General features: G+C 70.5%; 37 protein-coding genes and 2 pseudogenes. 16 read left to right on the top strand and 23 right to left on the bottom strand.

All coding sequences use genetic code 11. The annotated features are described in order from the left end of the window. Positions 1-631, top strand: a pseudogene (locus tag C1J01_RS49820) (hypothetical protein); the annotation flags it as partial. Between the two features lie 36 nt (positions 632-667). Here C1J01_RS49820 and C1J01_RS14300 read toward each other — a convergent pair. Then, positions 668-2,893 carry a thiamine pyrophosphate-dependent enzyme gene (locus C1J01_RS14300; protein WP_235854437.1) on the bottom strand — a complete coding sequence of 742 codons (2,226 nt, stop codon included), beginning with the start codon at positions 2,891-2,893 and terminating at the stop codon, positions 668-670. 191 nt (positions 2,894-3,084) lie between these two features. On the opposite strand from C1J01_RS14300, the gene C1J01_RS14295 reads away from it, so the two are divergent. After that, positions 3,085-4,392: a hypothetical protein gene (locus tag C1J01_RS14295; protein WP_146615589.1), complete on the top strand. Its 1,308-nt coding sequence runs from the start codon at positions 3,085-3,087 to the stop codon at positions 4,390-4,392. A 196-nt stretch (positions 4,393-4,588) separates the two neighbouring features. Beyond that, positions 4,589-5,209 (top strand): hypothetical protein, encoded by a 621-nt coding sequence (locus tag C1J01_RS14290; RefSeq protein ID WP_146615588.1) that lies wholly within the window; start codon positions 4,589-4,591, stop codon positions 5,207-5,209. Here C1J01_RS14290 and C1J01_RS14285 read toward each other — a convergent pair. Then, on the bottom strand, positions 5,206-5,805 hold the full coding sequence (locus C1J01_RS14285) for an SACE_7040 family transcriptional regulator (RefSeq protein WP_111179443.1): 600 nt from the start codon (positions 5,803-5,805) through the stop codon (positions 5,206-5,208). The genes C1J01_RS14290 and C1J01_RS14285 overlap by 4 nt on opposite strands. Positions 5,806-5,885: 80 nt before the next feature. Here C1J01_RS14285 and C1J01_RS14280 point away from each other — a divergent pair, with 80 nt between their 5' ends. The 5 genes from C1J01_RS14280 to C1J01_RS14260 are packed head-to-tail and all read left to right on the top strand — an operon-like array spanning position 5,886 to position 11,978. Beyond that, entirely contained in the window at positions 5,886-7,439 is a 1,554-nt protein-coding gene (locus tag C1J01_RS14280) for a carboxyl transferase domain-containing protein (RefSeq protein WP_220039911.1), read from the top strand. A gap of 3 nt (positions 7,440-7,442) precedes the next feature. Beyond that, a complete protein-coding gene (locus C1J01_RS14275; RefSeq protein WP_111179441.1) occupies positions 7,443-9,452 on the top strand; it encodes an acetyl/propionyl/methylcrotonyl-CoA carboxylase subunit alpha in 2,010 nt (669 codons plus the stop codon). Then, complete coding sequence (locus tag C1J01_RS14270; RefSeq protein ID WP_111179440.1) at positions 9,449-10,360, top strand: hydroxymethylglutaryl-CoA lyase; 912 nt, start codon at positions 9,449-9,451, stop codon at positions 10,358-10,360. The genes C1J01_RS14275 and C1J01_RS14270 overlap by 4 nt, the downstream gene beginning before the upstream one ends. Before the next feature lies 1 nt (position 10,361). Continuing rightward, positions 10,362-11,498 (top strand): acyl-CoA dehydrogenase family protein, encoded by a 1,137-nt coding sequence (locus C1J01_RS14265; RefSeq protein ID WP_111179439.1) that lies wholly within the window; start codon positions 10,362-10,364, stop codon positions 11,496-11,498. Between the two features lie 45 nt (positions 11,499-11,543). Continuing rightward, complete coding sequence (locus C1J01_RS14260; RefSeq protein ID WP_111179438.1) at positions 11,544-11,978, top strand: GNAT family N-acetyltransferase; 435 nt, start codon at positions 11,544-11,546, stop codon at positions 11,976-11,978. A 37-nt stretch (positions 11,979-12,015) separates the two neighbouring features. Here the strand turns inward: C1J01_RS14260 and C1J01_RS14255 are convergent, their stop codons facing one another. From C1J01_RS14255 to C1J01_RS14215, 9 genes are all read right to left on the bottom strand, one after another. Beyond that, positions 12,016-13,218: a ketosynthase chain-length factor gene (locus C1J01_RS14255; RefSeq protein WP_111179437.1), complete on the bottom strand. Its 1,203-nt coding sequence runs from the start codon at positions 13,216-13,218 to the stop codon at positions 12,016-12,018. Further along, the gene (locus C1J01_RS14250) at positions 13,215-14,495 is read right to left on the bottom strand and encodes a beta-ketoacyl-[acyl-carrier-protein] synthase family protein (protein ID WP_111179436.1); all 1,281 of its coding nucleotides are present in this window, start codon (positions 14,493-14,495) and stop codon (positions 13,215-13,217) included. The genes C1J01_RS14255 and C1J01_RS14250 overlap by 4 nt, the downstream gene beginning before the upstream one ends. A gap of 13 nt (positions 14,496-14,508) precedes the next feature. Continuing rightward, the gene (locus C1J01_RS14245) at positions 14,509-14,964 is read right to left on the bottom strand and encodes an anthrone oxygenase family protein (RefSeq protein WP_111179435.1); all 456 of its coding nucleotides are present in this window, start codon (positions 14,962-14,964) and stop codon (positions 14,509-14,511) included. Positions 14,965-14,967: 3 nt separating this feature from the next. Beyond that, the gene (locus C1J01_RS14240; protein WP_111179434.1) at positions 14,968-15,291 is read right to left on the bottom strand and encodes a TcmI family type II polyketide cyclase; all 324 of its coding nucleotides are present in this window, start codon (positions 15,289-15,291) and stop codon (positions 14,968-14,970) included. A 2-nt stretch (positions 15,292-15,293) separates the two neighbouring features. Further along, complete coding sequence (locus C1J01_RS14235) at positions 15,294-15,770, bottom strand: SRPBCC family protein (protein ID WP_111179433.1); 477 nt, start codon at positions 15,768-15,770, stop codon at positions 15,294-15,296. A 26-nt stretch (positions 15,771-15,796) separates the two neighbouring features. Next, positions 15,797-16,228, bottom strand: coding sequence for a cupin domain-containing protein (locus C1J01_RS14230; protein ID WP_111179432.1), 432 nt, complete (start codon positions 16,226-16,228; stop codon positions 15,797-15,799). A gap of 172 nt (positions 16,229-16,400) precedes the next feature. Next, complete coding sequence (locus C1J01_RS14225; RefSeq protein ID WP_111179431.1) at positions 16,401-17,234, bottom strand: NAD(P)H-binding protein; 834 nt, start codon at positions 17,232-17,234, stop codon at positions 16,401-16,403. Positions 17,235-17,267: 33 nt separating this feature from the next. After that, positions 17,268-17,837: an ester cyclase gene (locus C1J01_RS14220; RefSeq protein ID WP_235854436.1), complete on the bottom strand. Its 570-nt coding sequence runs from the start codon at positions 17,835-17,837 to the stop codon at positions 17,268-17,270. An 11-nt stretch (positions 17,838-17,848) separates the two neighbouring features. After that, complete coding sequence (locus C1J01_RS14215; RefSeq protein WP_111179430.1) at positions 17,849-19,324, bottom strand: MFS transporter; 1,476 nt, start codon at positions 19,322-19,324, stop codon at positions 17,849-17,851. Positions 19,325-19,580: 256 nt separating this feature from the next. On the opposite strand from C1J01_RS14215, the gene C1J01_RS14210 reads away from it, so the two are divergent. Both C1J01_RS14210 and rfbB read left to right on the top strand, forming a co-directional pair. Beyond that, entirely contained in the window at positions 19,581-20,090 is a 510-nt protein-coding gene (locus C1J01_RS14210; protein WP_220039910.1) for a MarR family winged helix-turn-helix transcriptional regulator, read from the top strand. A gap of 150 nt (positions 20,091-20,240) precedes the next feature. After that, complete coding sequence (rfbB, locus tag C1J01_RS14205; RefSeq protein ID WP_111179429.1) at positions 20,241-21,209, top strand: dTDP-glucose 4,6-dehydratase; 969 nt, start codon at positions 20,241-20,243, stop codon at positions 21,207-21,209. 53 nt (positions 21,210-21,262) lie between these two features. Here rfbB and C1J01_RS14200 read toward each other — a convergent pair whose 3' ends face one another. Both C1J01_RS14200 and C1J01_RS14195 read right to left on the bottom strand, forming a co-directional pair. Continuing rightward, positions 21,263-21,892, bottom strand: a complete 630-nt coding sequence (locus tag C1J01_RS14200) for a dTDP-4-dehydrorhamnose 3,5-epimerase family protein (RefSeq protein WP_328589633.1) — start codon at positions 21,890-21,892, stop codon at positions 21,263-21,265. Continuing rightward, a complete protein-coding gene (locus C1J01_RS14195) occupies positions 21,889-23,142 on the bottom strand; it encodes a class I SAM-dependent methyltransferase (RefSeq protein WP_111179448.1) in 1,254 nt (417 codons plus the stop codon). The genes C1J01_RS14200 and C1J01_RS14195 overlap by 4 nt, the downstream gene beginning before the upstream one ends. 222 nt (positions 23,143-23,364) lie before the next feature. On the opposite strand from C1J01_RS14195, the gene C1J01_RS14190 reads away from it, so the two are divergent. Further along, on the top strand, positions 23,365-24,390 hold the full coding sequence (locus C1J01_RS14190) for an SAM-dependent methyltransferase (protein WP_111179428.1): 1,026 nt from the start codon (positions 23,365-23,367) through the stop codon (positions 24,388-24,390). Positions 24,391-24,468: 78 nt separating this feature from the next. On the opposite strand, the gene C1J01_RS14185 is transcribed toward C1J01_RS14190, so the two are convergent. The 3 genes from C1J01_RS14185 to C1J01_RS14175 are packed head-to-tail and all read right to left on the bottom strand — an operon-like array spanning position 24,469 to position 28,231. Beyond that, positions 24,469-25,860 (bottom strand): NDP-hexose 2,3-dehydratase family protein, encoded by a 1,392-nt coding sequence (locus tag C1J01_RS14185; protein WP_111179427.1) that lies wholly within the window; start codon positions 25,858-25,860, stop codon positions 24,469-24,471. 16 nt (positions 25,861-25,876) lie between these two features. Continuing rightward, on the bottom strand, positions 25,877-27,001 hold the full coding sequence (locus C1J01_RS14180; protein ID WP_111179426.1) for a DegT/DnrJ/EryC1/StrS family aminotransferase: 1,125 nt from the start codon (positions 26,999-27,001) through the stop codon (positions 25,877-25,879). 15 nt (positions 27,002-27,016) lie between these two features. Beyond that, complete coding sequence (locus C1J01_RS14175; protein WP_181448744.1) at positions 27,017-28,231, bottom strand: nucleotide disphospho-sugar-binding domain-containing protein; 1,215 nt, start codon at positions 28,229-28,231, stop codon at positions 27,017-27,019. 183 nt (positions 28,232-28,414) lie between these two features. Between C1J01_RS14175 and rfbA the strand changes: the two genes are divergently transcribed. Together rfbA and C1J01_RS14165 are read left to right on the top strand one after the other, a co-directional pair. Continuing rightward, positions 28,415-29,368: a glucose-1-phosphate thymidylyltransferase RfbA gene (gene rfbA / locus C1J01_RS14170; RefSeq protein WP_438943117.1), complete on the top strand. Its 954-nt coding sequence runs from the start codon at positions 28,415-28,417 to the stop codon at positions 29,366-29,368. Between the two features lie 425 nt (positions 29,369-29,793). Further along, positions 29,794-30,573 carry an AfsR/SARP family transcriptional regulator gene (locus C1J01_RS14165; RefSeq protein WP_111179423.1) on the top strand — a complete coding sequence of 260 codons (780 nt, stop codon included), beginning with the start codon at positions 29,794-29,796 and terminating at the stop codon, positions 30,571-30,573. A 64-nt stretch (positions 30,574-30,637) separates the two neighbouring features. On the opposite strand, the gene C1J01_RS14160 is transcribed toward C1J01_RS14165, so the two are convergent. From C1J01_RS14160 to C1J01_RS14135, 6 genes are read right to left on the bottom strand one after another with little or no spacing between them, the layout of a single operon-like run. Further along, positions 30,638-31,423, bottom strand: coding sequence for an SDR family NAD(P)-dependent oxidoreductase (locus C1J01_RS14160; protein WP_111179422.1), 786 nt, complete (start codon positions 31,421-31,423; stop codon positions 30,638-30,640). 51 nt (positions 31,424-31,474) lie between these two features. Then, positions 31,475-32,338 carry a sugar phosphate isomerase/epimerase family protein gene (locus tag C1J01_RS14155; RefSeq protein ID WP_111179421.1) on the bottom strand — a complete coding sequence of 288 codons (864 nt, stop codon included), beginning with the start codon at positions 32,336-32,338 and terminating at the stop codon, positions 31,475-31,477. After that, complete coding sequence (locus tag C1J01_RS14150; RefSeq protein ID WP_111179420.1) at positions 32,331-33,686, bottom strand: acetyl-CoA carboxylase biotin carboxylase subunit; 1,356 nt, start codon at positions 33,684-33,686, stop codon at positions 32,331-32,333. Before C1J01_RS14150 ends, C1J01_RS14155 begins: the two co-directional genes overlap by 8 nt. Before the next feature lie 2 nt (positions 33,687-33,688). Next, the gene (locus tag C1J01_RS14145; RefSeq protein ID WP_220039909.1) at positions 33,689-34,147 is read right to left on the bottom strand and encodes an acetyl-CoA carboxylase biotin carboxyl carrier protein; all 459 of its coding nucleotides are present in this window, start codon (positions 34,145-34,147) and stop codon (positions 33,689-33,691) included. After that, the gene (gene accA, locus C1J01_RS14140; protein WP_111179419.1) at positions 34,144-35,802 is read right to left on the bottom strand and encodes an acetyl-CoA carboxylase carboxyl transferase subunit alpha; all 1,659 of its coding nucleotides are present in this window, start codon (positions 35,800-35,802) and stop codon (positions 34,144-34,146) included. Before accA ends, C1J01_RS14145 begins: the two co-directional genes overlap by 4 nt. Next, positions 35,799-36,056, bottom strand: coding sequence for an acyl carrier protein (locus C1J01_RS14135; protein ID WP_111179418.1), 258 nt, complete (start codon positions 36,054-36,056; stop codon positions 35,799-35,801). Before C1J01_RS14135 ends, accA begins: the two co-directional genes overlap by 4 nt. A gap of 196 nt (positions 36,057-36,252) precedes the next feature. Here C1J01_RS14135 and C1J01_RS14130 point away from each other — a divergent pair, with 196 nt between their 5' ends. From C1J01_RS14130 to C1J01_RS53465, 3 genes are all read left to right on the top strand, one after another. Beyond that, positions 36,253-37,491: an NAD(P)/FAD-dependent oxidoreductase gene (locus tag C1J01_RS14130; protein WP_111179417.1), complete on the top strand. Its 1,239-nt coding sequence runs from the start codon at positions 36,253-36,255 to the stop codon at positions 37,489-37,491. Positions 37,492-37,510: 19 nt separating this feature from the next. Further along, positions 37,511-38,857 (top strand): cation:proton antiporter, encoded by a 1,347-nt coding sequence (locus tag C1J01_RS14125; RefSeq protein WP_235854435.1) that lies wholly within the window; start codon positions 37,511-37,513, stop codon positions 38,855-38,857. Positions 38,858-38,964: 107 nt separating this feature from the next. Then, entirely contained in the window at positions 38,965-41,904 is a 2,940-nt protein-coding gene (locus C1J01_RS53465) for a helix-turn-helix transcriptional regulator (protein WP_328589632.1), read from the top strand. Positions 41,905-41,910: 6 nt separating this feature from the next. Here the strand turns inward: C1J01_RS53465 and C1J01_RS49815 are convergent. Continuing rightward, a pseudogene (locus C1J01_RS49815) lies at positions 41,911-42,980 on the bottom strand (hypothetical protein); the annotation flags it as partial.

Below are 42,980 nucleotides of genomic sequence, written 5' to 3'. Positions count from 1 at the left end.
CACCAGTGCCGCCCACGGCAGCCCTGCCGACTGGGCGCCGACCGGTCCGGCCGCTCATGGCCCGACGGGACCGGGGGCCGCGGGTTCGCGTCCCGAGGGGCCGGCGTTCGGGGGATCCCGCGAGGAGTCCGCGCAGGCGTCCCGGACGCGGCGGAGTCTGCTGGTCGGCGGGGCGGTCGCGGTCGTGGCGCTCGGCGGGACGGCCCTGGCCGTGTACCTGTCGCTCCAGCAGCCCGCCCCGCCCCGCACGAGCACCGCGGACACCGCACGCCCTCAGCGGCCCGCCACGGAAAGCCCTGCCCCCATCGACGAGCGGGATGTGGCCGCCCTCGCCCCTCGGCGCGTCAAGGTGACGGCGGACCGCGGCGCGCTGGTCGAGCTGGCGTGGTCGCTCCCCGGGCGGGCCCGCGACTATCCGGTGGTCGTCCAGCGCTCGCCCGTGCAGGCGGGCGAGCAGCCCATCACGGCCCTCGACCAGGGCGCCACCTCGGCCCGCCTGGCCGGCCTCGACCCGGGCACCGGCTACTGCTTCCTGGTGGGCGTGCCGCTGCGCATCTCGGAGGACTCGACGGTCGCCTGGTCGAAACCGGCCTGCATCCGAGGCGCGAAGGCCCGCCCCACCCACCGGTGACAGACGCGTCAGGTGGCCCCGAGCCGCGGGAGGCGGTCAGCCGAGGAGTTTGCGGGCCGCCTGCTCGATCTCGGCCTCCGACAGCAGCACGTGGTCGGCCGCCGCGCCGAGCGGGACGAAACTGTCGGCGGAGCTCACCCGGGCGATCTTCCCGGTGAACCCGGCGTCGAGCAGCTCGGTCACGACGCCCTCCGAGACCCCGCCGGTGTGGCGCGTCTCGTCGGCGATGAGCACGTTCCCGGTCAGCTCGGCCGCCCGCAGCAGGTCGTCGATCGGCAGCGGCGCCAGCCAGCGCAGGTCGAGCACGCGGCAGCCGTAACCCTCCTGGGTCAGCCGCACCGCGGCCCGCAGGCTCATCCGCACCCCGTTGCCGAACGTCACGATCGTCAGGTCACGCCCGTCGCCGTACGAACGCGCCCGCCCGATCGGCACGTGGGTCTCCGGCCAGCGCGCCGGCGGCGCGTACGGTGCCAGCCACCCGCCGTCGCCGTCCTCGAACAGGTCGCGCGTGTTGTAGAGCGCGATCGGCTCCAGGAACACGCACACCGACCCCGACGTACGGGCCGCCGCCAGGCAGGTGCGCAGCATGGACGCGGCGTCGTCGGGACGCGACGGCGAGGCGATGACCAGCCCCGGGATGTCGCGCAGCGCGCCCACCGCGTTGTCGTTGTGGAAGTGGCCGCCGAACCCCTTCTGGTAGGCGTAGCCGGCCACCCGTACGACCATCGGGTTGGTGAAGGCGCCCTGCGAGAAGAACGACAGCGTGGCCGCCTCGCCGCGGATCTGGTCGAGCGCGTTGTGCAGGTAGGCGAGGTACTGGATCTCGGGCACCGGCAGCATCCCCGACACGCCGGCGCCGAGCGCGAGGCCGAGGATGGCCTGCTCGTCGAGGAGCGTGTCGAACACCCGCCCCGGCCCGAACCGCTTCTGCAGCCCCCTGGTGACGCCGTACACGCCGCCCTTCTTGCCGACGTCCTCACCGAAGACGGTCATCTCCGGGTAGACGGCGAGCGCGTCGGCGAGGGTGCGGTTGATGGCCAGCGAGAGGGTCAGCGGCTTGTCGTCCTCGGGCAGCGCGCCGGCGAACGCGCGCTCCCTGACCTGCGCGGCGGCCGCCGTCGGGCTGATCTTGGCGATCAGCTCCGGGCTGCGCGGCGCGAGCGGCGCCATGACCTCCTTGGCCGACCCGAGCCGCGGGCGGCGCGAGGTCTCCTTGGCCACCCGCAGGACGTGCTCGCGGGCGGACTCGTACATCTTGAGCAGCCCCTCGGGCGTCTCCAGGCCCGCCTCGACGAGCATGGCCGCCGTGCGCACCAGAGGGTCGCGCTCGAGGTCGGCGCGGATCTCGCGCTGCGTGCGGTAGGCCAGCTCGACGTCGGAGCCGGCGTGTCCCATGAGCCGCACGGTGGACAGGTGCAGGAACGCCGGCCGGCGGTGCTCGCGTACGTGCTCGGCGGCGCGCACGGCCGCGTCGTACGCGGCCGCCAGGTCGCAGCCGTCGGCGAAGAAGTATGCGACGCCGGGACGCCGCGCGGTCGCCTCCACCCACCCCTTGGGCGTGCGGACGCTGATGCCGATGCCGTTGTCCTCGCACACGAACAGCAGCGGCAGCGACTGCCCCTGGTAGGTGGCGTAGCTGGCGGTGTTGAGGCCGGACAGGGCGCTGGCGTGGTTGATCGAGGCGTCGCCGAAGCTGCACACCGCGATCGCGTCCTGCGGCCACTTCGCGGTCACCTCGAGCGCCCGTGCCCGCTCGATGGCGAACGCCACGCCCACCGCCTTGGGCAGGTGGCTGGCGATCGTGGACGTCTGCGGGATGACGGCCAGGTCGGGATGGCCGAAGACCTTGTGCCGGCCGCCCGCGATCGGGTCGTCGGCCGAGGCGGTGAGCCCCAGCAGCACGTCGCGGATGCCCTGCTCGGGCAGCCGGCCGGCCTGTTCGGAACGAGTCAGGTAGAACGCGCCCGAGCGGTAGTGGAGCAGGGCGGGATCGGTGTGCCGCAGGGCGGCGGCCACGGCCGCGTTGCCCTCGTGACCGGCCGAGCCGATCGTGTAGAAGCCCTCCTCCTGCTCGCGCAGCCAGCGGGCCGCGATGTCGAGCAGGCGGCTGTCGAGCTGACGCCGGAACAGGGTCCTGCACCGCTCACCGGTCAGCGAGGAGCCCTCGCGGACCGGCGCGTCCGGATCTCGCGCGGGGCCTGCCTCCAGTGTCGCAACCGCCTCGGTGAAATGAGTCTCAACAGTGTCGCGCGCCACGTCCACGATTATGTCCTTGATCCAGCCCGGCGTCTGCCGGACGCGGGGGAGATGTTGCCGACCGGTCCCTTGAAGGTGACCTATAACCGTTTGTCAGAGTTCACAACCTTCTCTTGCGCGCGCACGTCTACTGGAGGACACACGTGGCACCCTCAATGCCGCGTTGAAGCACTGGGGTCTCCAAGAAAGGAACCCGCATGTTACAACGCATCCGTGTGGCCGCCCTCGCCCTCGTCCTCGGCGCCGGGACACCCGCCCTTTCCCCGGTCCCCGCGACGGCGGCCCCCGCCCCCACCATCAGCCAGGTGAGCGTCAGCCCCGCCGCGCCGATCGTCGTCTTCGACGCCGACGTGGCGGTCACGTTCACGTTCACCACGACGAACGCCACCGCCGCGGCGCTCAAGATCGACGGCGCGCCGGTCGCGGTCACGTCCGCGCCGGACGGCGCCGGCCTGAAGTGGACCGGCACCAAGTCCTTCGGGCCGGGCGCCGCCGGCAGGCACGCCATCTCGGCCACCGCCCAGGGTGACGGTGAGGTCTCCACGAGCGGCTCCTTCCAGGTGGTACGGGCCCTCACCACCGCGATCCGCGACTTCGACGCCGGTCCCGACGTCGTCGACCGGGGCGACACCGTCAGGGTGTCGGGCCGGCTCGTGGCCGACCGCGAGGGGTACGCCGGTCAGAGCGTGTCCATCACCTTCCGCGAGCGCGGGAGCGACGCCTACCGCGAGGTCGCCAAGGTGACGACCGGCCGCGGCGGCTGGTTCGGCACCCGCGTGCGGGCCGGCGCCACCGGCTGGTGGCGGGCCGAGTTCGCGGCCACCGCCACCGCCAGGGGCTCGGTCGCCGACGCCGACCGGGTGGACGTGCGCCGCGACCTGGGCAGCCGGATCTCCCGGTTCGGCGCGCGTCAGGAACGGGTGGAGCAGGGCGACCGGCTCACCTTCACCGGCGTCCTGACCATCGAGCGGCGCGGCGGCGCCCCCGGCCGGCGCGTGGCCATCGCGTTCAAGGCCGACGGCTCGCCCCGCTGGCAGTACGTCACCAGCGCCACGACCGGTCGCGACGGCCGCTTCCACGCCTCGGCGCCGGCCCGCGCCTCCGGCTGGTGGCGCGCCGAGTACCGGGGCGGACGCGGCGTCGACGGCTCGGTCAGCGGCCCCGACCGGGTGCGGGTCGACCCGGCCAGGGCGGACGCGCGGCTGATCGCGTTCGACGCCCGTCCGGAGCCGGTCAAGCGCGGGCGCACCCTGACCGTCACGGGCCTGCTGCAGGCCGGCGACCACGGCTCGTGGCGCGGTCACCGCGCCAAGGTGGCGCTGATGTTCAAGCCGCTGGACGCCAGGAAGTGGCAGTACGTGAAGTCCATCTGGTCGGACGGCGGCGGCCGGCTCGCCACGACGATCAGGGCGTGGAACTCGGGTCACTGGAAGTTCGCCTTCGGCGGCGACCGGCGCACCCACGGCGACGACAGCCGCACGGACTACGTGCGCGTCCGGCGCTGAATCACGGCCCGCGGGCCCGGACGGACCTCCGCCCGGGCCCGCGTCATGCCCGGCACGTCGTGAACGCCCCCTGAGTCGGGGCCCGTAATAGTTTTCCGTCCCGCATCAACGACAAAACGGCGACGCTCGTGATCGTGCGATAACCATTGTGAATGCGTCTTCCTCCGTGACCTCGCCCGCGTTGCACCATGAGCGCGTGGAAGTACGTATCAAGAAATGGCAGCGATCCGTGCTGATCGCCTTATTGGTGCTGACGACGGTGTTCGTCGCGGTGGCCAGCAATCAGATTCTGAACGACAACGTGTTCAGCTGGTGGTGGTGCATTCCCGCTCTGGGATGGTCGGCCATCACCACGTTCACCGCCTATTTCCTGACACGAGCCGGCTCCGGAGACCCCGATGCGGGCGTCAACGCGTCGACCGGCGGCAGATACGTCGCGCTGTGCGGTGGCGGCGTGGTCGTCGTGGGTGCGTTGACCGTGGTCAGCTACATCGCCGTCGCGGAGGCGATGCCGGAGCCGGAGCCGGTCGCCGCCCCGCATCCGACCTGCGTCAGAGGATCGATCTGCCTGTGGCCCGAGCGAGGTTTCGGCGGGGAGGTGTGGACGTGGCAGCCGGGAGCGGACGCGGACGGCCCCGTTCCCGCGCGTCTCCGCGACCGCATCGGGTCGTTCGAAGCCCAGGCGACGGGGTGTTTCGTCGACAGCGAATCAAAGGAAGAGCGCCCGATAAAGATGCAGGACTGGAGCGGCCGGTACGTCGAGAAATTCGGCCGCCAAGCGGACACCGTCAAGGCGGCATGCCGGCCGTCTAGTTAGCGATCCTTAACAGCGGCGGTGAGGGCGGCGCGGGCCATGGCGTGCAGGAGCGGGCGCATGTGCTGCGCCGGGAGCTCGCCCGCGCTGTGCGGCGTCGAGTTGAGCAGGCCGAACACCGCGTGCGTGGCCGCGCGCAGCCGCGCCGCCGGGCACGACGGGTGCAACTCGGCCAGCACCGTCACCCACTCCTCGACGTAGAGGCGCTGCAGCCGCCTGATCTGCCGCCGCTCCCGCTCCGGCACGTTGCCCAGCTCCCGGTCGTGCACGGTGATCAGCGCCGGCTGCTCCAGCGCGAACGTGATGTGCGCGGCCAGCAGCGCGTCGAGCGACTCCGCCGGCCCCGGGGAGGAGGTGACGACCGTGACCGCCGACTCGCGCAGCCGCGAGCTGACGTCGAGCAGCATCTCCGACAGCAGGGCGTCCTTACCGCTGAAGTGGCGGTAGAGGGCCGGCCCCGAGATGCCGACCGCGGCGCCGATGTCCTCGATCGGCACACCGTGGAAGCCGCGCGCCGCGAACAGCCGGGCGGCCGCCTCCAGGATCTCCGCGCGCCTGTTGCGCCGATTGCGGGTAGGTGAGGCGGAGGCGGTGGTCACGTCTCACATACTAGACGGTGCACGTTAGCGATGACTAACATCCGTGCCATGAGAGGGGACTCATGAGCGGCGACTGGCCGGTGCTGAAATCGGCGGTGGATCCGGGCGGCGAGGCGTACAAACGCAACGCCGAGCTCAACGAGCGGCTCGCCGCCGAGCTGCTCGAACGCCTCGCGACGACCGCCCTCGGCGGGCCCGAGCGGTCGCGGCAGCGCCACGTCGAGCGCGGCAAGCTGCTGCCCCGCGACCGCGTGGACGGCCTGCTCGACCCCGGTTCACGCTTCCTGGAGCTGTCGCCGCTGGCCGCGAACGGCCTCTACGACGACCAGGCGCCCGCCGCCGGCATCATCACCGGCGTCGGCCGCGTCTCCGGCCGCGAGTGCGTCGTCGTGGCCAACGACGCCACCGTCAAGGGCGGCACGTACTACCCGGTCACCGTCAAGAAGCACCTGCGCGCGCAGGAGGTGGCCCTGCACAACCACCTGCCCTGCGTCTACCTCGTCGACTCCGGTGGAGCGTTCCTGCCGAAGCAGGACGAGGTCTTCCCCGACCGCGAGCACTTCGGCCGCATCTTCTACAACCAGGCCACGATGTCGGCGCGCGGCATCCCGCAGATCGCCGCCGTGCTCGGCTCGTGCACCGCCGGCGGCGCGTACGTGCCCGCGATGAGCGACGAGGCCGTCATCGTGCGCGGCCAGGGCACGATCTTCCTGGGCGGCCCGCCACTGGTGAAGGCGGCCACCGGCGAGGAGGTCACGGCCGAGGAGCTGGGCGGCGGCGACCTGCACGCCCGCGTCAGCGGCGTCACCGACCACCTCGCCGAGGACGACGCCCACGCCCTGGCCATCGTCCGCGACATCGTCGCCACGCTCGCCCCGCGCGCGCCCCGCCCCTGGGAGACGGTCGCGCCCGAGCCGCCCCGCCACGACCCCCGCGACCTGTACGGCATCATCCCCGCCGACACCCGCCAGCCGTACGACGTGCACGAGGTGATCGCCAGGATCGTCGACGGCTCGCGCTTCCTGGAGTTCAAGGCCGAGTACGGCTCGACGCTCGTCACCGGGTTCGCCCACATCCACGGCCACCCGGTCGGCATCCTGGCCAACAACGGCATCCTGTTCAGCGAGTCGGCGCTGAAGGGCGCCCACTTCATCGAGCTGTGCGACCAGCGCCGCATCCCCCTGGTCTTCCTGCAGAACATCAGCGGCTTCATGGTCGGCAAGGCGTACGAGGCGGGCGGCATCGCCAAGCACGGCGCCAAGATGGTGACGGCCGTCTCGTGTGCCCGGGTGCCCAAGTTCACCGTGGTGATCGGCGGCTCGTTCGGGGCGGGCAACTACGCCATGGCCGGGCGGGCGTACTCGCCCCGGTTCCTGTGGATGTGGCCGAACGCGCGCATCTCGGTCATGGGCGGCGAGCAGGCCGCGAACGTGCTCACCACCGTCGGCACCGCCGACGCCGACGCGATCAGGGCCCAGTACGAGCACCAGGGCAACCCGTACTACTCCACGGCCAGGCTGTGGGACGACGGCGTGATCGACCCGCTCGACACCCGCACCGTCCTCGGCCTGGCGCTGTCCGCGGCGGCCAACGCCCCGCTCGAGCCCGCCGGTTACGGCGTCTTCCGGATGTGACGCATGTTGTTCGACCGTGTCCTCATCGCCAACAGGGGCGAGATCGCCGTACGGATCGCCCGCACCCTCCGCGCGCTCGGCGTCGAGTCCGTGGCCGTGCACACGCCGTCCGACGCCGGGGCCCGGCACGTGCGGGAGGCCGACCTCGCCGTCGAGGTTCCCGGCTACCTCGACATCGAGGCCGTCGTGGCGGCGGCCCTGGCCACGGGGGCGCGCGCCGTCCACCCCGGCTACGGGTTCCTCGCCGAGAACGGCGCGTTCGCCCGGCGCTGCGCCGAGGCCGGGCTCGTGTTCGTCGGGCCGCCGGCCGCGGCCATCGACGCGATGGGCGACAAGATCCGCGCCAAGGCCACGGTGTCGGCCGCGGGCGTGCCCGTGGTGCCCGGCGCGGCCGAGCCCGGCGACGCCCTGGAGGAGTGGCGCGACTTCCCCGCCCTGATCAAGCCGTCCGCCGGCGGTGGAGGCAAGGGCATGGTGCTCGTACGCTCGGCCGCCGAGCTGCCCGACGCCCTGGAGTCGGCCCGGCGCACGGCGCGGGCCGCGTTCGGTGACGGCACGCTGCTGATCGAGCGCTACGTCGAGCGCCCCCGCCACATCGAGATCCAGGTGCTCGCCGACACCCACGGCGACGTCGTGCACCTCGGCGAGCGCGAGTGCAGCCTGCAGCGCCGCCACCAGAAGATCGTCGAAGAGGCGCCCTCGCCGTTCCTGACCGGTGAGACGCGCGCCGCCATGGGCGCGGCGGCGGTGGAGGCCGCCCGCGCGGTCGGCTACGTGGGGGCCGGCACCGTCGAGTTCATCGTCGACGGCACCACCGGCGCCTACCACTTCATGGAGATGAACACCCGGCTGCAGGTCGAGCACCCCGTCACCGAGCTGGTGACCGGGCTCGACCTGGTGGAGCTGCAGCTGCGGGTGGCGGCGGGGGAGCGGCTGCCGTTCGCCCAGGACGACGTGCGGCTCGACGGCCACGCGGTCGAGGCCCGCGTCTACGCCGAGGACCCGGCCCGCGGCTTCCTGCCCACCGGCGGCCGGGTCCTGCTGCTGAGGGAACCCGGCGGCGCCGCTCCCGGGCCGGTCGCGGGCGGCGGGGCCGTCGTGCGGGTGGACTCCGGGCTGGCCGAGGGCGGGGTGGTCGGCAGTGAGTTCGACCCGATGTTGTCCAAGGTCATCGCCTGGGCGCCGGACCGGGCGTCGGCGCTGCGAACACTCGACCGGGCGCTCTCCCGCACGGCCGTGCTCGGCGTGGTCACCAACGTCCCGTTCCTGCGCGCGCTGATCGCCCACCCGGCCGTGGAGGCGGGCGAGCTCGACACCGGCCTGGTCGAGCGGGTCCTGCCCGAGCTCGTGCCCGCCGACGGCACACCGCCGGACGACGTGCTCGCCGCGGCGGCGCTCGTCTTCCACGCCATGCCGCAGGGCGACGACCCGTGGGAGGTCACCGACGGCTGGCGGGTCGGCGAGTGCGCGTGGACGACGTGGCGGCTGGAGTCCCGCGCCGGCGTCCACGCGGTGCCCGTGCGCGGGTTGCCCGAGGAGTCGGCCGAGGTCCGGCTCGGCGGGCAGTCACTCCCGGCGCGCGTCCGCCGCGACGGCTCCGGTCTCGCCGTCACACTCGCCGGGCGCACCGAGCACTACCTCTGCGTACGCCGGGGCGACACGCTCTGGCTCGGCCGCGACGGTGCGGCGTGGTCGTTCACCCGGCACCTGATCGGCGACCCCGGCGACCGCGCCCGAGCCGCCGGAGCGGGCGACGGTGTGGTGCGCAGCCCGATGCCGGGCACGGTCCTGGTGGTGAAGACCCAGCCCGGCGAACGGGTGAGCGAGGGTCAGCCGCTGGTCATCGTGGAGGCGATGAAGATGGAGCACACGGTCACCGCCCCCTGCGACGGCGTGATCGCCGACCTGCCCGCCCAGGCGGGCCGCCCGGTCGACATGGACGCGGTGCTCGCCGTGGTCACGCCCGAGGGCGCCGCGGCATCGAGGGCGACGCCGGACGGAGTGAGGCCATGAACAGGCCGTACAGCATGCGAGGACTTCCGCGGCAGGTCACCGTCTACGAGGTCGGGCCGCGCGACGGGCTGCAGAACGAGCAGGCGGTCGTGCCGGTCGAGGTCAAGGCCGCGTTCATCGAGCGGCTGGCCGACGCCGGGCACAAGATCATCGAGGCGACCAGCTTCGTGCACCCGAAATGGGTGCCGCAGCTCGCCGACGCCGACGAGCTGCTCGCCCGGCTGCGCCGGAGGCCGGGAGTGCGCTACCCCGTCCTGGTGCCGAACGAGCGCGGCCTCGACCGGGCCCTCGACCGCGGCGTGGACGAGATCGCGATCTTCGCCAGCGCCACCGAGACGTTCGCCGCCAAGAACCTCAACCGCGGCCTGGAGAGCCAGTTCGACATGTTCGAGCCGGTCGTGGCCAGGGCGCTGGAGCACGGGGTGCGGGTGCGCGCGTACGTGTCGATGTGCTTCGGCGACCCGTGGGAGGGGCCGACGCCCGTCCCGCAGGTCGTCCAGGTCGGGGAGCGCCTGCTCGGGCTCGGCTGCTACCAGCTGTCGCTCGGCGACACCATCGGCGTGGGCACGCCGGGCCACGTCACCGAGCTGATCAAGGCGTTCCGCTCGCCCGAGCGGCTCGCCGTGCACTTCCACGACACCTATGGCCAGGCGCTCGGCAACACCCTTGCCGCGCTCCAGGCCGGCGTCACCACCATCGACGCCTCCACGGGCGGCATCGGCGGCTGCCCGTACGCCGAATCCGCGACCGGCAACCTGGCCACCGAAGACCTGGTCTGGATGTTGCGCGGACTCGGCATCGAGACCGGGCTCGACCTGGGCAAGCTCGTGTCGACCAGCGTCTGGCTGGCGGAGCTGCTCGGCCGGCCCAGCCCATCACGCGTCGTACAGGCGCTATCGAAAGGCTGACATGCTCAAGGACGAGTACGCGGAGCTGCGCAAGACGGTCGAGGCGTTCGCCCGCGAAGTGGTCGCTCCGGTGATCGGCGACTACTACGAGCGCGAGGAGTTCCCCTACGACATCGTGCGCCAGATGGGCGCGATGGGGCTGTTCGGGCTGCCGTTCCCGGAGGAGTACGGCGGCATGGGCGGCGACTACTTCGCGCTCTGCCTGGCCCTGGAGGAGCTGGCCAGGGTCGACTCCAGCGTGGCGATCACCCTGGAGGCGGGCGTGTCGCTGGGCGCGATGCCGATCTACCGGTTCGGCACCGACGAGCAGCGCCGCACGTGGCTGCCGAAACTGGCCTCGGGGGAGATGCTGGGCGCGTTCGGACTGACCGAGCCGGGCGGCGGCTCCGACGTGCCGGGCGGCATGCGCACCACGGCCGTGCTCGACGGCGGCGAATGGGTGATCAACGGGACGAAGGCGTTCATCACCAACTCCGGCACCGAGATCACCGGCGTCGTCGGCGTGGCCGCGCTCACCGGCGAGCGGGAGATCTCCACGATTCTCGTGCCGAGCGGCACCCCCGGGTTCACGGTGTCGAAGAAGTACTCCAAGGTCGGCTGGAACGCCTCCGACACCCGCGAGCTGGCGTTCGCCGACTGCCGCGTGCCCGCTGCGAACCTCCTGGGCGAGCGCGGCCGCGGCTACGCCCAGTTCCTGCAGATCCTCGACGAGGGCCGGATCGCCATCGCCGCGCTCAGCGTGGGCCTGGCGCAGGGCTGCGTGGACGAGTGCCTGAAGTACGTCAGGGAGCGCCGGGCGTTCGGCCACCCGATCGGCCACTACCAGGCCATCCAGTTCAAGATCGCCGACATGGAGGCCCGCGTCCACACCGCCCGCCTGGCCTACTACCACGCGGCCGAGCGCATGCTGGCCGGGCTGCCGTTCAAGAAGGAGGCGGCCATCGCCAAGCTGGTCTCTTCCAACGCGGCCATGGACAACTCCCGCGACGCCACCCAGGTCTTCGGCGGGTACGGCTTCATGAACGAGTTCCCCGTCGGCCGCTTCTACCGCGACGCGAAGATCCTGGAGATCGGCGAGGGCACCAGCGAGGTGCAGCGCATGCTCATCGCACGGCAGCTCGGTCTCGGCGACCTGTGACCACCGTTTGCGCCGCCGACGACCGACGATCTAGTGTCATCAATCATGACGGGTGACGATCTCCTCATCAGGAGGGCGGAGAAGTCGGACGCCGACGCGGTGTTCGCGCTGGCCCGCGACTTCGGCCTGACGTTCCGGCCGGAGCGCGACGCCTTCGACGCCGCGTTGCCGGCATTGCTCGCCGACGACGACGCCCTCCTGCTCGCGGCGGTCGTGGGCGGGCGGGTGCACGGCTACCTGCTGGGGTTCGTCCACCTGACGCTCTTCGCCAACGGGCCGGTGGCGTGGGTCGAGGAGGCGATGGTCCAGTCGGGCTCGCGCCGCCAGGGCATGGGGCGGGCGCTGCTGGAGGAGTTCGAGCGCTGGGCCCGCTCCCGCGACGCCCGCTACGTGGCCATGGCGACGCGGCGGGCGCCGGAGTTCTACCACGCCCTCGGCTACGAGGCCGCCGCGACCTTCTACCGCAAGGTCCTGCGCTAGGGATCGGCCGGTCCGTCCCACACGGTGGGCGCCTCGATCAGGGCGCGCGCACCACCATCGCCGAGTTGAAGCCGCCGTGCCCGCGGGCGAGCACCAGCGCGGCCCGCAACGGCGCCGTACGTGCCCGTCCGGTGACGAGCTCCAGGTCGCAGACGGGGTCGGTGACGTTGGGCGTCGGTGGGATGACGCCTTCGGCCAGCGACAGGAGCGCAGTGGCGAGATCGAGCGCGGAACCGCCCGAATACAGCCGCCCGGTCGCCGCCTTGGGCACGGTGACGGGCACCGGCGCGGTGAAGACGGCCTGGATGGCCTCGGCCTCCTGTCGGTCCGGTTCCGGCAGCCCGGCCCCGTCGGCGAAGATCACGTCTATGTCGGCGGGGGCCATCTCCGCGTCGGCCAACGCGATCTCCATGGCGCGCCGCAGTCCCGGCGGGCGTCCGGAGCCGGGCCGTGGGTCGAACGTGGCGCCGTATCCGGCGATCTCGCCGTAGACCCGGCGACCGTTCCGGCGCGCCGACTCGGCCTCCTCCAGGACGAGCAGCGCGGCGCCCTCTCCCGGCACGTATCCGCTCGCCTCCGCGTCGAAGGGTAGATAGGAACGATCCGGGTCCGTACGCGTGCTGACCTGTCCTCTGGCCAGCTGGGCGACCCACCCCCATGGGCACAGCGACGCGTCCGCCCCGCCCGTGACCAGCAGGCCGACACCGCGCCGGATCTGGCGGCGGGCCTGCGCCACCGCGTCCAGACCGCCGGCCTGCTCGGTCACGAGCACACCGCTGGGTCCGCGCATTCCGTGCCGGATGGAGATCTGGCCGGTGTTGACCGCGTAGAACCAGGCGAACGACTGGTAGGCGCTGACGTGCTCGGGCCCCTTGCCCCACAGCTTCTCCAGCTCGCGCTGGCCGAACTCGAATCCTCCAGACGAACTCGCCGTGATCACGCCCATCCCGAATTCCGGCAGCGTCTTCGGCTGCACCCCGGCGTCGGCCAGCGACCAGTCCGCCGCCACCAGGGCGAGCTGGGTCAGCCGGTCGGTCTGGGGGATGAGCCGGCTGGGCAGATGGTCGAGGGGATCGAAGCCGGGCACCTCGCCGGCGAGCCGTGCCGGGTAGCCGGAGGCGTCGAAGCGGGTGATGGGGCCGATGCCGTTCTCTCCCTTCACGGTCGCCGCCCAGTAGGCGGCCGTGCCCAGTCCCGTCGGGGCGGCGATGCCCACCCCCGTCACCACGGCCCGGCTCATTGGTTCACCCGCTCGGGGCCGGAGAGCACCATCGCGCTCTGGAACCCGCCGAAGCCGCTGCCGACGCTGAGCGCCACGTCGGTGCGCCACTCACGCGCGTGCAGGGGGACGTAGTCGAGGTCGCATTCGGGATCGGGCTCGTGCAGGTTGGCCGTGGGAGGGACGGTGTCATGCTGGATCGCCAGCGCGGAGGCGGCGATCTCGATCGAGCCGATGGCGCCCAGGGAGTGCCCGACCATCGACTTGATCGAGCTCACCGGTGTCGTGTACGCGTGGTGGCCGAGGCTGCGTTTGTAAGCCGCGGTCTCGTGCCGGTCGTTCTGCTTGGTGCCGGAGCCGTGGGCGTTGATGTAGTCGACGTCCGCCGGATCCACCCTCGCCTCCGCCAGCGCGAGTTTGATGGCCTCGGCCATCTCGCGCCCGTCGGGTCGCAGGCCGGTCATGTGGTAGGCGTTGCACCTCGTGGCGAAGCCGGCGATCTCCGCGTAGACGTGGGCGCCCCGGCGCAGCGCGTGCTCGCGCTCCTCCAGGATGAACATCGCCGCGCCCTCGCCCAGCACGAATCCGTCGCGTCCCCGGTCGAACGGCCGCGAGGCCCGCTCAGGCGCGTGGTTGCCGGGCGTGGTGGCCTTGATCGCGTCGAAACAGGCAACGGTGATCGGCGAGATGGGTGCGTCCGCCGCACCGGCGATCATGACGTCCGCGGATCCCTCCCTGATCAGGGCGCACGCGTGCCCCACCGCGTCGAGCCCCGACGTGCAGCCGGTGGAGATGACGGCCGCCGGGCCCTCGGCTCCCACCCGCCAGGCCACCTCCGCGGCGATGGAGCTCGGCACCAGGTAGTCGAAGAGATGGGGGACGCCATAGGTGTGGTCGACCAGCCAGCGTCGGCCGGCGTCGCTGACCACGGAGTACTCCTCCTCCAGGCTCATCGTGCAGCCGACCGCGGTGCCCACGCTCGTCCCGACCCGCGCCGGGTCCAGGCCGTCCGGCTCCAGGCCACTGTCTTCGAGGCACTCGTCCACGCAGACGACGGCGAACTGTGCCGCCCTGTCCATGCGGCGGATCTCCTGCTTGGACAGCCCCGCCGCCACCGGATCGAAGTCGCACTCGGCGGCCACCCGCGAGCGGTATGGCGCGGCGTCGAAGAACGTGATGGCCCGCGTGGCCGTGCGGCCAGAGCTGATGAGCTCCCAAAAGGCCTTCTTGCCGATCCCACCGGGAACCGTCACCCCCATCCCCGTGATGACGACCCGGCGTTCCTGACCCAACGTCATGGTGACTCCCCGTTCAGATAGAGACGCCCAGCGCCACGCCGTACAAGATCGCGCCCGCCTGCCCGAAGCCCACGCGGACGAAATGCCAGTTGCGCCAGCGCAGCCGTAGCTCCTGCCAGTCGGCACGCGGCCGGTCCACCTCGATGACCCGTACCGACGCGTTGATCGGCCCGAGCATCCCAAGGGATACCGCGAAGACTCCGGCCAGCAGAAGGGCGCCGGCCCCGTACAGCGCTCGCACCGCCGTGCCCTCCAGCGTGGCCGCCAGTGCGGCGCCGCTGAGCACGGCCACTCCGGTGCAGAGCGGCATCAGCTTGTCCATACGGGCCAGGATGAACGTGTTCGTCTCGGGATAACGCTCCACGGGCAGGCTCAGGAGGAGCGGCAGGATGACGACGAGGCCGACAAGGAGGGCGCCCGCGGCCATCGCGCTGGAGAGCACCGAGATCGACATGAGGGCTTCGAGCATCGGTCAGATCCAGCTCCGGTGGTAGAACTCCATGGCCCTGGAGTCCCTGATGCCCTGCCAGTCGTCCACGAGGGGCGTCATGTGCTCGGCGAGCCTGCCGTTGAGGTGCTGGAACGACGGGTCGGTGTGGAGCTGCGGGAGGTTGTCGAAGATCTCCTGCTCGGCCTGGATGAGATGCAGTGTCATGCCCTGGTAGTGGAACAACGTCCGGCTGGTCACGCCGAACTTGAGCGGCAGATCCGATTGGTCGTGCTCGGCGAACAGTCGCGCGACCGTTTCGGCGCTGGCGGGCTTCATCCGGCTGACCATCAAGACCCTGCTGGTCATCGTTATTTCCTTCCGGCCGAGGGGGCGTCGTGGCGGACACGTTGCTCGATGCGATCGCGGACCACGGCGAGCTGGACACGCGAGTTGCGGTTGATCCGCTCCTCCATGGCGGCCTCGTCCACGGGAGCCTGCGGCTTCATCTCGAACTCCTGGCGCCAGCGCAGCTCCACGCCGCCCGGCACCTCGCGGTAGGTCCATTCGAGGTTCATGTAGGCGAACGGCCCCGTCTCCACCCTGTGGGAGCGGACCGTACGGGTCTCGGGGTCGGGAGTCCGGTCGGACACCCAGCTCCATACCGTGCCGTCGGGGTCGGGGTGCATCGTCAACCTGATCCGCAGGGTGTCACCGCTGCGCTCGATCACCTCCGCCCGCGAGTACTCGGTGAACAGCTCGGGCCACGACTCGATGTCGTTGGTCATGTCCCAGACGACGTCCATGGGAGCGTCGATCACGATGGCGTTGTCCGTTCTGGCAACCATCTCTCCGGCCTCGATTCGTTGGGTTCTCAGCTCGGGCCGCCGACCCGCGGCACCGGCTCGTCCGGGTACGGGAGTGGCTCGGTGTCGACGTGACCGAGCTCGGGGCGGGGCGCGAGCGGGCCGAGGTGGAAGACGATGAACGCCTCCTCGTCGCCCGCGCACTCCAGCCGATGCCGTGTGCCGCGGCGGACCATGACGGACTCCTCGGCCTCCAGCCTCAGCTTCGCGCCGTCGAGGCGGGCGTCCACGGCCCCGCGCACGACGAACATGAACTCGTCGGAATAAGGGTGGTAGTGCTCGGCGACGTATTCGCCGGGGCGTAGCGTGAGGGTGCCCATGAACCCCGCCGTCGCCCCTACCGAGGCGGGGGTGAGCAGCGCCCTGGTGAGGCCGCCTTGGCGGCGGGTCGGCGCGACCTCGGCACAGGACACCTTTGGATGCGCGGCCTCGTTCGTCACCGTCGCCTCCTCGCGTAGTCGAACGACCTCTGCGACGCCGACTCTCGCAACCAGGGCTCGAACGACTCTGAAGCGACGCTGGAACGCCACCTCCACCGGGCCCCTCCGCGCGCATGAGAAAGCCCCACCGGGCCCCGCGGGAAGGGGCGCGGTGGGGCGCGAAGGGCCGGACTCAGCGGAAGTCGTCGGCGTGGTCGACCGCCCACTGAGCGAACGTACGCGCGGGCTTCCCGGTGAGCTCCTCGACGGTCGTGGTGACGGGAGCAGCGGTACCCACCATCGACTCCAGCATGTCCAGCAGCTTCGTAACGATCTGCTCGGGGATGTACTGGGAGGTGAGGACCTCCTTGGCCTTCTCCCGGGAGATCTCGTCGTAGAAGATCGTGGCACCGATCGCCTCACCGATCTGGCGGACCTGCTCGGCCTGGGTGAGCGATTCCGGACCGGTCAGCGTGTACGTCCGGCCGGCGTGGCCCTCCTCGGCCAGCGTGACCGCGGCCACCGCCGCCACGTCGGCTTCGTGGATGGGCGACAGCCGCGCCTCGGGATAGACCCAGTGGACGCCACGGTGCAGCCGGATGGTCGGACGCCACCAGTTGAGCGCGTTGCTCGCGAACGCCCGGGGACGCAGGATCGTCCATTCGGCGCCCGATCCCTTGACGGCGTCCTCGATGACGTTGTGGACGACGCCGTTGTCGTCGCGCTCGTCGAGCATCGCGGAGGCGACGGTCACGATCCGCCGCACGCCGGCCTTGCGCAGGTACGGCACGAGACCGTGCACGGCGCCCGGGTCGGCCAGCAGGTAGACGCGATCCACGCCCTGAATCGCCCCGGCGAGGGAGTCGGGCCGGCGGAAGTCCCCCTCGCAGATCTGGGTGCCGGCAGGCAGGCCGGTGTCCTTGGTGGCGTCGCGGGTGAGGGCCTTGACCTCCTGGCCGGATTCCAGGAGCCGTTCCACGAGCACACGGCCGATCGCTCCGGTCGCGCCCATCACCAGAATGGCCATAGCCGTTCTCCTGTCAGGTTGTGTACGGATGTTTCAGTGATGCGTGGCGGGGCGTTCATGATGTCCCGCCGGGATCGGCCCACCGCGCCGGGCCTCGGCCCGGCGCGCGCTGCGCAGTGCCAGCGCCATCCGGACCAGGTAGGGGGCCGATGGTGGTATCCAGCCCAGTTGCCGGGCCATGCCCATGTCGTCGCGGTTGGCCCAGTGGTCGATGACCTTGCCGTCGCGGATCCGGCACCAGTGCGTCTGGGTGACCGCGAAGGACCGGCCCGTCGGCGGAAAGGCGACGGTGACACGCGCCTGGTCGTCGTAGCTGTACATGGTGCGCACGTGCCGTCCGGTCATGGTGACGTGCGCGACGAGAAGGTCGCCCTCGGAGACGATCTGGTGGACCTCCCAGGAGAGCCCGGTGAAGATCGCGCGTAGCATCCTGGCGGTGGCGTAGGTGCCGGCCGGTCCCCGCTCCCGGCACGCGAGCGGTTCCCTCAGGGCCTCCCGGTTGGCGGCCTCCGGATGGACGTAGCGCGCGCAGTCGTCGAGATCGCCGTCTCGCATCGCGCTGAACAGGCCGTGACCCACCCGCCGGGCGTCGAACGAAGCCACTTGAGGCGGCATCATGACGCTGTCGGAACGGAGGCGGGCATCGCGCCGTGCCGGGGATCGTGACGACTGCGGCGTGGCAGCATCAGGGTGAGCAGCAGGCTGACGACCAGCATGCCCACGGTGATCCAGAGCGACATCATCATGCCCTCGCCGAACGCCCGCGGTGCGCCGTCTCCCGCCAGCGCCGACGCGGTCACCTGGGAGAAGAAGATCGTCCCCGCCACCGCGACACCCGACGTCACACCGAGGTGATGCGCCGTGCTCAGCACCCCCGACGCGGAGCCGGCCACCGCGACCGGCACCCTGGCCAGCACGATGTCGATCACGGGAGCGATCACCATGCCGACCCCGAGCCCACTCACCAGCATGGCGGGAACGAACTGCAGGATGCCGCCCGCGGCCTCGGCGCGGTCGACGGTGAGGACGAGCATCACCTGGCCGACCACGGCGATCGCGGCCCCTATGGTGAGCAGCCTGGGCCCCAGCCGGACGACCAGCGGAGCCGTCGCCACGGCGGTGATCATGGTCCCGATGGGCGAGGCCAGCGTGGTGAGCCCGGAGTCCAGCGCGGAGAATCCCAGGCCGTTCTGCAGGTAGATGGCGAGCATGAAGAACGGGCTGAAGGCCGCGCCGAAGAACATCAGCGCCACGACCAGGCCCACCACGAAAGCGCGGCTGCGGAAGAGCTCGGGCGGCACCAGCGGGCTGCCGCCGCGGCGCTCCTTGGCCCGCTGTGAACGCCAGAACAGTGCCAGGAGAGGCAGCGCCGCCACCATCGAGGCGAAGGCCCACCACGGCCAGTCGAGTTCGCGTCCCTGGATGAGCGGGTAGACGAGCGCCACCTGGATCACGGTCAGTAGCAAGACTCCGCCGAGGTCGAGCGAGAGCGGGCGTTCGGAGCGCGATTCGCGGACGTACAGGGCCGCGCCGATGAACGTCACCAGCCCGATGGGCAGGTTGACCAGGAAGATCGGCCGCCAGCTCAGGCCCATCAGGTCGGCGTGGACGAGCAGCCCGCCGAGTGAGGGCCCCAGCGCGGCGGAAATGCCGCCCACGGCGCCGAACAGCCCGAACACTTTGGAGCGTTCCTCCGGCGGGAACGAGACCTGGAAGACGGACAGGGCCAGGGTGGTGATCACGGCTCCGGTCAGCCCCTGCAACGCGCGGCCGGCCAGCAGGATCGCGATATTGGGCGCGAACGCGCAGATGGCCGAGGCGATGACGAACCCGCCGATCCCGAGCAGCACCATGCGCTTGCGACCGGCGATGTCACCGATGCGGCCGGCCGTCACGAGGAAGAGCGCGAAGCCGAGCGTGTAGATGACCGAGATCCATTGCAACTGCGCGGGATCCGCCTCCAGGTCACGCTCGATGGTCGGCAGGGTGACGTTGACAATAGAGCTGTCCATCGTGGTCATCGCGATGGCCACCAGCACGTAGATCGATCCGGCCCAGCGATGTGGATCGAGTGTGTGGGTCACGGGCATGATTTCCTCCTCTCGGGTATCGACTGGCGCGCGCACTGCGGCGCCGAAGTATGTTCCTGCTAGAAGCTAATTACTTTCGCCAGATTCACTCCGATGTAACGTTTTTGTCGAGGTGATGTGTCAGATCTTTCCGCTCGTTCGGCGCGGAATGGCGTGGCCGTGATCCGGCGGTGGGTCGGGCTAACTAGCTTCTTTGAGAAACTATCTAATATTGGAAGCTATCTTCCAACTGGAAGATAGATGCGGGAGGTGCAAGGTGTCAAGAGAACCCGAACCGCAGAATCGGTGGGCGTTGACGGAGGAGGAGTCGCGCCATCTCCGCGAGTTCATCACGGCCATGGTCCTCAACGGCCAGATCACAGCCGATGTGGCCGGCCTGCGTCCCGTCGACCTCTACGTCCTCAACCTGCTCGACATCGATGGGGAGACCACACCCGGAGATCTCGCCAAGCGCACGGCGCTGACCACGGGTGCCGTCACCAAGTTGATCGACCGTCTGGCCCGGCTCGGCTTGGTCCAGCGCTCGCACGACATGTCGGACCGCAGGCGGGTGCGGCTGACGATCGCCGAGAAGGCCACCGAGAACGTCGGTGAGGGGGCGAGCCTGTTCACCCCGATCGCCAAGCGGATGGACGATCTCATCTCCAGCTACAGCGCCGAGCATCGGGCGGTCGTCTTCGACTTCCTGGTACGCGCCACCGAGGAACTCCACGAGATCACCAACGAGATGCAGAACCGCAGGGTTCGCGACCGGACCCCCCACTGAGCACCCAGTCCAGCATCCCGTCCAGCACTGCTCAAGCAACCGTCGAGGAGTGGCTGCGAGAGTGCGGGCACCGGCGTGGCGGCGGGCACGGGCGGCCGTCCGGGCCATGGTGAGCCGCCTTCCCCACGTTCATCCGCCTGGAGGGCTCAGATGGTTCTCGTCACTGGAGGAGCCGGGTTCATCGGCTCCCATTTCGTTCGCACGCTGCTCGGTACCGGTTACCCCGCTCTCCCGTGCGCGCGGGTGACCGTGCTGGACAAGCTCACGTACGCGGGCAACCGGGCCAACCTCGATCCGGTCGCGCACGATCCGCGCCTGTCGTTCGTCGAGGGAGACATCTGCGATCCGCAGGTCGTGGACAAGGCGATGCGCGGACACGATGTGGTCGTGCACTTCGCCGCGGAGTCGCACGTCGACCGGTCCATCCCCGACCCGGGCGTCTTCGTCAGGACCAACGTGCTCGGAACACAGGTGCTGCTCGACGCGGCGCTGCGGCACGGGGTCACGCGGTTCGTGCACGTCTCGACCGACGAGGTGTACGGCTCGGTCGAGGCCGGCACGTTCGACGAGGAGAGCCCGCTGCGGCCCAACTCCCCGTACGCGGCGGCCAAGGCGGGTGGCGACCTGCTCGTACGCGCCTACCACCGCACCCACGGCCTGGACGCGGTGATCACCCGCGGCTCGAACACCTACGGCCCCTACCAGTTCCCCGAGAAGATCATTCCGCTCTTCGTCGTCACGCTGCTGGAAGGCGGAAGCGTGCCGCTGTATGGCGACGGGCATCACGTCCGCGACTGGCTGCACGTCGACGACCATTGCAGGGGCATCGCCGCGGCCGCCGCGAAGGGCCGCGCCGGCGGCGTCTACAACCTCGGCGGTGGGACGGAGCTCTCCAACCGCGAGCTCACCGCCCGGCTGCTCGACGCCTGCGGCGCGGACTGGTCCAGCGTCCGGCACGTCGAGGACCGCAAGGGCCACGACCGCCGCTACGCCCTGAGCGTCACGCGCAGCCGGGAGGAACTGGGATTCGCCCCGTCGGTTCCCTTCGAGCGGGGACTGCGGGAGACCGTCCAGTGGTATCGCGACAACCGCGGCTGGTGGTGGCCGCTGGTGGGTTGAACAGAAGAGTGCTCCTGGCCTGCCGGGACCAGGAGCGCTCTTCCGGCCGTACCTCAGGAGAAGAGCGTCTCCTCGATCTTCAGGCAGTCCTCGTAGACGGGCAGCAGGCGCTGCGCCTGCGCCTCGGCCAGGGTAGGGGCCGCCGTGTCCCTCGGGGAACGCACCGGCGTGATGTCCTGCGGGATCGGCAGCGCGAGCCCCGGGTCGAGCGCGTCCAGGGCGAGCTCCTGCTCGGCGACGTAGCTGCTGGAGATCATGTACGACATGACCGTGTCGTCCTCCAGACCGACGAAGGCGTGGCCCACGCCGACCGGAAAGTAGACGGCGCGGTGGTCCTGCTGGTCGAGCAGCACCGCGTCCCAGAGCCCGAACGTCGGCGAGCCGACCCTGATGTCCACGACGATGTCGAGCGACCTGCCCCGGGAGCAGAAGACGTACTTGGCGGTGCCCGGCGGCGTCACGGTGTAGTGGACGCCCCGGACGACACCGCGCCGTGACTTGCTGTGGTTGCTCTGCGCGACCGGGAACAGCGGGTGACCCACCGCCAGCACGAAGGCCGGCTCCTGGTACGGCGACAGGAACATGCCCCGCTCGTCGGGGAACACCTTGGGGGTGAACTCGTAGGCCCCCTCCACTCGCAGCGGACGCGCCCGCATGGTGGCGGTGCCGCTCTCGCCGGTCATCGGGCCGCTCCCGCGGCCGGCACGATCTCGAGCTCGGGAAGCGGGAACACCAGCTTGCCACCGTCCGCCATGTACGCCTGCTCCCGTTCGATGAACCCCTCGCGGTAGATCCACGGCAGCACCAGGAGCTGGTCCGGGCGCATGGCCTTGGCCTCCTCCTCCGAGACGATGGGGATGCCCGTCCCGGGTGTGAAGTGGCCGTGTTTCTCCGTGTTGGGCTCGCCGACGCACGGCAGCTCGGCCGTGCCGAGACCGCAGTACTGCAGGATCACGTTGCCCTTGGTGGAGGCTCCGTAGCCCAAGGTCAGCTTGCCCGCCTGGCGGGAGGCGTCGAGCAGGGCGAGCAGCCGGTCGCGGGCCTCGGGCACACGCCGCGCGAACTCCTCGTAGGGGGCCATGGTGTCCAGCTTGAGGGCCTTCTCCCTCTCGCGGATGCGCGCCGGGCCCGCCTCGTCCACGCGGTGCCGCTCCGGCCGCTTGGCCAGCGTCGCGTAGAGGCTTCCGCCGTACACCTTGTTGATCTCCGCGTGGATGACGGTCAGGCCGACCCGCTCGGCCATCCACTCGATCTGGCTCAGCGCGTAGTACTCCAGGTGCTCGTGGCACATGACGTCGTACGCGGTGGCTTCCAGCATGGAGGGCATGTAGCTCTGCTCGATCACCCAGACACCGTCGTCGTGCAGGATGTCGTGGATGTCCTGCATGAACTCCATCGGGCGCGGCAGGTCATAGAACATCCCGATCGACGTGACGACCTTGGCCTTGCGGTCGCCGTACCGCTCGGTGATCAGTTTCTTCGAGAAGAAGTCCGTGATCAGCTCGGCGCGGTCGGGGTAGAACTCGCGGAACTTCTCTCCGCTGGGGTCCACGCCGACGAGGTCGAGGCCGATCCGGGGGTACGCCTTCAGCAGCGTGCCGTCGTTGCTGCCGATGTCCACCACCAGGTCGCCGGAGTCGAGCCGGACCCGCTCGGTGATCGCCTTCGCCTTGCCTCCCAGATGGTTGATCATGAAGGGGCGGATGCCGGAGCGGTAGCCGTAGTGCTCGCCGTACATCAGGGAGAAGTCGGCGGTGTGGCGGAGCTGGACGAGCCCGCAGCCGTCCGGCGAGCACTTGACGAGCTCCAGCGGGACCATGGGGATGCGCTCCTCCCGGCTGGCGGGGAAGAAGCTGGTCACCGCCTGCGGGCCCAGGTCGAGCACGGAGAGCAGGTCGCGGTTGCCGCAGATGCGACAGTCATCGATGATCATGGTTTCCTCCAGGTGTGTGCCGCTGTCCGGCAACGCCAGGGCCTGTGGCCCGAGCCTCACACCCGCTCCTTGAGACCGGATCGACTCCCGCTCGACGCGGCCCGGTCCACCGGTTCAGCCCGCTTCGAGCGGAGATCCAGCACGGCGGCGGACGATCTGTGCGTCGTAGCGCGGCTCCGGCGCCGCCGGAGAGCCGTCGTCTTCCAGCGGATCGGACGAGAGATGGACGAGAGAAAACAGGGCCCGGTAACGCGGGAAGCGTTGTTCGCCGTCATGCAGGCGTACAAGAACACCAGTCTCCTGCGTACCGGGATCGAGCTGGGCGTCTTCCCGCTGCTCACCGAGCCGGCCAGCGCGGAGACCGTGGCCGTGGCGGCGGGGGCGGAGCCCCGCGGCATGCGGATCCTGCTCAACGCGCTGGCCGCGCTGAAGCTCGTGGAGGCGCGCGACCACCGCTACTGGCTTGCGCCGGGCGTGGACGACCTGCTGATCCCGTCGCGGCCCGGCTACGTGGGTGACATGATCCACGTGTTCGCCAGCGACTTCGAATGGGACGCGCTCAAGCGCCTGCCCGAGGCGGTGCGCAAGGGCGGCACCGTGATGGACCAGCACGCGGAGACCCCGGAGTACTCGTACTGGGAGGATTTCGCGGCTTACGCCCCCATCGTGGCCAAGCCCACGGCACAGGTCCTGGCCGACGCGCTGTCCCCCTGGGCAGGGGACCGTACGAACTTGGACGTGCTGGACATGGCCAGCGGTCACGGTGTGTACGGCGCCACGGTCGCTCAGCGTTTCCCTCAGGCCCGCGTGTGGGCTCTGGACTGGGCCAACGTGCTGCCGTTCGCGCAGGAGCAAGCTGAGCACGCCGGTGTCGGCGACCGGCTGAGCCTCATCGCCGGAGATATGTTCGAGGTACCCCTCGGCGGGCCCTATGACGTGGTCCTGATCACCAACGTCCTGCACCACTTCTCGCCCGAGCGGGCGACGGAACTGCTGACGCGCGCCAGGTCGGTGCTCAAGCCGGACGGGCGGCTGGGCCTCGTGGGCTTCACGACGACGGACGCTCCTCCTGGGGAGGAGCCCGCGGCCCACTTGTTCTCCGTCCTGATGCTCGCCTGGACCAGCGAGGGAGAGGTGCATTCCGAGGCGACCTACGGTGAGATGCTCCAGCGCGCGGGCTTCGGCCCGGCGGTGAGACACGCGGTGCCCGGGCTGCCGTTCCGGGTGCTCACGGCGGCGCCGGTCTGAGACGGGTCTGAGATCGCGCGCCGAGAGGCCGCCGGGCCCTTTCTGCTCCGGCGGCCTTTCCGCGTCCTTCTTGCCGCCTCAGCGGCCGGACAGCTCGACGGCGCCCGCGTTCAGGCAGGACAGCAGCGTCCTGGCCTGGACGTTGACGTAGTTGCCATGCGCGGTCAGCGAGTTGAGCTGGCCGGGGGTGACCCATCGGTAACCCGCCGGCGGCTCCAGCGGGGCCTGGCTCATGTCGGCCTCGATGACCATGTAGCGGCTCTCCGCGTTCAGGAAACGGCCGCCTTCCTCCGAGTGCACCACCTCGTAGCGGATGCGGCCGACGTCGGCGGTGAGCGCGAGATCGAGGAACGCCGGCCGGGCCGAGGTCGGCAGATGGTCCCAGTTGGACGGGACGCACTGGACGGTCGGGGCCAGCTCGACGGCGTTCTGCAGCCCAGGCTCGACCTTGGCGTGCACCAGGAGATGCGGCACCCCCGCCAGGCGGCGGAACAGGAACGCGGTCACGCCGATCCCTGTCGGCTCGAAGAGAGGCTGTGACCAGGCGGCGACCTCGCGGTTGCCCGCTTCGACGGAGGCGGCCACGAGCCGGAAGTATCGCCCGTCGGGGCGCCCTATCGAGAATTCGTCGCGTACCCAGTCGTCCACCTCGGCCAGTGGCACCCGCTCCACCTCGACCTCGTGCCGGGCGCGCTCGGCGGCGAACCACGACAGGACCTCCGTGTCGGAGTGCAGCGCGACCGCTTCGGCCGGCTGCATGGGGAAGCACGCCACGACGGTGCGGCTGTCCATGTTGACGACGTTGTCCCGGCGCAACAGCTCGCCCACCTGTCCAAGCGTCAGCCAGCAGAAGTCGTCATCAAGGGGGACGTCGTCGACGGCCTCCACCAGCATGTTGCGGTTGGCCTTCTGGTAGAACCAGGAGCCGTGCTCCGACTGGAGCACGTCGACCAGCACCCTGCCCCGCCCGGGGCGGGTGAAGTAGTCGAGATATTTGACGTCCGATCCTTTGTGGACCTTCGAGTAATTGCTCCGTGTCGCCTGGACCGTGGGGGAGAGCTGCAGGAGGTTCCTGTTGCCCGGCTCCATCTTCGCCTGCATGAGGAAGTGCAGGACACCGTCGAACTCCTTGGCCAGGATGCCCAGGATGCCCACCTCTGGCTGCCGGATGATCGGCTGCCGCCAGGACCGGAACGGGCCCTCGTCCACGGTGACGGACAGCCCCTCGACGGTGAAGAAGCGGCCGCTGCGGTGCACGAGATTGCCCGTCTTCTCGGCGAACGACCAGCCGTCCAGCTCGCACAGGGGGATCCGGTCCACCTTGAAGTGGTGTGCCCGTGCCCGCCCGGCCAGCCAGCCGGCGAAGTCCTCCGTGCGCATGCCGCGGCCGGCCGTCCGCACCGCGGCCGATGCGCGCAGGCGTTCCGACAGCGTCTGCCGGTCGGTACGTGGGCGCAGTCGTACGTTCATGTTCCGCGGTGCCCTTTCATGACAGCCCCGCGATCACCTCTCGCATGGCGCTGATGGTCTTGTCCTGGAGCGATTCGGGAAGCGAGGGATACATGGGCAGCGAGAAGATCTCGCCGGCCAGTTTCTCCGTGACGGGCAGCGAGCCGCGCTCGTAACCCAGGTGGGCGAAGCCGGACATCGTGTGCACCGGCCAGGGGTAGCTGATGTTCAGAGAGATGTCGTACGCCTTGAGCGCCTCGATGATGTCGTCGCGCCGTGGGTGGCGGACGACGTACACGTAGTAGACGTGCTCGTTTCCCGGCACGGTCGTGGGCAGCATGAGCCCGCCGGGGCCGGTCAGGTCGGCCAGCCCTTCCTCGTAGCGGCGGGCCACGGCTCGCCGACCGGCGAGGTAGCCGGGCAGCCGGTTGAGCTTGCGCCGCAGGATCTCCGCCTGCACCTCGTCGAGCCGGGAGTTGTGGCCGGGGGACCTGACGACGTAGTAGACCTTGTCCATGCCGTAGTAGCGCAGCTGCCGCATGTTGCGGTCGATCTCCTGGTCATCGGTGATCACCGCGCCGCCGTCGCCGTAGGCGCCGAGGACCTTGGTGGGGTAGAAGGAGAAGGCCGCCGCGTCGCCCATGGTGCCGGCCGGCCGGCCGTGGTGGCGGGCGCCGTGCGCCTGGGCGCAGTCCTCGAGGATCTTCAGCCCGTGCTCGCGGGCGAGCCGCTCCAGCGGAGCCATGTCAACGCACTGACCGTAGAGGTGGACCGGCAGCAGCGCCTTGGTTCGCGGTGTGATGGCGGCCTCGACCTGCTCGACGTCCATGAGGAAGTCCTCTTCGCGGACGTCCACGAACACCGGCGTGGCACCGGCGCCGGCGATGGCGACCACCGTGGGAGCGGCGGTGTTCGACACGGTGACGACCTCGTCGCCGGGGCCGATGCCCAGGGCCTCCAGGCCGAGCTTCAGCGCGTTCGTCCCGTTGTCCACCCCGGTGCAGTGGCGCACGCCGTGGTAGGCGGCGAACTCCTGCTCGAAGCCCTCGACGCTCGGCCCGAGTACGAGCCGGCCCGAGGAGAAGACCTGCTCCACGGCGGCGAGCAGGTCCTCCCGCTCCTTCTCGAATTCCGGGAGGTAGTCCCAAACACGAGTGGTCATGTTCCCTCTCCTGCGCTAGTCGCGGTTCCGGCCGGCCAGGTCCTCCAAGCGGCTCACGAGCTCGGCGGGCAGCGGCCTGGCCCGGTTCTCCTCGACGAGCCCGCGGGCGCCGTCCAGGAACGAAGGGGTTTCCAGGACCTTCCGCACCGCGTCGCGAAGCTGCTCAGGAGCATCGTGGTGGACGTCCACCTGCACGCCGGCGCCGGCGGCGACGATCCGCTCGGCGTTGTGGAAGGGCGGGTCGCCCATGGCGGACGGCGGGCTGATGATCTGCGGGATCCCACTGGTCAGGGCGGTGCCCACGGTGCCGGTGCCGCCATGGTGGATGATCAGGTCGCAGCTCGGGAGGAACAGCTCCAGGGGCACGTTCTCCGCGACGCGCACGTCGGGGCCGACCTCGCCGACCAGGTGCGTCCCGCCCTGCGGCACCGCGGCCACGATCTCCACATCGAGCTCTGCCAGCACGTCGATGAACATGCGCACCGGTGACAGGTTGCCCATCATCCACAGGTAGGAGCTGCCGACCGTCAGGGCGATCCTCGGTTTGCCGGAGCGGCGGAACATCCACTCCTGCACCTGCCCGCTGCCGTTGAACGGCACGTACCTCATGGGCAGGTACGTGCGCGTGGCCGGCAGGTCGAACTGCAGGGATGGCGGGCAGGGGTCGATGGTGAGCAGGCCGTCGGGCCGGACCTCGTCCAGCCCGTGCTTGCTGTAGAGCGGCCGCAGGCTCTCGGTCTCCATGTCACGCCACCCAGGGATGCCGACCTCGAAGTCCGGCCCGGAGAACTGGTGACGAACACTGGGGATGCCGAGGACCTCGGCGGCCAGATGAGCCCCGTAACACTGCCACTCGAACACGATGAGGTCGGGTTTCCAGTGGCGGCCGAACTCGATCAGGTCGTCGGCCATCCGGCCGGCGGCATCGGCGAACAGAGACAACGCCGCCCGGATGTGGAAGGCGTTCTCCGCCGGGCTCGGTCTGGTCGCGCCCGTCCCCGGACGGGGGCCGGCCGTCTGCGACGCCTGTGCCTGGCGGCGTAGGGTCGCGTCGATCTGGGTGTCGGAGCCGACGACGACGGAGGTCAGGCCGGCGGCCTGGACGAACGGCGTCAAACGGGGTTGATGGGCCACCCGCACCTCGTGGCCTGCCGCCCGCAGCGCCCAGGCCAGGGGCACCAGGGGGAAGAAATGAGACGGCTGCAGAACAGCGCTCAATAGCACGCGCATGGCTTCCTCACAATTCGCTCGCGACCTGAATTCCGCGCCTATCGCGGCGTCAACCGGATGGGCGTATTTTTCCGAGTCGACCCGCACCCACGCTCCGGGAGCCGCCTCGAAGTCCGCTCGAAGCGCGGTGAAGCACATGTTGGCAGGGTAGAGGCGTCAATAAGTGAACATGTACAGTGCACGATGTGGTACGGAGAATTGCGTCATTCGCTCAACGACCTGCCGCGGAGGGTTCCAATGCGAGGGATAATTCTTGCCGGTGGCACCGGATCTCGCCTTTGGCCGATAACGCGGGCGACTTCGAAGCAGCTTATGCCGGTTTTCGACAAGCCCATGATCTACTATCCGCTGTCCACGCTGATGATGGCGGGGATCAAGGAAATTCTCGTCATCACGACGGCCGACGATCAGGGCCAGTTCCGGCGGCTGCTCGGTGACGGCTCACACCTGGGGATCAGTCTGAGCTACGCCGTGCAGGACCATCCCGCCGGCATCGCACAGGCGTTCCTCATCGGCGCCGAGTTCGTCGGCGACGAGCCGGTCGCCTTGATCCTCGGAGACAACATCTTTTTCGGGGCGGGGCTCGGCCAGCAGTTGCGCCGGCACACCTCGGAGGAGGGTGCGACGGTCTTCGCCTATCCTGTCGCCGATCCGGAGAGGTACGCGGTCGTGGAGTTCGACCTCGACCACCGCGTGTTGTCCCTCGAGGAGAAGCCGGAGAAGCCGAAGTCCCGCTACGCCGTGCCCGGCCTCTACTTCTACAACTCCCAGGTGGTTGAGCTGGCCCGCGGCCTGGCACCCAGCGAACGCGGCGAACTGGAGATCACCGATCTGAACGCCGCGTACCTGCGAGCCGGCTTGCTGAAGGTGACCACGCTGGGCCGCGGCGTGGCCTGGCTGGACACCGGGACGTTCTCCTCGCTGGTGCAGGCCGCGGAGTTCGTCCGGGTCATCGAGGAGCGCCAGGGCATGAAGATCGGTTGCGTGGAGGAGATCGCCTGGAGGCAGGGCTTCATCACCAGCCGGCAGCTCCAGGAACTGGCCGACCCCCTGCTCAAGAGCGGCTACGGCAGATATCTGCTGGGCCTGCTGGACGCTGAGGTCGCGGCCGGGATGTTGCCCGTCCTTGTCGAATGATCAGAGGCTTATCTGCACAAATGTCCGTCATCTGAAGTTAGGCGATATTTCCTGACATATATGGCAAGCCGATATTGATGAGCAATGTCGGCTGGGGTATCGTCTGGGTGGTTCCCTTCCAACGGTCGTTTAATTACCAGTGGGAAGGATCGGCCGCGAGCCCGCCCGTTCCGGCGGGGTCATCGCCCGGGTGTGCTGGTCAGGCGCTCAGGCCGGGTGATCACCGTCTCGGCGTGCGGGCCGTGCCGTGCCTTCCCGCCGGCCGAGGCGTCGGCCCCAGGGGCGTCCGGTAGGACGGGGGCGAGCGCGGCTGCGGCATTCGGGATGGAGGTGCAATTCGTTCGGCTGAAACACGCACACCCTTTGGTGCCGGCAGGCTTCAGCATCATCGGAACTGGCTCTAATCGATTCCCGGAGCGGGGGGCATGAGAATCAAGATTCTTGGACCACTCGAGGTAATTGGCGAGAAAAACAGTTACACGCCCAGCGGCACGAAGATGCGTCAAGTCCTGGCCCTGCTGATCAGCAATGCCAACACCGTGGCGAGTACCGAATCCATCGCCGAGGAACTGTGGGGAGAAAATCCGCCGCGGAGTGTCAACACAACGCTGCAGACCTACATTTACAAGCTCAGAAAGGATCTGAACAGGGAGTTTCCCGAGGAATCTCTCGGGGATCGCCTGGTCACCAGGGTCCCTGGATACAGGTTCGACGTCCCGCAGGACTGCGTCGACGCCAACACGTTCGAGCGCCTGGCGCGGCAAGGGCGCACTCTGCTCAACGAGAGCCGCGTCGAGGAAGCCCTGGAGAAGCTGCACGCCGCCACGGAGCTCTGGTCGGGCGCCGTGCTGGAGAACGTCCAGAGCTTGCGACGGTTGAAGAGCCACGCGCTCAGGCTGGAGGAGCTCAGGATAGAGGTGCTCCAGATGCAGATCGTCGCCAAGATCAGAGCGGGTCGCTGCCACGAACTGATTCCCGAGCTGCGCGCCCTGTCCGAAACGCATCCACTCAACGAGTGGTTCCACGGTCAGCTCATGTTCGCGCTGGCCAGGTCGGGACGGAGAGGTGAAGCGCTGGACGTCTATCAGCGCCTGTGGAGGACACTTGACGACGAGCTCGGATTGGAGCCGTCGATCGCGATGAAGCGCTTCCAGGTAGAGATCCTCAGTAACGACGAAGGTCTGCACCCTTTCGTGGGTCTGTGAGACGCGAAAGGTGGTCCTGCTCTCCCCATCCTCTCGGTCGTACGGGGAGAGCAGGACGGGCGGGCTAGGCGCCGGTCATGTTGAAGCCGCCATCGGCGGTGAGGAAGGCACCCGTGATGTGGCCGGCGTCGGCGCTCGCGAGGAAGAGCGCGGCCGGGGCCAGCTCTGCCGGCCCGGGGATGTGGCCTAGGGGAGTGACCTGACGCAACCTGTCGCCGTGCCCGTTCCGCCAGTCCTCGCGCCTCAGCGTGGATTCGGTCTCGATGAAACCGGGGGCGAAGGTGTTGACCCGGACCCGGGGCGCGAAGGCGTGGGCATAGGACTTGGTCACCCCGATCACCCCGTACTTCGCGGCGGCGTACTGCGGTACGCGCGCGCTCCCGCGGACCACCACGGTCGAGCCGATGTTCACGATCGCGCCGCCGCCCTGTTGTTCCAGCATGCGGGCGCCGAATTCGTGCGTGGCCAGCAGGGTGCCCTTGACGTCGACCGCCAGGACGTAGTCGACGGACTCCTCAGTCAGCTCACGCCAGGAGTTCTGCTCGCGGGCCGCCTCGCCGGCGTTGTTCACGAGCACGTCAAGACGGCCGAAACGGTCCCAGACCTCCTCCGCCATCCGCCTGATCTGCGCGCCCTCGGAGACGTCCGCGCGTACCAGGTGCGCCGTCCGCCCGAGGTCCTTGACGCGGCGCGCGGTCTCTTCCGCGCCCGCTTGTGAGGAGCGGTAGTGGACGATGACGTCCGCTCCCTCCTCGGCCGCACGTACGGCGATGGCGGCGCCGAAATCCGTGCCCGCCCCTGTGACGAGCACGATCTTCCCGGTGAAACGCTGGGGAATGGATGGGGTCATGTCTCCTCCAGAGAAGGGGGATCGTCGGTCGGCGGCGTGAGACGAGTCGCCTCACCAGCAGTTGTAGGCGGACATCTGCGCGGCCTCCCGCAGGAACCTGAACGAGCGCTTGGCCACATCAGGCGCCGCGTGCCCGTGCCGCGGCAGGTCGACGGCCACGTGCCGCTCGTAGCCCACCTCGGTGAGCGCACCCAGTGCCGCGGGGAAGTCGATGTCCCCGTGGCCGAACTCCAGGTGCTCATGTACACCCCGAAGGGTGTCGTCGACCTGGACGTGCACCAGCCGGTGCGCCGTCCGGCGTACGCACTCGGGTACGGGACCCGATTCCAGGCACCGGCAGTGGCCGAGGTCCAGTGTCAGGCCGAGGATCTCCGGGTCTCCCATGCGCCGGCTGAGCTCGTCGAACTCGTCCAGGGTGTCGATGTACATGCCGGGTACCGGTTCGAAACCGAGGATCACGTCGCGCCGGGCGGCCTCCTCGGCGACGGCGGCCACGCCTGCGACGAGCTGCTCCCAGACCAGCTCGTCCGGCATGGCGGGCGACGCGGGGCCGCTGGAGAAGGAGAGCACCTCGGCACCGAGGTCGGCGGCGACGCGCACGGCACGGCGCAGCAGGTCCACCCGGCGCTCCGAGCCGATGGCCGAGGCCAGCCCGGGGAAGTGGGGGCGTCGCGGGTCGAGCAGGTAACGCCCGCCGGCCTCGACCGTCACCTCCAGGCCCAGCCTGTCCAGGCTCTTGCTGAGCTGGAACAGCCTGCTCTGCAAGTCGTCGGCGTACGGATCGAGGTGGCGGCGGTCCAGCGTCAGGTTGACGGCCCGGTAGCCCAGATCGGCCAGCACCGCCAGCGCGTCCTCCACGGTGTGCTCACCGAAGCCGCTGCTGCCGTAACCGAAGACGAATCGGGGGTCACTCATGTCTCTCCATCTCCTCGACCAGGGACGTCGTGTGGGTCGCTGCCCTGAACGCCGGATCGTCCATCAAGCGCGTCAGGAACCCGGCGGTCGTCGTGACGCGAGGCCCGCTCGTGCGCAGCTCACCGAGCGCCCGTTTCATGCGGGCGAGCGCCTGCTCCCGGTCGGGACCCCAGACGATCAGCTTGGCCACGAGCGGGTCGTAGGCGGCGGGAATCCGGTAGCCCGGGTAGGCGTGGGTGTCGACGCGGACGAAAGGACCGCCCGGCGCCGTGAACTCCTCCAGCACCCCCGGCGCGGGAACGAAGCCGCGTGCCGGATCCTCCGCGTTGATCCGGGTCTCGATGGCACAGCCGCGGGGTGCGACGTCCTCCTGCTTCATGCTGAGCGGCAGGCCCCAGGCGATCCTGAGCTGCTCCTGGACCAGGTCCACGCCGGTGACCATCTCGGTGACCGGGTGCTCCACCTGGATGCGGCTGTTGACCTCCATGAAGTAGAACCGGCCGTCGTCCGGATCGACGAGGAACTCGAACGTCCCCGCGCCCACGTATCCCGCCGCCCGCGCGCCGCGTACGGCGCACGCGCTCATCTCCGCCACGACATCGTCCGGAAGACCGGGCGCCGGGCTCTCCTCGACCAGTTTCTGGTGGCGGCGCTGCACCGAGCAGTCACGCAGGCCGAGTTGCACGATGTTGCCGTGGCGGTCGGCCACGATCTGCACCTCCACATGGCGGGCGCGGTGCAGGTAACGCTCGGCGTACAGGCGGGGGTCGCCGAACAGGGCTTGCCCTGTGGCCCTCGTCGTGCTGAACGCCTGCGCGAGATCACGCTCTTCGCGGACCACCCGCATGCCGCGGCCGCCACCGCCCGCGGCGGCTTTCAGAATCAGCGGGAACCCGATCTCGGCGGCGAGCCGGGCGGCCTCCTTCGCGTCGCGCACCGGCTCGAGGGTGCCCGGCAGCAGCGGCAGGCCCGTCGCGGCCATCAGCCGCCTGGCGGAGACCTTGTCGCCCAGACACTCCATCACGTGGGGCGGCGGACCGACGAAGACGATGCCGTTGTCCTGGCAGACCTGGGCCAGATCCGGATCCTCGGACAGGAAGCCGTAGCCGGGATGGAGCGCGTCCGCCCCGGTACGAAGAGCGGCCTCGATGATGGCCGGCATGTAGAGGTAACTCCGCCTGGCCGGCCCGGGGCCGATGCGCACCGCCTCGTCGGCCAGCCGGACGACGGCCGAATCGCGGTCCTCGTCCGAATAGACGGCCACGACGGCGGCGCCCAGCTCGCGGCAGGCGCGCGCGACGCGTACCGCGATCTCGCCACGGTTGGCGATCAGCACCTTGGTGAACACGGCTAGTCCATCACTTCCAGGCTCATCAGCCCCTCGGCGTACTCCACCTGCTCGCCGTCGCCTTTCAGCACGGCGAGCACCCGGCCGTGCTGCTCGGCCCGGACCGGGATCATCATCTTCATCGCCTCGACGATGCCGACCTGCTGGCCGGGCTCGACCAGGGAGCCCTCTGTGACGAAGGGGGGGTTGCCGGGCTCGGGGGCGTGGTAGAAGACACCGACGGTGGGGGAGCGGACGAGAGCCGGTCCGATAGGCGTCTCAGCCGCGTCCGGCTCCGGCCTCGGAGCATCCTGCGGACGTTCGGTACCGGCCGCCGGTGGATCCCAGCGCAGCTCGATGACCACCTCCCCGGCCTCCAGGCGCAGCAGGCTCGGCGGCCTGGCCACCTGGGACAGCAGGAGCGCGGCGCTGTCCCGTACCGACTCCAGGGTGCTCTCGTGCGGTCGGTCGTTTCCGCTCACGGCACGAGCACCTCCCTTCCGGCGCCGAAGGAGCGGTAGCGTTCGTGCCTTCTGCTCACCAGGTCGGACTCGGCCAGCGTCTGCAACTCCCGCAGGGCGGGCGTCACGACCGCGCGCAGCCGTTCCGCGGCCTGCACGTGATCGGCGCCGGCGCCGCCCGCGGGCTCCCTGATCACTCCGTCGACGACGCCGAGTTCGAGCAGGGAACGCGGCTCCAGCCGGAGCGAGGCCGCCGCGGCGGGCGCGGCGGCCGGGTCGTTCCACAGGATCGCCGCGCAGCCCTCCGGTGAGATGACGGAGTAGACGGCGTTCTCCAGGATGAACACCCGATCGGCCAGAGCGAGCGCGAGGGCGCCTCCGCTGCCGCCCTCCCCGGTGATGACGCACACCACCGGCACGGACAGCCCGGCGAGCAGCCGCAGGTTCTCCGCGATGGCCCCGGCCTGCCCGTTCTCCTCGGCGCTGCTGCCGGGATAGGCTCCCGGCGTGTCGACCAGGGTCAGCACCGGCAGGCCCAGGCGGTCGGCGAGGCGGAGCAGCCGTGCCGCCTTGCGGTAGCCGGCCGGGCTCGGCATGCCGTAGTTCCGCTTGGCCAGCTCGGTGGCATCGTGCCCCTTCTGCTGGCCGATGACCATCAGCGGGAGGCCCTCCAGCCTTCCCAGGCCGCCCACCACGGCCGGGCAGTCTGCCGTCATGCGGTCGCCGTGCAACTCGTCGAAGTCGTCCAGGGCGAGACGGAGGTAGTCGAGCGTGTTGGGGCGCTGGATGTCCCTGGCGCGCCGTACGACCTCCCAGCTGTCGCCGGCAGGGAGCAGCCGCGGTTCTTCCACGAGGACGTCACGCACTCGCGCCGGCGGCAGCGACGGAACCGCGGGCTCCCTGGTGCCGGCGGACAGGACCCGCGCGAGCGTGGGCCGCAGCTCCGAACGCCGCCTGATCATGTCGATCATCCCGCGCTCGAGGAGGAACTCGGCGGTCTGGAACTCCGCCGGCAACCTTTCGCGGATGGTCTGCTCGACCACCCGCCGACCGGCGAACCCCAGCCTCGCCGCCGGCTCGCAAACGATGACGTCGGCCAGGGTAGCGAACGAGGCCGCCACCCCGCCGTACGTGGGATCGGTGATGAGCGAGACGGTCAGCAGCCCGGCCTGCTGCACCTGGCCGATGGCCTGGCTGGTCTTCGCCATCTGCATGAGCGAGATCGGGCCCTCCTGCATGCGGGCCCCGCCGGACGCCGTCACGATCAGCAGGGGCAGGTGCTCGCGCAGCGCCTTCTCGGCGATCCTGGTGATCATCTCGCCGACGCCGGCGCCCAGGCTGCCGCCGAGGAAGCGGAAGTCCATGACGGCGACCGCCAGTGGTAGCCCCTCCAGCCTCCCGACCGCACAGACCACCGCCTCGTCCAGTCCGGTGTGTTCGCGCGCCCTGGCCAGCCGTTCCGGATACGGCACGCTGTCGGCGAACCCCAGTGGGTCCTCCGCCACGACGGCCGCGGGCAGCAGCTCAGCACTGTCCTCGTCGAGGAGCTGGATCAGGCGCTCCGTCGCCGTCAGCGGGAAATGGTGCCCGCATTCGGGACACACGCCGAGGTTCCGGTCGATCTTCCGGCCGTACACCAGGTGGCGGCAGCCGGGGCACATGCGCCAGTCGCTCATCGGCTGCCCGCCAGACACGAGGTGACCAGCTCGATGAGTTCCCGCGGGGTCCTGGCGGCCAGGAACGTGTCGTCGGCCAGTGTGATCCCGTACTCCCGCTCGATCCGCGCCGCCGTCTCCAGCAGCGCGAGCGAGTCATAACCCAGCGCCGAGAACTCGATCTCGCCGATCTCCTCGCGGCCGATGATCTCCGCGCTCTCGCCGGCCGCCTCGCGGAGGATCCTCACGAGGTCGTCCTGGGTGAACGTGGTCATGTTCTTCTCCTTGTCGTCAGCTGCCGCGGACCTCCGCTGCTCAACGCGAGGCGTGCTGTCCAAGGAATGTTTGGCGGATCACCTCGACCTCTGCTCGAAGCCTGCTCGATGGGGCGGGGCACGAGCGTGCTTCGAGCGACCGTCCAGCGGCACGGCGGAGGATCACGCCAGCCCCACTCGCAGACAAGGAGAAGCCATGGAGCAGACACCCGACAGGACCGTGGACGTCGTGGTGATCGGAGCCGGTCCGGCGGGTTCGTCGACGGCCGCGCTGCTCGCCGAGGCCGGCTATCAGGTCTTGGTGATCGAGCGGGAGAAGTTCCCGCGTTACCACATCGGGGAGTCACTGATCCCCGGCTGCCTGCCCGTCGTCAAGGACCTCGGCCTGACCGACCGGCTGGAGGCGATGGCGTTCACCAAGAAGTACGGCGGCACCCTCCTCTGGGGCAAGGACGAGGGGACGTGGGAGTTCAGGTTCGCGGACGGGACCGTCTACGAGTACTCGTACCAGGTGCGTCGTGCCGACTTCGACTCCCTGCTGGCCACCCGCGCCCGCGAGCTCGGAGCCCAGGTCGTCGAAGAGGCCACGGTCAAGCAGGTCGAGTTCGAGGGTGATCGGGCCACCGGGGTGGCTTTCACCCGCAAGGGCAAGGACGAAGTGGAGCGTGTCAAGGCATCCATCGTCGTGGACGCCTCCGGGCAGGGCCGGGTGCTGGCCCGCCAGCTCGGGCTCGTGGAGTGGCACGAGGACCTGCGCAACGTTGCCGTCTGGAGCTACTTCCAGGGGCACACCTTGCTGGAGGGCAACAAGGCCGGCGACATCCTCATTGAGCATCGGCCCGACGGCTGGTTCTGGTTCATCCCGCTCAGCGACGGCACGGTCAGCGTCGGGTACGTGACCCGCACCAGCGACCTGAAGGAGTCCGGCCTCACACCGGAGCAGCTCTTCGCCCGGGAACGTGAGGCGTCCGTCGAGATCCGCAAGCTCATGGCGAGCGCGGAAGAGGTGAGCGCGTACCGGACCATCCGCGACTGGTCCTACACCTGCACCGACTTCCACGGCCCCGGATGGGTGCTGGTGGGCGACGCCGCCGCGTTCATCGATCCGCTGTTCTCCACCGGGGTCACGCTGGCCATGCGCGGTGCGCGGTCGGTGTCGAAGGCCGTGGAGGAGGCATTGCGGCGCCCGGAGTCGGAAGCGAAGGTGCTCGACATCTACGAGGCCCGCTACCGGGAGTTCCTCTCGTCGATCCTGGCCTTCGTGCGCTTCTTCTACGACAAGAACAAGCACAAGGAGGAGTACTGGGCGGAGGCGCAGGAGCTCATCGACCCCAACCAGGTCCAGGCCCCGCATGAGGACTTCTCCACCCTGCTCTCCGGCCTGGCGGACCTCATCACGGCCGACTTCAGCCTGGACATCTCCTTCGACGACTGACCGAACGGGGGGTGCAGCCGTGCCATCTGTCCAGCCCGTGCCGCCGATCGCCGCAGACGTCCTGCTGGTCTTGCTGCTTCAGCTCGGATTGCTGCTTCTGCTCGCTCTCGTGCTCGGGAGACTGGCCACCCGGTTCGGCATGCCCGCGCTCGTCGGAGAACTGGGCGCGGGCGTGCTTCTCGGCCCGTCCGTTCTCGACCATCTCGCGCCCGGCCTCGCGGCATGGCTTCTGCCGAAGGAGACGGCGCAGTTCCATCTGCTGGACGCCGTGGGGCAGTTCGCCGTCCTGCTGATGGTCGGGATCACCGGGATGAGCATGGATCTGTCCCTGGTCAGGAGGAGGGTGGCCACCGCGGCCAAGGTCAGTGTGGCGGGGCTCGTCGTGCCACTTCTGCTGGGCGTCGCGGCAGGGCTCGCCTTGCCCGCCACCCTCATCGGGCCCGGCGCCGACCGGACCGTGTTCGCCCTGTTCCTCGGGGCGGCCATGTGCGTCAGCGCCATCCCGGTGATCGCCAAGACGCTGATGGACATGAACCTGCTGCACCGCGAGGTAGGTCAGCTGACGCTCGCGGCGGGCATGGTCGACGACGTGTTCGGCTGGCTCCTGTTGTCCGTCGTGTCCGCGATGGCGACCACCGGCCTGCGGGCGGGCGACGTCGCCCGTTCCCTGCTCCTGCTGGTGGTCTTCCTCGTGCTGGCCGCCGTGGTCGGCCGGAGGGTCGTCGCGGCCGTGATCAGAGTCGCTTCGAGGTCCCCCTCCCAAGGGACGCTCGTGGCGGCCGTGGTGGTCCTCCTGCTCGCCTTGGCCGCGACGACCCACGCCATGGGCCTGGAGGCGGTCTTCGGGGCCTTCGTCTGCGGCATCCTCATCGGTTCCACGCCGAGCTTCGACCCGGCACGACTGGCTCCCGTACGCACCTTCGTCCTCGCCGTGCTGGCCCCCGTCTTCTTCGCCACCGCGGGCCTGCGGATGGACCTGACCGCGCTGAGGGATCCCTCGGTCCTGCTGCTGGCGATCGGGGTCCTGCTCATCGCGATCCTCGGCAAGTTCGCCGGAGCCTACATCGGCGCGTTGGCCAGCCGCATGTCGCACTGGGAGGCCTTGGCACTGGGCGCCGGCATGAACGCCAGGGGCGTCATCGAGGTGATCGTGGCGATGGTGGGGCTGCGGCTCGGTGTGCTGAACACCGTGACCTACACCGTCATCATCCTGGTCGCCATCGTGACGTCGCTGATGGCGCCGCCGGTTCTCAAGCTGGCCATGGCCCGGGTGCCGGAACGGCCCGGTGAGCGGGCACGGGCCAGGAGAGTGGCCGTGGAGGCGCCCGGCGCGGCGGGCACCTCCACGGTTCACGCCGACGACTGACCGGATCTTGCGGCCATGCGATGCCGCGTAACGCAGGAGATCACGGGTGGTTAGAGCGCGTTCGTGTCGGTATGGGATGGCATGCTGGACGGGTGACGATCCATGCCGTGAGTCCCCTGTTCGTCGGCCGTGCCCGCGAGCTGGCCGCCCTCGGTGACGCCCTCGGCCGGGCCCGTGCCGGAGCGTCGTCCACCGTGCTCGTCGGCGGCGAGGCGGGTGTCGGGAAGACGCGGCTGATCAAGGAGTTCACCGACCGGGCCGGTGACGCGCTCGTCCTGGTCGGCGGCTGTCTGGAGCTGGGCACCGAGGGCCTGCCGTTCGCGCCGTTCACGGCCGTGCTGCGCGGGCTCGTGCGCGAGCTGGGCCACGACGGCGTCGCGGCGCTCGTGCCGGGCGGCGACGCGCGGGCGCTGGGGCGGCTGCTGCCGGAGTTCGGGGAGCCGGGGCGTGACGGGGCCGACGCGCGGGCCCGGCTGTTCGAGCAGGTGCTCGGGCTGCTGGAGCGGCTGGCCGACGAACGTCCCGTGGTGCTCGTGGTGGAGGATGCCCACTGGGCCGACCGGTCCACCCGCGACCTGCTGTCGTTCCTCGTCCGCTACCAGCCCACGGCGGCGCGGCTGCTGGTCGTGGTGACGTACCGTACCGACGAGCTGCACCGCAGCCACCCGCTGCGGCCGCTGGTCGCGGAGCTGAGCCGGGTCGAGTGGGTGAGCAGGCTCGCCCTGCCCAGGCTCACCCGCGAGGAGGCGGACGCCCTGGCCGCCGGCATCCTGCGGCACGAGCCGGCCCGCGCCGACATGGACCTGATCTACATGCGCAGCGAGGGCAACCCGCTGTTCGTCGAGGCGCTGGTCAACGAGGCCGACGGCGCCGAGGCGCTGCCCGAGTCGCTGCGCGACCTGCTGCTCGCCAGCGTCGAGCGGCTGCCCGGCGAGACGCAGGAGCTGCTGCGGGTGGCCAGCGCCGGCGGCCAGCGCATCGAGCACGCCCTGCTCAGCGCCGTCGCCGGGCTCGACGAGGGCGCGCTGACCCACGCGCTGCGGCCCGCCGTGGCCGGTAACGTGCTGGTCGTCGACGGCGAGGGCTACTCCTTCCGCCACGCGCTCATCCGCGAGGCGCTCCACGACGACCTGCTGCCCGGCGAGCACACCCGCCTGCACACCCGCTACGCCGAGGCGCTGGAACGCGACCTGTCGATCCTGCCCGCCCCGCGCGGCGCCGTCGAGCTGGCCCACCACTGGCACAGCGCCCACGACTCCACCTGGGCGCTGGTCAGCGCCTGGCGGGCGGCCGCCGTCGCGCGCAAGTCCACCGCCTACGACGAGCAGCTCAGGATGTTGTCCAGGGTGCTGGAGCTGTGGGACCGCGTGCCGGACGCCGCCGAGCGCATCGACGCAGGCCGGATCGACGTGCTCCGGCAGACGGCCAAGGTCGCCCACCTCGCCGGCGAGTACGAGCGCAGCGTCGCCCTGGCCGGCGCCGCCCTGGACGAGATCGACGCCGACACCGACCCGGTCAGGGCGGCGCAGGTGCTGCGCATGCGGGGCATGGCCCGCTACGACCTCGGCCGGCCCGGCTTCCTCGACGACCTGCGCAGGGCCGCCGCGCTCGTCCCCGCGGACCAGCCCAGGCTGCGCGGCCAGGTGCTGGAGAGCCTGTCGCGCATGCTCCACCGGCCGGAGGACCTGCCGGAGAAGATCGCCACGGCCCGGCTCGCCATGGAGATCGCCCACGAGGTAGGCGACGCCAACGTCGAGGCCCACGCCCTGATCAACATGGCCTGTTCCCCCACGCGCTACGGCGGGATGGAGGATCTGCGGGCGTACGCCGAGGCGCGCCGCATCGCCGCGCCCGTGGAGGCGTACGGCGCTCTGATGCGCTGCGCGATCTCCGAGTCGGACGCGCTCGAAGGCGCCGGCCGGCACGAGCGGGCCGCGCAGGTGGCGCGCGAGGGCGTCGAGGAGGCCGCCCGCTACGGGCTGGCCCGCACGTCCGGCACGTTCCTGTCGATCAACCTGGCCGAGCCGCTGGTGTCGCTCGGGCGCTGGGACGAGGCGCTGCGGGTGATCGAGCAGGCGATCTCCCTCGCGCCGCCCGCGCCCTACCGGGCGAGCCTGCAGGGCTTCGCCTTCGACATCGCGCTGGCGCGGGGGCAGTACGACCGGGCGGAGGAGCTGCTCGCGTCGTCGCGCAGCGTGTTGTCCCGCGGCGCGCACCGGGACCAGGCCGTGTTGCCGCATCTGTGCAGGAGTGTCCGGCTGCTGAAGGCGCGCGGCCGGTCGGCCGAGGCGGTGGAGGCGGCGGGGCGGATCCTCGACGAGCACGACGTGACCGCCAACTCCCGTTACGGCTGGCCGGTGCTGGTCGCGTGCGCCGAGCTGGTCTGGGACGCCCTTCCGTACGCGCAGGCCCTGGAAGCCGTGCTCGGCGGGCGGGAGGCGCCCGCCTCGGTGGCCGTGGCCCTGCTGCGGCGGGCGCGGGCGCTGGCGCCGGTGACGGACGTGGACGGCGATCTGCAGCAGGCGCATCGGCTCACGTTCACCGCGCTGGCCGGTCCTGACGCGCCCGAGGAGGCCGCCGCCGATCCGGCCGCCTGGCAGGTCAAGGCGTGGGACCTCGCCGCCGGGGCGTGGGCGGCGCTGCGGCAGCCGTACGCGGAGGCGCAGTGCCAGGCAGGCGCGGCGCAGGCGGCCCTCGCGGCCGGCGACCGGCAGGAGGCGGCGGCGCGGCTGGCGCGGTCCCGCGACCTCGCCGGCGAGCTGGGCGCGACGCCGCTGCTGGAACGGCTCGACGTGTTCGCGCGGCGGGCCAGGATCGGCGGCTCCGACGAGCCGGCCGACGGCCAGCCGCTCGGGCTGACGGCCCGTGAGCTGGAGGTGCTCCGCGAGGTGGCGGCCGGGCGCAGCAACCGCGAGATCGCCGGACGGCTGTTCATCTCGGCCAAGACGGTGAGCGTGCACGTCTCCAACATCCTCGCCAAGCTGGGCGTCGCCACCCGGGGCGAGGCCGCCGCCACCGCCCACCGCCTGCGCCTCTTCGACGCCTGACCGGGCTCAGCCGGTCAGCTGGGCCTCCAGGCGGTAGCCGTCGACCGTGACGTAGACCTGGTCGCCGGGGCGGGCGTTGAGGCGCATGAGCACCGGCTGCAGCGAGTCGAAGACCGGCTGCTGGCCCTGCCAGACCAGGACGATCGCGTTGTCGCCCGGGCCCGTCACCGACAGCAGGGTGCCGGGCCGCATGCCGAGCTGCGCGGCGTACCCCTCGGGGACCGGCACCGGGCCGCCCCGCAGGTGCTCGGGGGTGACCTCGATGCGCTGCCAGCGGCGCGGGTCGGACGACGGGCTCGGCAGCGGCGGGGGAGGCGTGGACGGCGTGCCCGCCACGTGCAGCATCGGCGAACGCCCGCCCGACAGCGCTGACAGCGTGGCCAGCGCGGCCGACGGGTCGATCGCCCCGGCCGGGGCCGGCGGGATCGGCTGGCCGCCGCGGTGGTGGTGGCCGTTGGCCCCCGGCGTACGGCGGGGCAGCGGCTGGGCCGGTGACGACTGCGCGGCCGAACGCTCGGGCGCGGCCTCCGGCGGCAGGGCGTCGAGCCACGCCTTGGCCGAGTGGGCGCGGATGCCCAGCTCCGCCATGAGCTCCACCATGTCGGCGTCGGGTGGGGCCGAGGCCAGCAGCTGGCGGGTGCGGGCCTGCAGGCCGTGGATGTCGCCCACGACGAGCCAGCCGTCCTGCAGCCTGCGGTCGGGCATGAGCGTCACCAGCACGCGCCACAGCGGGGTGCGCAGCGAGGGCACCATCACCGGGTGGGCCGGGTCGGCGCCGATGAGCTGCTCCTCGGTGGCGGCCGCGCCGAGCCACTCCGTCAGCCGGAACATGTGGCCCGTGACCGGGGCCGACTCCGACGAGCGCAGCCAGTGCAGGACGCGTTCCTCGGCGGTGCGCTGGGCCTGGGAGAGCGCGTCCCGCTCGACCAGCATCTTGTGGGCGAGCGTACGGAGGCTGATCGGGTCTTCGGCGAACAGCCGGTGCACGGCCACGGCCAGCTCCAGCTTGTCCAGGGTGCGGAACAGGCCGTCGACGACCCGGACCATCGCGTGGTCGGGGTCGGAGGGGACGGGGC

Origin of the sequence: Nonomuraea aridisoli, assembly GCF_003236395.1 — a bacterium.
In the GTDB taxonomy this organism is placed as follows: domain Bacteria; phylum Actinomycetota; class Actinomycetes; order Streptosporangiales; family Streptosporangiaceae; genus Nonomuraea; species Nonomuraea aridisoli.
Note: the sequence above shows the minus strand (reverse complement) of the source record. Positions and strands in the feature narration are given on the sequence as shown.

Excerpts from the sequence above, each read along its gene's own strand:
- accA (WP_111179419.1), bottom strand. The coding sequence starts at position 35,802 with ATGAGCGACTGGCGCATGTGCCCCGGCTGCCGCCACCTGGTGTACGGC.
- C1J01_RS14260 (WP_111179438.1), top strand. The coding sequence starts at position 11,544 with ATGACGGGTGACGATCTCCTCATCAGGAGGGCGGAGAAGTCGGACGCC.
- rfbA (WP_438943117.1), top strand. The coding sequence starts at position 28,415 with ATGTGGTACGGAGAATTGCGTCATTCGCTCAACGACCTGCCGCGGAGG.
- C1J01_RS14215 (WP_111179430.1), bottom strand. The coding sequence starts at position 19,324 with ATGCCCGTGACCCACACACTCGATCCACATCGCTGGGCCGGATCGATC.
- C1J01_RS14135 (WP_111179418.1), bottom strand. The coding sequence starts at position 36,056 with ATGACCACGTTCACCCAGGACGACCTCGTGAGGATCCTCCGCGAGGCG.
- C1J01_RS14270 (WP_111179440.1), top strand. The coding sequence starts at position 9,449 with ATGAACAGGCCGTACAGCATGCGAGGACTTCCGCGGCAGGTCACCGTC.
- C1J01_RS14185 (WP_111179427.1), bottom strand. The coding sequence starts at position 25,860 with ATGAACGTACGACTGCGCCCACGTACCGACCGGCAGACGCTGTCGGAA.
- C1J01_RS14175 (WP_181448744.1), bottom strand. The coding sequence starts at position 28,231 with ATGCGCGTGCTATTGAGCGCTGTTCTGCAGCCGTCTCATTTCTTCCCC.
- rfbB (WP_111179429.1), top strand. The coding sequence starts at position 20,241 with ATGGTTCTCGTCACTGGAGGAGCCGGGTTCATCGGCTCCCATTTCGTT.
- C1J01_RS14275 (WP_111179441.1), top strand. The coding sequence starts at position 7,443 with ATGTTGTTCGACCGTGTCCTCATCGCCAACAGGGGCGAGATCGCCGTA.
- C1J01_RS14255 (WP_111179437.1), bottom strand. The coding sequence starts at position 13,218 with ATGAGCCGGGCCGTGGTGACGGGGGTGGGCATCGCCGCCCCGACGGGA.
- C1J01_RS14265 (WP_111179439.1), top strand. The coding sequence starts at position 10,362 with ATGCTCAAGGACGAGTACGCGGAGCTGCGCAAGACGGTCGAGGCGTTC.
- C1J01_RS14180 (WP_111179426.1), bottom strand. The coding sequence starts at position 27,001 with ATGACCACTCGTGTTTGGGACTACCTCCCGGAATTCGAGAAGGAGCGG.
- C1J01_RS14235 (WP_111179433.1), bottom strand. The coding sequence starts at position 15,770 with ATGGTTGCCAGAACGGACAACGCCATCGTGATCGACGCTCCCATGGAC.
- C1J01_RS14245 (WP_111179435.1), bottom strand. The coding sequence starts at position 14,964 with ATGCTCGAAGCCCTCATGTCGATCTCGGTGCTCTCCAGCGCGATGGCC.
- C1J01_RS14165 (WP_111179423.1), top strand. The coding sequence starts at position 29,794 with ATGAGAATCAAGATTCTTGGACCACTCGAGGTAATTGGCGAGAAAAAC.
- C1J01_RS14225 (WP_111179431.1), bottom strand. The coding sequence starts at position 17,234 with ATGGCCATTCTGGTGATGGGCGCGACCGGAGCGATCGGCCGTGTGCTC.
- C1J01_RS14160 (WP_111179422.1), bottom strand. The coding sequence starts at position 31,423 with ATGACCCCATCCATTCCCCAGCGTTTCACCGGGAAGATCGTGCTCGTC.
- C1J01_RS14295 (WP_146615589.1), top strand. The coding sequence starts at position 3,085 with ATGTTACAACGCATCCGTGTGGCCGCCCTCGCCCTCGTCCTCGGCGCC.
- C1J01_RS14155 (WP_111179421.1), bottom strand. The coding sequence starts at position 32,338 with ATGAGTGACCCCCGATTCGTCTTCGGTTACGGCAGCAGCGGCTTCGGT.
- C1J01_RS14240 (WP_111179434.1), bottom strand. The coding sequence starts at position 15,291 with ATGACCAGCAGGGTCTTGATGGTCAGCCGGATGAAGCCCGCCAGCGCC.
- C1J01_RS14200 (WP_328589633.1), bottom strand. The coding sequence starts at position 21,892 with ATGACCGGCGAGAGCGGCACCGCCACCATGCGGGCGCGTCCGCTGCGA.
- C1J01_RS14195 (WP_111179448.1), bottom strand. The coding sequence starts at position 23,142 with ATGATCATCGATGACTGTCGCATCTGCGGCAACCGCGACCTGCTCTCC.
- C1J01_RS14130 (WP_111179417.1), top strand. The coding sequence starts at position 36,253 with ATGGAGCAGACACCCGACAGGACCGTGGACGTCGTGGTGATCGGAGCC.
- C1J01_RS14250 (WP_111179436.1), bottom strand. The coding sequence starts at position 14,495 with ATGACGTTGGGTCAGGAACGCCGGGTCGTCATCACGGGGATGGGGGTG.
- C1J01_RS14190 (WP_111179428.1), top strand. The coding sequence starts at position 23,365 with ATGGACGAGAGAAAACAGGGCCCGGTAACGCGGGAAGCGTTGTTCGCC.